The sequence below is a fragment of the Niveispirillum sp. FG156 genome (assembly GCF_057809555.1).
Map to the genome: position 1 here is coordinate 1 of NZ_JBMDKE010000014.1, position 56,973 is coordinate 56,973.

52 protein-coding genes (1 of these 52 only partly in view) are annotated in these 56,973 nt (G+C 64.4%); 30 read left to right on the forward strand and 22 right to left on the reverse strand.

Annotated elements, in window-relative coordinates; all coding sequences use genetic code 11:
* Positions 1–364: 364 nt before the first annotated feature.
* Positions 365–2,047, forward strand: a complete 1,683-nt coding sequence (locus ACODSP_RS10560; protein ID WP_488965561.1) for a methyl-accepting chemotaxis protein — start codon at positions 365–367, stop codon at positions 2,045–2,047.
* 562 nt (positions 2,048–2,609) lie between these two features.
* Here ACODSP_RS10560 and ACODSP_RS10565 read toward each other — a convergent pair.
* Positions 2,610–3,092: a MaoC family dehydratase gene (locus tag ACODSP_RS10565; protein WP_488965562.1), complete on the reverse strand. Its 483-nt coding sequence runs from the start codon at positions 3,090–3,092 to the stop codon at positions 2,610–2,612.
* Positions 3,093–3,205: 113 nt separating this feature from the next.
* Here ACODSP_RS10565 and ACODSP_RS10570 point away from each other — a divergent pair, with 113 nt between their 5' ends.
* From ACODSP_RS10570 to ACODSP_RS10580, 3 genes are all read left to right on the forward strand, one after another.
* Positions 3,206–4,159, forward strand: coding sequence for an alpha/beta fold hydrolase (locus ACODSP_RS10570; protein ID WP_488965563.1), 954 nt, complete (start codon positions 3,206–3,208; stop codon positions 4,157–4,159).
* 51 nt (positions 4,160–4,210) lie between these two features.
* The gene (locus ACODSP_RS10575) at positions 4,211–5,896 is read left to right on the forward strand and encodes a methyl-accepting chemotaxis protein (RefSeq protein ID WP_488965564.1); all 1,686 of its coding nucleotides are present in this window, start codon (positions 4,211–4,213) and stop codon (positions 5,894–5,896) included.
* Between the two features lie 106 nt (positions 5,897–6,002).
* Positions 6,003–6,803 carry a substrate-binding periplasmic protein gene (locus ACODSP_RS10580; protein WP_488965565.1) on the forward strand — a complete coding sequence of 267 codons (801 nt, stop codon included), beginning with the start codon at positions 6,003–6,005 and terminating at the stop codon, positions 6,801–6,803.
* Positions 6,804–6,907: 104 nt separating this feature from the next.
* Here the strand turns inward: ACODSP_RS10580 and ACODSP_RS10585 are convergent, their stop codons facing one another.
* Entirely contained in the window at positions 6,908–7,654 is a 747-nt protein-coding gene (locus ACODSP_RS10585) for a PhoH family protein (protein WP_054166061.1), read from the reverse strand.
* Positions 7,655–7,766: 112 nt separating this feature from the next.
* Between ACODSP_RS10585 and ACODSP_RS10590 the strand changes: the two genes are divergently transcribed.
* The 6 genes from ACODSP_RS10590 to ACODSP_RS10615 all read left to right on the forward strand — a co-directional run bounded on the left by ACODSP_RS10590 (position 7,767) and on the right by ACODSP_RS10615 (position 13,790).
* Positions 7,767–7,916, forward strand: coding sequence for a hypothetical protein (locus ACODSP_RS10590; protein WP_488965566.1), 150 nt, complete (start codon positions 7,767–7,769; stop codon positions 7,914–7,916).
* 452 nt (positions 7,917–8,368) lie between these two features.
* Complete coding sequence (gene minC / locus ACODSP_RS10595) at positions 8,369–9,193, forward strand: septum site-determining protein MinC (protein ID WP_488965567.1); 825 nt, start codon at positions 8,369–8,371, stop codon at positions 9,191–9,193.
* A gap of 71 nt (positions 9,194–9,264) precedes the next feature.
* On the forward strand, positions 9,265–10,080 hold the full coding sequence (gene minD, locus ACODSP_RS10600) for a septum site-determining protein MinD (RefSeq protein ID WP_488965568.1): 816 nt from the start codon (positions 9,265–9,267) through the stop codon (positions 10,078–10,080).
* Positions 10,077–10,361 (forward strand): cell division topological specificity factor MinE, encoded by a 285-nt coding sequence (minE, locus tag ACODSP_RS10605; RefSeq protein ID WP_054166064.1) that lies wholly within the window; start codon positions 10,077–10,079, stop codon positions 10,359–10,361. The genes minD and minE overlap by 4 nt, the downstream gene beginning before the upstream one ends.
* Positions 10,362–10,480: 119 nt before the next feature.
* A complete protein-coding gene (locus ACODSP_RS10610; RefSeq protein WP_488965569.1) occupies positions 10,481–12,061 on the forward strand; it encodes an ABC transporter substrate-binding protein in 1,581 nt (526 codons plus the stop codon).
* Positions 12,062–12,191: 130 nt separating this feature from the next.
* Positions 12,192–13,790 (forward strand): ABC transporter substrate-binding protein, encoded by a 1,599-nt coding sequence (locus ACODSP_RS10615; protein ID WP_488965570.1) that lies wholly within the window; start codon positions 12,192–12,194, stop codon positions 13,788–13,790.
* A gap of 8 nt (positions 13,791–13,798) precedes the next feature.
* On the opposite strand, the gene panB is transcribed toward ACODSP_RS10615, so the two are convergent.
* The 3 genes from panB to ACODSP_RS10630 all read right to left on the reverse strand — a co-directional run bounded on the left by panB (position 13,799) and on the right by ACODSP_RS10630 (position 18,093).
* Positions 13,799–14,623 (reverse strand): 3-methyl-2-oxobutanoate hydroxymethyltransferase, encoded by an 825-nt coding sequence (gene panB, locus ACODSP_RS10620; RefSeq protein ID WP_488965571.1) that lies wholly within the window; start codon positions 14,621–14,623, stop codon positions 13,799–13,801.
* A gap of 246 nt (positions 14,624–14,869) precedes the next feature.
* On the reverse strand, positions 14,870–15,793 hold the full coding sequence (locus tag ACODSP_RS10625; RefSeq protein WP_488965572.1) for an RNA polymerase factor sigma-32: 924 nt from the start codon (positions 15,791–15,793) through the stop codon (positions 14,870–14,872).
* A 197-nt stretch (positions 15,794–15,990) separates the two neighbouring features.
* Positions 15,991–18,093: a protein-disulfide reductase DsbD family protein gene (locus ACODSP_RS10630; protein WP_488965573.1), complete on the reverse strand. Its 2,103-nt coding sequence runs from the start codon at positions 18,091–18,093 to the stop codon at positions 15,991–15,993.
* A 229-nt stretch (positions 18,094–18,322) separates the two neighbouring features.
* On the opposite strand from ACODSP_RS10630, the gene trxB reads away from it, so the two are divergent.
* The 3 genes from trxB to ACODSP_RS10645 all read left to right on the forward strand — a co-directional run bounded on the left by trxB (position 18,323) and on the right by ACODSP_RS10645 (position 21,092).
* Entirely contained in the window at positions 18,323–19,276 is a 954-nt protein-coding gene (trxB, locus tag ACODSP_RS10635; protein ID WP_488965574.1) for a thioredoxin-disulfide reductase, read from the forward strand.
* A gap of 321 nt (positions 19,277–19,597) precedes the next feature.
* Positions 19,598–20,509: a LysR family transcriptional regulator gene (locus ACODSP_RS10640; protein ID WP_488965575.1), complete on the forward strand. Its 912-nt coding sequence runs from the start codon at positions 19,598–19,600 to the stop codon at positions 20,507–20,509.
* A 328-nt stretch (positions 20,510–20,837) separates the two neighbouring features.
* Complete coding sequence (locus ACODSP_RS10645; RefSeq protein ID WP_054166072.1) at positions 20,838–21,092, forward strand: hypothetical protein; 255 nt, start codon at positions 20,838–20,840, stop codon at positions 21,090–21,092.
* Positions 21,093–21,116: 24 nt separating this feature from the next.
* Here ACODSP_RS10645 and ACODSP_RS10650 read toward each other — a convergent pair whose 3' ends face one another.
* Together ACODSP_RS10650 and ACODSP_RS10655 are read right to left on the reverse strand one after the other, a co-directional pair.
* Positions 21,117–21,692: a hypothetical protein gene (locus ACODSP_RS10650; protein WP_488965576.1), complete on the reverse strand. Its 576-nt coding sequence runs from the start codon at positions 21,690–21,692 to the stop codon at positions 21,117–21,119.
* Positions 21,689–22,309, reverse strand: coding sequence for a hypothetical protein (locus ACODSP_RS10655; protein ID WP_488965577.1), 621 nt, complete (start codon positions 22,307–22,309; stop codon positions 21,689–21,691). The genes ACODSP_RS10650 and ACODSP_RS10655 overlap by 4 nt, the downstream gene beginning before the upstream one ends.
* A 259-nt stretch (positions 22,310–22,568) precedes the next feature.
* On the opposite strand from ACODSP_RS10655, the gene ACODSP_RS10660 reads away from it, so the two are divergent.
* From ACODSP_RS10660 to ACODSP_RS10695, 8 genes are all read left to right on the forward strand, one after another.
* Complete coding sequence (locus ACODSP_RS10660) at positions 22,569–22,991, forward strand: VOC family protein (protein ID WP_054166075.1); 423 nt, start codon at positions 22,569–22,571, stop codon at positions 22,989–22,991.
* 11 nt (positions 22,992–23,002) lie between these two features.
* Positions 23,003–23,719 carry a ligase-associated DNA damage response endonuclease PdeM gene (gene pdeM / locus ACODSP_RS10665; protein ID WP_488965578.1) on the forward strand — a complete coding sequence of 239 codons (717 nt, stop codon included), beginning with the start codon at positions 23,003–23,005 and terminating at the stop codon, positions 23,717–23,719.
* Positions 23,720–23,958: 239 nt separating this feature from the next.
* Complete coding sequence (locus tag ACODSP_RS10670; RefSeq protein WP_488965579.1) at positions 23,959–25,437, forward strand: cryptochrome/photolyase family protein; 1,479 nt, start codon at positions 23,959–23,961, stop codon at positions 25,435–25,437.
* A gap of 15 nt (positions 25,438–25,452) precedes the next feature.
* Positions 25,453–26,787 (forward strand): NAD(P)/FAD-dependent oxidoreductase, encoded by a 1,335-nt coding sequence (locus ACODSP_RS10675; RefSeq protein WP_488965580.1) that lies wholly within the window; start codon positions 25,453–25,455, stop codon positions 26,785–26,787.
* 5 nt (positions 26,788–26,792) lie between these two features.
* Complete coding sequence (locus tag ACODSP_RS10680) at positions 26,793–27,605, forward strand: DUF1365 domain-containing protein (protein ID WP_488965581.1); 813 nt, start codon at positions 26,793–26,795, stop codon at positions 27,603–27,605.
* A complete protein-coding gene (locus tag ACODSP_RS10685; RefSeq protein WP_488965582.1) occupies positions 27,602–28,837 on the forward strand; it encodes a class I SAM-dependent methyltransferase in 1,236 nt (411 codons plus the stop codon). The genes ACODSP_RS10680 and ACODSP_RS10685 overlap by 4 nt, the downstream gene beginning before the upstream one ends.
* Before the next feature lie 10 nt (positions 28,838–28,847).
* Complete coding sequence (locus ACODSP_RS10690) at positions 28,848–30,155, forward strand: MFS transporter (RefSeq protein WP_488965583.1); 1,308 nt, start codon at positions 28,848–28,850, stop codon at positions 30,153–30,155.
* A 34-nt stretch (positions 30,156–30,189) separates the two neighbouring features.
* The gene (locus tag ACODSP_RS10695; RefSeq protein WP_488965584.1) at positions 30,190–30,756 is read left to right on the forward strand and encodes a DUF3833 domain-containing protein; all 567 of its coding nucleotides are present in this window, start codon (positions 30,190–30,192) and stop codon (positions 30,754–30,756) included.
* A gap of 298 nt (positions 30,757–31,054) precedes the next feature.
* Here ACODSP_RS10695 and ACODSP_RS10700 read toward each other — a convergent pair whose 3' ends face one another.
* The 3 genes from ACODSP_RS10700 to ACODSP_RS10710 all read right to left on the reverse strand — a co-directional run bounded on the left by ACODSP_RS10700 (position 31,055) and on the right by ACODSP_RS10710 (position 32,311).
* The gene (locus ACODSP_RS10700) at positions 31,055–31,360 is read right to left on the reverse strand and encodes a PspC domain-containing protein (protein ID WP_488965585.1); all 306 of its coding nucleotides are present in this window, start codon (positions 31,358–31,360) and stop codon (positions 31,055–31,057) included.
* A 76-nt stretch (positions 31,361–31,436) separates the two neighbouring features.
* The gene (locus ACODSP_RS10705; RefSeq protein ID WP_488965586.1) at positions 31,437–32,111 is read right to left on the reverse strand and encodes a PspA/IM30 family protein; all 675 of its coding nucleotides are present in this window, start codon (positions 32,109–32,111) and stop codon (positions 31,437–31,439) included.
* A gap of 56 nt (positions 32,112–32,167) precedes the next feature.
* Positions 32,168–32,311 carry a hypothetical protein gene (locus ACODSP_RS10710; RefSeq protein WP_158659668.1) on the reverse strand — a complete coding sequence of 48 codons (144 nt, stop codon included), beginning with the start codon at positions 32,309–32,311 and terminating at the stop codon, positions 32,168–32,170.
* A 271-nt stretch (positions 32,312–32,582) separates the two neighbouring features.
* On the opposite strand from ACODSP_RS10710, the gene ACODSP_RS10715 reads away from it, so the two are divergent.
* From ACODSP_RS10715 to ACODSP_RS10735, 5 genes are all read left to right on the forward strand, one after another.
* Entirely contained in the window at positions 32,583–33,551 is a 969-nt protein-coding gene (locus ACODSP_RS10715) for a homoserine kinase (protein ID WP_488965667.1), read from the forward strand.
* Positions 33,548–34,012 (forward strand): ribonuclease HI, encoded by a 465-nt coding sequence (gene rnhA / locus ACODSP_RS10720; RefSeq protein ID WP_488965587.1) that lies wholly within the window; start codon positions 33,548–33,550, stop codon positions 34,010–34,012. The genes ACODSP_RS10715 and rnhA overlap by 4 nt, the downstream gene beginning before the upstream one ends.
* A 132-nt stretch (positions 34,013–34,144) precedes the next feature.
* A complete protein-coding gene (locus ACODSP_RS10725) occupies positions 34,145–34,444 on the forward strand; it encodes a ribbon-helix-helix domain-containing protein (protein WP_054166083.1) in 300 nt (99 codons plus the stop codon).
* 81 nt (positions 34,445–34,525) lie between these two features.
* Positions 34,526–36,661, forward strand: coding sequence for an NAD-dependent DNA ligase LigA (ligA, locus tag ACODSP_RS10730; protein ID WP_488965588.1), 2,136 nt, complete (start codon positions 34,526–34,528; stop codon positions 36,659–36,661).
* Positions 36,662–36,914: 253 nt separating this feature from the next.
* Positions 36,915–39,029 (forward strand): transglycosylase domain-containing protein, encoded by a 2,115-nt coding sequence (locus ACODSP_RS10735; protein WP_488965589.1) that lies wholly within the window; start codon positions 36,915–36,917, stop codon positions 39,027–39,029.
* An 80-nt stretch (positions 39,030–39,109) separates the two neighbouring features.
* Here the strand turns inward: ACODSP_RS10735 and ACODSP_RS10740 are convergent, their stop codons facing one another.
* Positions 39,110–40,207 (reverse strand): alkene reductase, encoded by a 1,098-nt coding sequence (locus ACODSP_RS10740; protein WP_488965590.1) that lies wholly within the window; start codon positions 40,205–40,207, stop codon positions 39,110–39,112.
* Between the two features lie 230 nt (positions 40,208–40,437).
* On the opposite strand from ACODSP_RS10740, the gene ACODSP_RS10745 reads away from it, so the two are divergent.
* A complete protein-coding gene (locus tag ACODSP_RS10745; RefSeq protein ID WP_488965591.1) occupies positions 40,438–41,730 on the forward strand; it encodes a hemolysin family protein in 1,293 nt (430 codons plus the stop codon).
* 30 nt (positions 41,731–41,760) lie between these two features.
* Here ACODSP_RS10745 and ACODSP_RS10750 read toward each other — a convergent pair whose 3' ends face one another.
* Positions 41,761–42,318 (reverse strand): GNAT family N-acetyltransferase, encoded by a 558-nt coding sequence (locus ACODSP_RS10750; RefSeq protein WP_488965592.1) that lies wholly within the window; start codon positions 42,316–42,318, stop codon positions 41,761–41,763.
* A gap of 217 nt (positions 42,319–42,535) precedes the next feature.
* Here ACODSP_RS10750 and ACODSP_RS10755 point away from each other — a divergent pair, with 217 nt between their 5' ends.
* Entirely contained in the window at positions 42,536–42,820 is a 285-nt protein-coding gene (locus tag ACODSP_RS10755; protein ID WP_488965593.1) for an acylphosphatase, read from the forward strand.
* A 320-nt stretch (positions 42,821–43,140) separates the two neighbouring features.
* On the opposite strand, the gene ACODSP_RS10760 is transcribed toward ACODSP_RS10755, so the two are convergent.
* A complete protein-coding gene (locus ACODSP_RS10760) occupies positions 43,141–43,365 on the reverse strand; it encodes a hypothetical protein (RefSeq protein ID WP_054166090.1) in 225 nt (74 codons plus the stop codon).
* A 103-nt stretch (positions 43,366–43,468) separates the two neighbouring features.
* The gene (lexA, locus tag ACODSP_RS10765) at positions 43,469–44,215 is read right to left on the reverse strand and encodes a transcriptional repressor LexA (protein ID WP_488965594.1); all 747 of its coding nucleotides are present in this window, start codon (positions 44,213–44,215) and stop codon (positions 43,469–43,471) included.
* Between the two features lie 372 nt (positions 44,216–44,587).
* Here lexA and ACODSP_RS10770 point away from each other — a divergent pair, with 372 nt between their 5' ends.
* Positions 44,588–46,267 (forward strand): methyl-accepting chemotaxis protein, encoded by a 1,680-nt coding sequence (locus tag ACODSP_RS10770; RefSeq protein WP_488965595.1) that lies wholly within the window; start codon positions 44,588–44,590, stop codon positions 46,265–46,267.
* A 12-nt stretch (positions 46,268–46,279) separates the two neighbouring features.
* On the opposite strand, the gene ACODSP_RS10775 is transcribed toward ACODSP_RS10770, so the two are convergent.
* The 5 genes from ACODSP_RS10775 to ACODSP_RS10795 form a co-directional block, all read right to left on the reverse strand.
* Positions 46,280–47,479 carry a molybdopterin molybdotransferase MoeA gene (locus ACODSP_RS10775; RefSeq protein WP_488965596.1) on the reverse strand — a complete coding sequence of 400 codons (1,200 nt, stop codon included), beginning with the start codon at positions 47,477–47,479 and terminating at the stop codon, positions 46,280–46,282.
* Positions 47,480–47,721: 242 nt separating this feature from the next.
* Positions 47,722–48,207, reverse strand: a complete 486-nt coding sequence (moaC, locus tag ACODSP_RS10780; RefSeq protein WP_488965597.1) for a cyclic pyranopterin monophosphate synthase MoaC — start codon at positions 48,205–48,207, stop codon at positions 47,722–47,724.
* Entirely contained in the window at positions 48,204–49,022 is an 819-nt protein-coding gene (gene trpC / locus ACODSP_RS10785; protein WP_488965598.1) for an indole-3-glycerol phosphate synthase TrpC, read from the reverse strand. The genes moaC and trpC overlap by 4 nt, the downstream gene beginning before the upstream one ends.
* Positions 49,019–50,044, reverse strand: coding sequence for an anthranilate phosphoribosyltransferase (gene trpD / locus ACODSP_RS10790; protein ID WP_488965599.1), 1,026 nt, complete (start codon positions 50,042–50,044; stop codon positions 49,019–49,021). Before trpD ends, trpC begins: the two co-directional genes overlap by 4 nt.
* A 19-nt stretch (positions 50,045–50,063) precedes the next feature.
* Positions 50,064–50,666 carry an anthranilate synthase component II gene (locus ACODSP_RS10795; RefSeq protein ID WP_488965600.1) on the reverse strand — a complete coding sequence of 201 codons (603 nt, stop codon included), beginning with the start codon at positions 50,664–50,666 and terminating at the stop codon, positions 50,064–50,066.
* A 184-nt stretch (positions 50,667–50,850) separates the two neighbouring features.
* On the opposite strand from ACODSP_RS10795, the gene ACODSP_RS10800 reads away from it, so the two are divergent.
* A complete protein-coding gene (locus ACODSP_RS10800; RefSeq protein ID WP_488965601.1) occupies positions 50,851–52,101 on the forward strand; it encodes a divergent polysaccharide deacetylase family protein in 1,251 nt (416 codons plus the stop codon).
* Positions 52,102–52,122: 21 nt separating this feature from the next.
* Here the strand turns inward: ACODSP_RS10800 and ACODSP_RS10805 are convergent, their stop codons facing one another.
* The 3 genes from ACODSP_RS10805 to ACODSP_RS10815 form a co-directional block, all read right to left on the reverse strand.
* Complete coding sequence (locus tag ACODSP_RS10805) at positions 52,123–54,078, reverse strand: alpha/beta hydrolase family protein (protein ID WP_488965602.1); 1,956 nt, start codon at positions 54,076–54,078, stop codon at positions 52,123–52,125.
* A gap of 161 nt (positions 54,079–54,239) precedes the next feature.
* The gene (locus ACODSP_RS10810) at positions 54,240–56,174 is read right to left on the reverse strand and encodes an alpha/beta hydrolase family protein (protein WP_488965603.1); all 1,935 of its coding nucleotides are present in this window, start codon (positions 56,172–56,174) and stop codon (positions 54,240–54,242) included.
* Positions 56,175–56,268: 94 nt separating this feature from the next.
* Positions 56,269–56,973, reverse strand: partial view of a primosomal protein N' gene (locus ACODSP_RS10815; protein WP_488965604.1) — the 3' portion only. Its footprint extends 1,518 nt past the window's final position; only the last 705 of its 2,223 coding nucleotides appear in the window; the start codon falls outside the window, past its right edge — the gene reads right to left on this strand; it ends in the stop codon at positions 56,269–56,271.

Below are 56,973 nucleotides of genomic sequence, written 5' to 3' on the forward strand. Positions count from 1 at the left end.
GACCATTGATTCACTACAAACAAAGCAACGCAACTCAAATCTGTGAATGCCGTAGGGCCTGCACCGGGGAGGTTTCTTTATTTTAACAGGTTCGCTCACGCGAATTCATCAAGCTTAATCGGCATTTGATCCAGAATTGGCAGGGCAATGGGCATCCGCATAAGCGGATGCCAGAAGAGACCACCTGCCAAATAGGCGGACAAAGGTATTTTCGATTATGGCACAAAATTCTTTATAATTTAATAAAACGGACTCATGGAAACTGATCCCATTCACTATCCTGATGCACAGTTTTAGGCAAAAATCACACGGGTGTATGACTGAGCAAAAGTAGCGAAACGCTATGCAGCTCAGGGGATATGCCATGCTCAACAAGCTCAGTGTGAAGACACGCGTATTGGCGGCTTTCGCCAGTGTCCTGTTACTTACGATAGCCCTCGGCCTGTTCTCACTGGCCCGCCTGAACGCGGTCGCAAGTGACTCAGAGGTCATGAGTGGAGACGCTCTGCCCTCCATAAAGGCCCTGGCAGCACTCAATATTGAAATGCTGCGAACCCGCAGCCTTCAGCTCCAGCATGTCGTGTCGACAGAAGACAACGACATGAAGGATGTCGAGCGGCAGATACAGGAACGTATCGCCAAGGTAGGCGAGGCAAAGGCAACTTATGAGAAGATGATCTCGTTGCCGGAGGAACGGACGCTCTATCCCAAACTGAAGGATCAATGGGCACGTTGCGACGCGATCTGGTCCAAATTGATTGGCCTGTCACGCGCCAACCAGACCGCCGCCGCAGCCGCCATGGTTCGGGAGGAGATGGCGCCGGCCTATCGCGACATGCAGGGAACGTTGGACGCGTTGGTCGCCGCGAATGAGCGAAATGCCACACAGGTAGCGGACAACATCGACCATTCGGTTTCCACCGGTCGTCTCAGTGTTGCCATCGTGCTGGCCCTGGCCATGGCGACGGCCATCGCCGCCGGCTGGTCGCTGATCAGGGGTGTGGTGAAGCCGGTGCGCGGGATGACCGACACCATGAACCGTCTGGCCCGGCATGAATTGACAGTGGCCGTGGAGGGCGGCGAGCGGGGGGATGAGATCGGGGACATGGCCCGCGCCGTCCAGGTGTTCAAGGATGGGCTGATCGAGGCCGACCGTCTGGCCGAGGCGCAGCGTCAGGAACAGGCCGCCAAGGAGGCCCGCGCCGTCCGCGTCAACGACCTGATCAAGGCGTTTGATGAGCAATCCTCCGCCGTGCTGCGCACCGTCAGCTCCGCCGCCACCGAACTGGACGCGACCGCGCAAAGCATGAGCGCCATTGCCGAGGAAACCAACCGTCAGGCCGCCGCCGCAGCAGCAGCAGCCGAACAGACCACCGCCAATGTCCAGACGGTCGCCGCCGCCGCGGAGGAGATGGCCGCCTCCATCACCGAGATCAACACCCAGGTGAACCGCTCCAAGACCATTTCCGACCGCGCCTTTACCGAGGTCCGCCAGACCGACAATACCGTGGCCGGTCTGGCCGAGGCGGCGGGCAAGATCGGGGCCGTGGTGCAGCTGATCCAGGATATTGCCGGCCAGACCAACCTGCTGGCGCTGAATGCCACCATCGAGGCGGCGCGGGCGGGAGAGGCCGGCAAGGGCTTTGCCGTGGTCGCGTCGGAAGTGAAGGCCCTGGCCAATCAGACGGCCAAGGCGACCGAAGAGATCGCGGCCCAGGTATCGTCGGTACAGCAGGCAACCGACAGCTCCGTCTCCGCCATCCGCTCCATCGGCACCACCATCCAGTCCGTGTCGGAGATCGGCGCCTCCATCGCCGCCGCCATGGAACAGCAAGGCGCCTCCACCTCCGAGATCAGCCGCAATGTCACCCAGGCCGCAACCGGCACCCAGGAAGTGTCGGCCAATGTCTCCCAGGTGACCGAAGCCGCCGCACAGACCGGAGCATCCGCCACCCAGGTCCTGGGCGCCGCCAAGGAACTGTCGCAGCAGGCCGAACATCTGCGCGCACGCGTCGAACAGTTCCTGGCAGATATCCGCGCCGCCTGATCTGCCGCACGATCACCGGCCCCTGCGATCCCTGGTGGCAGCACCAGCCCGGAACGCAGGGGCCGCAATCATTCAGGGGCTGTATATGGGGTTCTGGCCCACCGGCAAAGACTTCACCCAACCGTGACTACTGCCGCAGCACCCATCAACAGCGGCTGGTCAAAGTCCCCACGGCGAACATGCAGCAATCCTTGCTGCGAATATTTGTCCACCGCGCATTGGCGCCGGTTCAAGGCTTGCCACCCCCCATTTTTGCGATACAGCATCGGTTAATGCATGCATGTGTCGCATAACGACGGGCATGTGGCCCTTCCGCCTTTCCGTTCCGGAAATCCGCGAGTGATTCCCAAACCTTCACTCAACACACTGAAAATAAAAGATTTTCATTCCACACCTCGCCTACCGGTCAATTTAAGCCCCGATCCAGCCACTAATTATGCACAAAAAATAGGCAAATCCCGGAGACCCGCAGGCCGCAATGTTCCGGCACGGTTACCGCCCCCTTAGCCACAGACTTATCCACAGATTCTGGGGAGAGCTTGTGTCTCTCCCCAGGCGCGGTTCAGGCGGTGGTTTCAGTGGCCGCAGGGCGGGCGGGCACCATCACCATGGCCTCGCCATCAATCACGACGCGATCCCCGACAGTACAGATGGTCGATAGCATGGCGCGGCGCTTTTCCGGGACCAGACCCGTCACCGTGACAGTGGTCGTCACCGTCTCCCCGATACGCACGGGCGAGCGGAATCGCAGATTCTGGGACATGTAGATGCAGCCGGGGCCCGGCAGGCGCGTGCCCAGGACCGTCGTGATGAAACAGGCCGACAGCATGCCATGCGCGATACGCCCGCCGAACGGCGTCGCCTTGGCATATTCCTCGTTGAGATGCATGGGGTTGGTATCGCCGGAAATGCCGGCAAACATCACAATGTCGGTTTCCGTGATGGTGCGGGCATAGATACCCTTCATGCCCACGAACATGTCCTCGAAATAAAAGCCGGTCAGATCGGCCGGGTCCAGTCCGGTGCGGCGGGCGATACTATCCATCGTGACGATGCTCCCAGGCTTGGCGGATGGGGCCCCTGCCCCTTAAGCTGCCGTCACAACCATAAGCGTGGCCCTGCAAGACGGTCAAACCAGCGGAAAGGATGAGAGGCGGCGTGCAGAATGAAGGAGCTTGGGCGCATGAGATGCTGTCGCTGCCCGATGGCACAAGGTTGCGCGTGTCACGCTGGTGCCTGTCCGGTCCGCCCCCGCCCGATGATGCCGCCACCATGCTGGTCCTGCCGGGCCGGGCGGCACAGGTGGAACGCTATACCGAACTGGCCGTGGATTTAAGCGGGCGCGGGCTGCATGTCCTGTCCATGGATTGGCGGGGTCAGGGGGGCTCTTCCCGCCTGCTGCCCGACCCGATGGTGGGCCATGCCGTCGATTTCGCGGCCTTCCTGGATGATCTGAACGCGGCCTTGACGCATTGGAAGGACCGGATAAAGGGGCCGCTGATCGGGCTGGGCCATTCCATGGGCGGGCATATCCTGATGCGCCATGTCGCGGAACGGCCCCACCCGTTCGCAGGCATCATTGCCTGTGCCCCCATGCTGGGCATCAATGTGCCAATGCCGCAAGCGATGGCGTGGCAATTGACCCGTTGGGCCACACGTACCGGGCGTGGGGAGAAATACGCCCTGTTGCAGGGGCCGCAATGGGCACCCGATCCCATGCCCTTCAAGGGCAACCGCCTGACCAGCGACCCGAAGCGCTTTGCCCTGATGCAGGCGGTGATGGCGCAGGACCCGACGGTGGCACTGGGCGGGGCCAGTTGGGGCTGGCTGCACGGGGCGCTGTCATCCATCCGGCACTATTTCGAACAGGACCGGCTGGAGGATGTCACCGTCCCCACCCTGATCCTGTCAGCCCGCGCCGACCGCATCGTGCGCCCGCAGGCCCATGACCGGGCCGCAAAGCGGCTGCCGAACTGCACCCTGGTGCCATTCCCCGTGGGTGAACATGAATTGTTGATCGAGGCGGACCCGATCCGCAGCGCCGTTCTGTCGGCCATTGATAATTTTCTGGCGGGCTTGCCGGGAATGGACAAGCATAGGGGTAGTTCTTAAGGGTTACCCCCCCCTGGGTCGCCAAACCAAAGCCTGCCAGAAGAAGACGATATGGATATCAGCCGTCTGTCGATCTCCGCCCGAATCCTGGGCATCATCGCGCTGCTCTCATTGCTCACCATCGGTGTCGGTCTGTTCGCCTCCACCCGGCTGGTCAGCACCGATGCCCAATATGCGCGGTTGCTGAATGGCGACCAGACAGCAGCGCTGGAGGTTGTGCGGGCTGTGCGCGAACTAACGGCGGTCAGCCGGCAGAGCTACAAGCTGCTCTCCATGCCCGACGAGAAACGTATCCAGGAAGCCCATGATCGCGGTGTCCGCAATTTCGGGCAGGCATCGGGCCATCTGGACCGGACACGCGAGACCGCACCGCGCTATGCCCCCCGTATCACGGAGATCCAGAAGGATCTTCTGGCCAGCCAGGAGATTTTCAAAGAGATCGCGCCGGCGGTGCGGGCCGGCAACCCGGCTGATGCCCTGGCACTGGTCAGCGGTCGTTTCGATCCCGCCATGGATGGATTGCGCGACAAGGCCCTGAAATTGTCGGACGAACTGCGTGAAGCGGTCCATGCCGAGTCTGTGGCCGCCACGGCGGAAGCAGAGCAATCCCGGCTGCTGGTGCTGGCCACCATGGGTATCGGCATCCTGCTGCTGGGCGGGCTTGCCTTCTATATCTCCACCTACACGATCGCGCGGCCCGTGGAGGCGGTGACGGGGGCCATGGCGCGGGTGGCAGAGGGCGACCTGTCCGTTGCCGTACCGGGCCTTGGCCGCCATGACGAGATCGGGCGGCTGGCGACAGCGCTGCAAACCTTCAAGGCCAACGCGTCAGCGGCGCAGCAACTGGCGGAAGAGGTCAAGCAGAGCGAGCAGCGAGCCGAGGCGGAACGGCGCCAGGCGATGCTGACACTGGCCGACAGTTTCGAGGCCGGGGTCATGGGGATCGTGTCGCGCGTCGCGTCGGCCGCCAGCCACCTGAATGATAGTGCCGTGACCCTGTCAGCGTCGGCAGAGCAGGCGCGGGGACAGACGGGCGTCGTTTCCGCCGCCACCGACCAGACCAGCGCCAATGTGCAGACGGTGGCAGCATCGGCAGAACAGATGACCGCCTCCATCGGGGAGATCACGCGTCAGGTCGGCACGTCGGCCAGCATTGCGCGCGCCGCCGCCGAACGGGCCCAGGCCACCAACGGTACGATCCAGGCCCTGGCGACGGAGGCCGATGCCATCGGCGCCGTCGTCAAGCTGATCGCGGAGATTGCCAGCCAGACCAACCTGTTGGCGCTGAACGCCACCATCGAGGCGGCACGCGCCGGAGAGGCCGGCAAGGGCTTTGCCGTCGTCGCATCAGAGGTGAAGAATCTGGCCAGCCAGACGGCCAAGGCAACAGAAGACATCTCCGCCCGCATCAACGCCATCCAGCAGGCCAGCGGCGGGGCCGTGGCGGCCACGACCGAGATCACGCGGACCATCGCGGAGATCAATGAGATCGCCACCAGCATTGCCGCCGCTGTGGAGGAACAAGACGCCGCCACGCGTGAGATCGCCCGCAATGTACAGCAGGCGGCCATCGGCACGGCGGAGATCGCGGGCAATATCGGCGGCGTGAGCCACGCTGTGGAAAGCACCAGCGGCAGCGCCACCGACCTCCTGTCGTCTGCCAGCGAACTGACGCGGGAAGCGGACGACCTTCGCCAGCAGGTGGAGAATTTCATCGCCCGTATACGGATCGGTTAACGTTACGGAAACCAGCACTGATGCTTATGGTCATACCGGCTGATATTGCGGCGCCTCACGGTCACCCATAGTTTCAGAGACGGGTATCTTGGATGTGGGAAGGCTCATGCGGCGGCTACGATCACTGGCATTCCTGTGCGGGTTGCTCCTGGCACCGCTGCCGGTGGCAGGGGCGGAGGAATGGTCCTTAACCACCCTGGAATGGCCCCCCTTCTCCGGCAGCTTGCCGCAGGGCGGGGCCATGACCACGGTCCTGCGCGCGGCCTTTTCGACACAAGGCGACGATCTGCGCACCACAACCCTTCCCTGGAAGCGGGCGGTTGCCGCTGCCATGCAGACCGACGGCCCCCATGTTGGTTTCTTCACAGCCACCAAGGCGGAGTGCGATGCGGCAGGCGGTATCCTGTCAGGGCAACCGATCGGCCATTTCCGTTACGCCCTGGCCCAGCGCCAGGAACTGCCGGTACGCTGGACAAAGCCGGATGACCTGTCCGGCCTGATGATCGGGGTGGTCGATGGTTATGATAATGGCCCCATCATCACCGATCTGAACAAGCGCGGGCTGATCCGGCTGGACAGTGCGCCCACCGACAGCGCCAACCTGCGCAAGCTTCAGGCCGGGCGCGTCGATGCCGCCGTGGTCGAAATCAGCCAGTTCGCCTTTTTGCAGCGCAAGGTGAGCCAGACCCAGATTACCCAGGGCCAGATTGCCCAGGGATTGTCAGCCCTGATGCTGAACGAACAGCCGCTGGGCCCGCCGCAGGCATTGCATGCCTGTTTCAACAAGGGCCAGCGCGCGGCCCAGGCCCATGCCAGTCTGCTGCGCGGCTTGCAGAAGATCGACAGCCGGGAGTTGGCCGACCGCTATATGGAGCATCTGGGACACGAAGGGGCCGTCTCGAACTGACGACGGCAGCCCGTAGCGCGGATTTGCGAAGCGTAATCCGCGGGACCCAGAGGGCATTCCCCGCAGATTGCGGCGTGCGCCTAATCCGCGCTACGGATAGTCCCTTACAGCACCGTCAGCATGCTGGCCACCAGCGGGTGGCGCACAATGTCGGCATCGGCCAGACGCACGATGGAAATGCCTTCCACCACCTCCAGCCGGCGGGCGATATCGGCCAGTCCCGACACGCCGGGCAGCAGGTCCGACTGATCCGGGTCACCCGTCAGCACCATGGTGGAATGCCAGCCCAGACGCGTCAGCAGCATCTTGATCTGGGCATAGGTGCAGTTCTGCGCCTCGTCGATCACCACAAAGGCATTGTTCAGCGTGCGTCCGCGCATATAGCCGACGGGCGCGATTTCGATGGAGCCATCGGCCATCATGGCCTTCAGCCGCTTCGACCCCAGCCGGTCCGACAGCGCGTCGTAAAGCGGGCGCAGGAACGGTGCCATCTTCTCATTCACGTCGCCCGGCAGGAACCCGATGCTTTCGCCGGCCTCGATGGCGGGACGGGACAGGACGATCCGGTCCACCTCCCCCTTTTCCAGGGCCGTGACCGCCGATGAAATGGCCAGATAGGTCTTGCCGGTGCCAGCGGGACCCAGCGCCAAGGTCAGGTTGTGATCCTTGATGGCCTGCATCAGCAGGGCCTGACCCGCACTCATCGGCTTGACGGTGCGGACATAGGATTGCTCGCGCCGTTCATCCCCGGCATTGCCCAACGGGTCCCAGCCCGTGGACTGGCGGGGGAAAAGCGGCTGGACCTTGTTATCACTGCTGCTGGACGCGGGCTTGGACTGGCGCTTGGCCATCTGGCATCTCCTCACTTGCGGCAAAGGACATTGTCCGGTTGAAGCGGGAACGCGGCAGGACGGCGACGGGGCAATAAAAAACCGCACCCTCGGGTCGAGTGGTGCGGTTGGTATGCCTGCCGTCGGACGGCTGATGCTGCTGCGGGCGGTGCGCCGGGTGCCGCGTTTCGCGGTGCCGCGCGGCCTGCTATGGCCGCTGCGCTGCGGGATGATGCTGCTGGGCAATGTGCCGTCAACATGTATCCGATCCACCCCCATTTAGGATCAACGATAGGAACGTTACCCCATAAATTCTATGCCGTCACCAGCCATTGCGGATGAAACGGAATATTCACACACTATCTGGTGACATACACCTTTCGGAGACCGACCCCGAGTCGGGCTTCGCGGGTGCAGTAGGAATGTTGGCAGCGATGGGGCGGCGCCATCGGGGCCGCAGCCGGTGCAGCAGCGGCCTGCCCATGCCCCCGATACGGCAGAAAAGGGTGGGAACGGGGCCCCGAAAGCCGGGTGCGGCACCTTCATGCGGCCCCACCCGGAATAGATATTGTGGAACATTGGCGCATTGTCGCAAGATATGCCGCATGAAAAGCTTGCGTCGGCACGCGAAACGCGGTTGAACGGCGGGATGATGTGAATGCGGACGGGAATGGGCGGCGGGGCCGCGCCGTTCCCTTGTGCCGTATGCGGGGACAGGTGGGGTCTGACACGGATATGAGCAATCAGGTCGCCTTCAGGGACGCGCCATTCCAGTTGCGCGGCAGCACCTTCACCATGATGGTGCTGAAGGTCAGCGACCCCCACAATCCGAATTTCTTCCCCGTTCTGTCGGGCAAGATCGCGCAGGCGCCGAATTTCTTCCGTAATGCCGGTGTCGTCCTGGATCTGGACGATCTGCCCGCCGGCATGCCGTTCGACATGGATGCGTTCTGCAAGCTGCTGAAGAATCTGGGCCTGATGGCCGTGGGTCTTCTGGGTGGCACCAAGCCGCAGCAGGATGCCGCCCTGGCCCGTGGCATGGCGCTGATCGCCGCCCCACGCGGCAAGGTGGAACTGTTCGACCCGCTGGCCGGCACGGGCCGCAGCCCGGCCCAAGGCCTTGCCAATGTGCAGGGTCAAGGACAGCCACAGGCCCAGGCCGCCCCCAGTCCCGCGCCGCCCCCTGCTGCCGCACCGATGCCGGAGCCGGCACCGCAGCGCAACACGATGGTGATTGCCGAGAATGTACGGTCGGGCCGTCAGATCTATGCGCCCGGCGGTGATCTTGTGGTGATCGGCTCTGTCAGCCCTGGTGCGGAACTGCTGGCTGATGGTTCCATCCATGTCTATGGTGCGCTGCGCGGTCGGGCCCTGGCCGGTGTCAGCGGTGACCAGGGGGCTCGGATTTTCTGCCAAAGTCTGGATGCCGAACTGGTATCCATCGCCGGCCTCTACCGCGTGTCGGAAGATATCGGCAAGGATATCCGCCGTCGTCAGGTTCAAATTTACCTGAACAACGGCTATCTGCATATCGATCCACTGGCCACGAACGTGGCCTGAGTAACCCGCAGGCCGCCACTTGTGTGGCCTGATGAACAGTTTGATCAACCTTTGAGCTTGGGAGACGCCTCTTGGCCAAGATCATTACGATGACCTCCGGCAAGGGCGGCGTGGGGAAGACCACTTCAAGCGCCGCCTTCGGCACCGGCCTTGCCCTGCGCGGGTTCAAGACCTGCATCATCGATTTCGATGTGGGCCTGCGCAATCTTGACCTGATCATGGGATGCGAACGCCGCGTGGTGTTCGATTTCATCAATGTGATCAATGGCGAGGCCCGCCTCAGCCAAGCCCTGATCAAGGACAAGCGGGTCGAGAACCTGTACATCCTTCCCACCAGCCAGACGCGCGACAAGGACGCGCTGACCCCTGAGGGCGTCGGCAAGATCCTGGACGAGTTGAAGAAGGAATTCGACTACATCCTCTGCGACAGCCCGGCCGGCATCGAGAAGGGCGCGCTGATGGCGCTCTACTGGGCTGATCACGCCATCATCGTGACCAACCCCGAAGTGTCGTCGGTGCGCGACAGCGACCGTATCCTGGGCGTCATCCAGGCCAAGTCACGCCGCGCCGAACAGGGTCTGGAGCCGGTGAAGGAGCATCTGCTGGTCACCCGCTATGATCCGGAGCGGGTGGAGAAGGGCGAGATGCTGAAGGTGGAGGATGTGCTGGAAATCCTGGCCATCCCGCTGCTGGGCATCGTCCCGGAAAGCCCGGCTGTGCTGAAGGCATCGAACGTGGGCATGCCCGTGGTGCTGGACGACAAGTCCAATGCCGGCCTTGCCTATGCCGATGCGGTCGGCCGCTTCCTGGGCGAAACCATCGAGCATCGTTTCATCAAGCCCGAGAAGAAGGGCTTCCTGGACCGCCTGCTGCGGAGGACCGCATGAGCCTGCTTGACCTTTTCCGCAAGTCGAAGCCGCCCACCGTGGCGGCCCAGGCCAAGGAACGGCTGCAGATCGTTCTGGCGCATGAACGCTCTGGCCGCGATAGCCCCGATTTCCTTCCTGCCCTGCAGCAGGAACTGCTGGCTGTTATCAAGAAGTACGTCAATATCGACGACGACAAGGTGGCCGTGAAGCTGGAACGCGAAAGCGGCTGTTCCATGCTGGAGGTGAATGTGGAATTGCCGGGTCCCGCCAAGCGCGGAACAGCAGCCACCATCAACTGATCCAATACGCCTCAGCGGCCCTAAACATCTTGCCCGTCCCCCATGGGGGCGGGCATTGTGTTATGTAACAATGCACGCTGTATCTGGATGCGACATTGGCTCGACTTGGTCTGCCCCGGATGTTCTTATGCGCGCTGACGCTGCTGACGGCGTCGGCAGCGCTGCCCGTGCGGGCCGGGACGGACCTTGTGGTCGCCACCTCCGGTCTGGTCAGTGCCGATGACCCGCATCAGGCGCGCACAGGGGCCGATTTCCAATATTATGAGCATCTGTTCGACACGCTGGTGACGCGTGACGGGTTCAACGTCGCGCCCCGTCTGGCCACCAACTGGTCCAGCAGCGATAACCGCACCTGGACCTTCCAGATCGATCCCGCCGCCCGCTTTGCCGATGGCAAGCCGGTGACGCCGCGCGATGTCACCTATAGCCTGTGCCGGTTTCAGGTGCTGATGCGGGGCATGGGACGGGACGGGATCGGTTTCACCCGTGTCACGGCAGAGGCCGGGGGCCGTGTCAGTCTGGTACTGGACACACCTTACCGCCTTCTGCCCGCCGCCCTGTCATTGCTGTTCATCGTGGCGGCCCCCACGGATGCCGCCGATGGGCCGCTGGGGTGCGATCCCAAACAGGTGACCGCCAGCCGGGGGCAGCCGCAGCGGGGCAGCGGCCCCTATGTGCCGGCCAATGAACCGGCTGTCGCCGACCGGCGGGTGCTGCTCCCCTCCCCCCATTGCTGGCGCGACTGTTCGGTCTGGCGCCGTGTCGTGCTGTGGTCGCAACCGGATGCGCGTGACCGCCTGCGCCTGCTGGTGACGGGCGATGCCGACATCATGGAGGATGTGATCCCCAGCCAGTTGCCCTATCTGGGCAAGGTGCGGGGGGTGACCGTCACCGAACTGCCGACCGACCGTACCCTGCTCTTGACCTTCAACCTGCGCCCCACCTTGCCCGATGGGCGGCCCAATCCGCTGGCGGATGTCCGCGTGCGCCGGGCCATCGCCATGACAGTTGACCGGCATCTGCTGGTCGATCGTGGCCTGGAGGGGTTTGCCGGTCCCGCCTGGCAACTGGCCCAACCCGGCATGGAGGGCTATCTGCCGGACCGGCCCCGCGCCATGCATCCCGATCCTGATGCGGCCCGCGCCCTTCTGGCCGAAGCGGGATATCCGGACGGGCTGCGCCTGCCGCTGCTGCTGCCGGCCACACGCATCACCGACCGGCCGCGTGTGGCGGATGCCCTGTCCGGCATGCTGCGCGCCATCGGGATTGAGCTGGAAATCACACCGGTTCCCGCCGCCGATGCCCGCGCCCGTGTCGTGGCCGGAGAGTTTGAGATCATGTTCGCGGGCCTGGGCCTGACGGCGGGATCGGCCATGGAGGGGTACAGCTCCATCGCGGGTTCGGCGGAAAAGGACAGCGTGATCAATCCCAGCGGCTATCGCAATCCGGCGCTGGATGCCCTGCTGCGGCAGGCGCGTGGCGCCAATCCAAAGGATATTCCCGGCCTGACCGCACAGGCGACGGTGATCCTGGAAACGGATCTGCCCGTGGTGCCGCTGATGCATATCCGCGACCTTGTCGCCCACCGTGCCGGCCTGACCCTGCATGCCCGTGACACGGCGCGTGCCTTTGGCCGCATCGCGGCCCCCGTTACCGCCGACGCCAGGCCGTCGGGGAACAGTGTGCTGGACCGGAACTGACACGATTTTCCGCAGGGGCGCATACACACAAACGTACTCTCTCGTTTCTGACACTTTTCGTTGCGACGGAAAGGAGTCATGATCCCTTCACGCATGGCCGGTGCGTGGTAGCGGAACGGGGGTGCGTGGAATGGCTGGACGCCGGACCGTGCCGGGCTTTCTAGGCCTGCTGGGCATGCTGCTGCTTTCCTGGCTGCACGCCGGACAGGCGCAGGCCGCCGGCCCGACAGAGCGGCTGACCGTGCTGATGGCCAGCGGCCCCAGCTCCCTGGACCCGCACCGTGCCTATACGGGCAGCGATTTTCAGATCATGGGCCATCTGTACGACAGCCTGGCGGAACGGGACCTGTTCCATCCGGTGCCCGGCCTTCTGTCGGACTGGCAAAGCCAGGATCAGAAGCTATGGCGCCTGCGCTTGACACAAGGCCGCCGGTTTGCCGACGGATCGCCCGTGCAGGCCCGCGATATCGCCTACAGCCTGTGCCGGTGGGCGGCACTGAACCGTGGCAATACCGGTTTGCCCCTGTCGCTGCGCCGTGCGGGGGTGGCGGGGGATGGTGAAGTCGTGCTGGAACTGGCGCGGCCTTTCACCCGGATGATCTCCGCCTTCTTCCTGATCTATGGCGTCAAGGCACCCGCAGCCTTTACCGACGCATCCTGTACGCCGGACATGCCGGTGGGCCTACTGATGTTGCACAGCCCGCCCATGGGCAGCGGCCCCTATCGGATCGCCGGGGTGGATAGCGGTCGGGAATACAGGCTGGCCGCCGTGCCCCCCGTCAATGGCCGTACGGCAGCCCCGTTCGAGGAAGTGTTGCTGCGCGTGGAAACGGAAAGCCAGGCCCGCGTCCGGGCCCTGGCCGATGGTCAGGCCGACATCATCGAGGACCCGCCGCCGGCGCCCATGGCCTATCTGCCGGGCCTGCCGCATATCAGCCTGACCGAACTGCCCACCGACCGCACCCTGTTCTTGTCGCTGAACCTGTCAGGCGACAGTCCGGGCAACCCGCTGGCACGTGGCAGCCCGGCCCTCATGGATGCCCGTGTCCGCCGCGCCCTGACACTGGCCATCAACAAGCCGCTGCTGGCGCAGCGCGCCACCGATGGCTATGGCGCAGCGGCCAACCAGTTGGGCTCCCCCGGCATGCGCGGTTTCGCCGCCGACCGGGCACAGGATAGCTACGATCTCGCCGCTGCCCGTTCCCTGCTGCGCGCGGCAGGGTTTGAGGCGGGCCTGACACTGGAATTGCTGACGGCGCCCAGCCGGGGCAGCGACGGGGGACGCACGGCAGATGTGCTGGCCGGCATGCTGTCCGCCGTGGGGATCAAGGTGAATGTGCACCGCGTCGGGCGAGAGGAGTTCCGGGAGCGGGTCCGCGATGGCCGCTTTGATATGGCGCTGAACCTGATCGGGATCGAGGATGGCATCGTCCTCAGCGCCTATGAGGCCATGCTGCGCCCCGGTCCCATGCGGACCATCATGAATCCCGGCCAATATCAGGATACCGAGATTACCCGCCTTCTGGCGGCGGCGGAAACCGATCCGGCGGCCATCGATACGGCGGTGACGGGCATTCAGGCGGTGCTGGACCGTGACACGCCCTTCATCCCGCTGCTGCATATGCGCGATCTTGTCCTGCACCGCGCCGACCTGATCGTCGCACCCCGCGATACAGGCCGGGTGTTCGGTCGCGCCGTCACCCCGCGTGATGGGGCGCCGGTGCGATAGGCACCGGTTCAGCCCTTGCGGACGGGAAACACGTGGGCCGCTTCCGGAAAGGCGCGGGCGCGCACGTCGGCGGCATAGGATGCGGCGGCCTGTGACACCTGTTCCCCGATCTCGGCATAGCGTTTCACGAATTTGGGCGTGAAGCCCGCGAACAGGCCCAGCATATCGTCGGTGACCAGTACCTGCCCGTCACAGGCCGCACTGGCGCCAATGCCGATGGTGACGACGGGCACCTGTTCGGTGATCTGGCGTGCCAGCGGCTCCACCACACCTTCCACCACAATGGCGAAGGCGCCTGCCTCGGCAATGGCCCTGGCATCGCCCAGGATCTTGGCCTGTTCGGCATCCGAACGACCGCGTGCGCGATATCCGCCAAGCGCGTTCACGGCCTGCGGCGTCAGGCCGACATGGCCCATGACGGGGATACCCCGGCGGACCAGGAATTCCACCGTCTCCGCCATTTCCTCCCCACCTTCCAGCTTCACGGCAGAGGCGCCGGTTTCGGCCAGGACGCGGGCAGCATTGCGAAAGGCCTGGGCGGGGCTTTCCTGATAGCTGGCCCAGGGCAGGTCAACCACGACGCAGGACTTGGACGACCCGCGCACCACGGCGGCGCCATGGTTGATCATCATGTCCAGCGTGACGGGCAGCGTGCTGTCCAGCCCGTACAGCACCATGCCCAGACTGTCGCCCACCAGCAGACAATCACAATGCTCATCCAGCAACGTCGCCATGGAGACGCTGTAGGCCGTCAGCACCACGACCGGTTCCTGTCCCTTACGGGCAGCGATATCGGGCACGCTGATGCGCTTCACCTGGGCGCTGGCGCTCATGCCTCTACTCCTCCGGCCGTGATTATTTGTGCGTTGCGGCATCCCGTACCGCAGATTGGGGGCGGCGTAAAGGGTGGGCGGTTGGGGGCGTTGCGCCCTCACCCTCCCGTTGGCTGACGCCAACGGGCCCCTCCCTCTCCCGCAAGCGGGCGAGGGATTAAATTTTTCGCCCCTCGCCCACGAAGGTGGGAGAGGGAGGGGCCCGAACGCGCAGCGTTTGGGAGGGTGAGGGCTACTCGCGACTGCTCACGCCATCGCCATAGCCCCTGCCCGCCGGCCCAGCGCCAAAGGGGGTGGAAGGTTGGGCGGCAGCGTCGGGGCTGCTTCCACCTGCGACCGCACCCGCCGCACCACCTTCTTATAGGCACCGCTTTCGATCTGGCGGATACGCTCCTTGCTGACGCCGTAATGCTGGGCCAGCCGTTCCAGCGTCACCGGCTGATCGGCCAGATTGCGGGCCGCAAAGATATGGCGCTCACGGTCACCCAGCTGGGTCAGCGCATCCGTCATCAGGGCGCGGCGTGCCGTCAACTCGCCCTTCTCGGCCAGCCGTTCCTCCACGCTTTCCGTCTCATCGGCCAGCATGTCGATGGCTTCATGGTCACCATCCTCCCCGACGGTCACGTTCAGGGAACTGACCGGCGTGGCGAAACGGTGCTCCATCTCGCGCACATCCTCGATACTGGCGGAAAGCGTCTGGGCGACCAGGGCCGCCTCCGCATCGCTCATCACCCGGTCATGGATGCCCAGCCGGCGCTGTGTCTGACGCAGGTTGAAGAACAGGCGCTTCAGGGTGGCGGTATTGCCGCCCTTCAGCAGCGACCAGTTATGCAGCACGAAGGACTGCACCTCCGCCCGGATCCACCACAGGGCATATGTCGCCAGACGGAAGCCGCGCGTGGGGTCGAAACGCTGCACCGCCTTCACCAGCCCGATATTGGCCTCCGACACCAGATCGGCGACGGGCAGGCCGGAACGGGCATATTTGCCGGCCACCTTGACGGCCAGACGCATATGGGAACGGACAAGCTTGTCAAAGGCGCGGCGATCCTGGCGCTCCGTCCAATCGCGGGCCAGCTGCGCCTCCTGTTCGGGCAGCAGCATCGGGTACCGGTTGGCCTGGGCCGTGAAGGTCCTCAGAACATCTGCGCTTTCGCCGTAATGGGCCATGATCTGTCTCCCCGGAAGATGCTGGCCGCACGGGCAGCCGCACGCATCTCCCGTCTTAGAATAATTCTAAGATAGGATGCGGGGGTCGGTGCCGCAAGACCGGCTGGCGTCATATCGCCAAGGACATAGCGGCCCTACGCTTCCCGCATCACTGCTCGGGAAACCAACAACGCTGGGTGGCGAATGGTTCCGTGCGATCAGGCGTTGGGCAGACCGGACAGGGCGTCCAGCACAATGCCTTCGGTCAGGATCTGCGGCAGGATCACCGGTTCCGCCTTGCCCGGCAGATAGACGAGGTAGAGCGGCACACCACTGCGCCCGTGGCTTTCCAGGACGCGGGCGATGGTGGCGTCACGGTTGGTCCAGTCGCCCTTCAGATAGGCGACACCCTTGGCCTTCATGGCGGCCTTTACGGCATCGGTCGACAGGGAGGTGCGTTCATTGACCAGACAGGTGACGCACCAGGCCGCCGTGAAATTCACGAAGACCGGCTTGCCCTGCCCCGTCAGCTCGGCCAGCTTCTCTGCGGTCCAGGGCTGGTAATCGCTGCTGGCGGGCTTGGTGCCGGCCACCTGTTCCGGTGCCGGAACGGTCCGCGCGGTACTGGCGCCCGCCACCGCCCCGCCCAGGGCCAGGACGGCCAGCAGGCTGCCGAAGGCGCGTCCCGCCCCGCCCGACAGGCGTGTCTGGCCATAGACCCAGGCGGCAAAGGCGATGGCGACCATGCCGGCCAGAACGGTGGCCAGGGCCGCCGGCCCCGCCTGAATCGACAGGACCCAGACCAGCCAGGCGGCAGATGCATAAAGCGGGAAGGCCAATGCCTGCTTCACCCGCTCCATCCACAGACCCGGTCGCGGCAACCGCCTCAGCAGGGCCGGGCTGAACGACAAAGCCAGGAAGGGCAGCGCCATACCCAGGCCCAGGGCCAGGAACACCGACAGGGCCACGGGCCAGGGCTGGGTAATGGCGAACCCCAGGGCAGTGCCCATGAAGGGCGCGGTACAGGGCGTCGCGACCACGGTCGCCAGCACACCGGTAAAAAAGCTGCCGGCCAGCCCGTCACGGCCCGCCAGCCCCTGCCCCACCCCCATCACCGATCCGCCCAGGGTGAAGACACCCGACAGCGACAGGCCCAGCAGCAGCATGACATAGGCCAGGATGGCGACCACCAGCGGGTCCTGCAGCTGGAAGCCCCAGCCGATGGCGGCACCCCCGGCGCGCAGCGCGATCAGGGCACCGGCCACGACGGCAAAGCAAGCCAGAACACCGGCGGTATAGGCCAGCCCATGCCGGCGGGCATGCCCCGGCCCATGCTGCAACAGGGCCAGCGCCTTCATCGACAGGACGGGGAAAACGCAGGGCATCAGGTTCAGCACCGCACCACCCAGCAGGGCCAGCAGCAGGGCCGTGGCCCAGCTTGTCTGCCCATCCCCACCCGTGGATGCCGGGGCGGCGGCCCCCACCGCCGCCGCCACCGCAAAGGCATGGCGCACCGACTGCCCGTCCAGTTCCTCGGTAAAGGACAGGACACCCGTCACCGGCCCGGCGGGCAAGGCACCACCGGGCACCAGCGACAGGGTCAGACCATCGGCCCCCAGGCGCAGTTCCTGTGCGGCGTTGGCGGAGGCGACCTTGTAATCATGCGGGAAGAAGAAGACCTCGCTGATCTTCCCCTTGTCGAGGCTAGGGGCGGCCAGGATCAGGCGGTGGGCCTTGTCGCCGGGCGACAGGGTCGCCGTATAGGGGCTGGGCACCGGCAGGCTGGCGCGGGCCCTGGTGAACAGCGTCGCCGCCTCCGGCTCCACCGCCGCCGTTGCCGCCACCACCGGCACCGCAATCGACAGGTCCGCCGATTCGGGGATGCAGATATCCTCACAGACCAGCCAGTCGACCTTGGCATCCAGCGTCACCGCCTGCCCCGGCGTGGCATTGGCCGGCACCGTCAGGGGGACCAGCAGATGCACCTGATCGGCATAGCCGAAATTGACCAGCGGCCCGATGGGGAAACGCTGCGGCGCCGGCCAGGTGATGGCGTCGGCCTTCCAGCCCTCCGGTAGGGTCCATTTGATCTCGGTCGGGATGCCGCTGTCGCCCGGATTGATCCAGTAGGTGTGCCAGTGCGGGCGGATATTCTGGGTCAGGGCGGCCCACACCGTCTGTCCCGGTGCCACGCCCTGGGTTTCCAGGGTGATGAAGGTTTCCACATTGTCGGTCGCCACCAGATTGGACCGCACAGGGGCCGCCTGCACGGCACCGGCCAGCAACAGGGCGCACAAGGTGGAAAGGCCGAATTTCTTCATCACCGAAACCCATGGGAAAGCAAAGGCGTCTCTCTATGTAGTGTGACCTTGGCCTTGGGGCCAGTGCGGCTTTGTTTCAAGTTGTGTCATCGTGACGGGGCCATTGCCCGCCCGCCATCGCCCCTGTAGGGTCGCAACCCCGCCCCGCGCCCGTGCATCTTGCCGGATGCGCCCCACCGCCCCCATCTTCGGGCGGCAGACAATCCAACGCCGTTCCCAAGGAAGCATCATGGCGACCCATCGTTCCAAGGTCCTGATCATCGGCGCCGGCCCGGCCGGCTATACCGCCGCCATCTATGCCGCCCGCGCCAGCCTGGAGCCGGTGCTGGTGCAGGGCATGACGCCGGGCGGACAGCTGACCATCACCAAGGACGTGGAAAACTATCCCGGCTTCGCCGACCCGGTCGAAGGCCCTTTCCTGATGGAACAGATGCGGGCGCAGGCCGAACGTTACGGCACCAAAATGTTCTATGACATCATCACCGATGTCGATTTCACCAAGCGCCCGTTTGTGTGCAAGGCCGACAGCGGCGATGAATTCGTGGCCGACGCCGTGATCATCGCCACGGGCGCGCAGGCGCGCTGGCTCGGCATTCCGGGCGAAGAGCACTACCAGGGCGGCGGCGTCTCGGCCTGCGCCACCTGTGACGGGTTCTTCTTCCGAGGCAAGGAAGTAGCCGTCATCGGCGGCGGCAACACCGCCCTGGAAGAGGCGCTTTACCTGACCCACCACGCATCGAAGGTCACCCTGATCCACCGCCGCGACAGTTTCCGCGGCGAACGCATCCTGCAAGAACGCGTGGCCGCCCATCCCAAGATCGAAGTGGTCTGGGACAGCGTGGTGGAGGAAATCCTGGGCAAGGGCGGCTCCAGCTTCACCGACCCGAAGCTGGTCACCGGCGTGCGCCTGCGCAATATGAAGACCGAGGCCGTCACGGAACGTTCGCTTGACGGCGTGTTCGTGGCCATCGGCCATGACCCGGCCACCAGCGTGTTCAAGGGCAAGGTCCGCATGGATGACGAAGGCTATATCGTCACCGACCCGGACAGCACCCGCACCGACATCCCCGGCGTCTATGCCGCCGGCGACGTAAAGGACAAGGTGTTCCGCCAGGCCGTGACGGCGGCGGGCATGGGCTGCATGGCCGCCCTGGAAGTCGAAAAGTTCCTGGCCGGCCACTGATTCGACGCCGGCATCAAGGCCGATGCCAAAGATTATGTGAAAAGGCCAAGGGATGGGGGCGGAGTCGCCGTTTCCATTTCCTGGCCTTTCTTCATTTTACCACTTTCGCAGGGGTATTCCGTGTCCGTCCTTCGGCGAACTGTTGCAAGAACAATACGATAGCTAGCGGTAAATCGACATTTTGGTGACAAGCCCTAGCATTGACGGCAGGGGCTGTATATCATCCATGCGTCGGGCGCATTCCCGTGTTCGACCAACAGACAGGGCGCCTGGGACGTCATCCGGCGTTCGGCAGTTGCGCCACTATCTAGGGACGGGTCCATGGACTGGGACAAGCTTCGCGTCTTTCACGCTGTGGCGGAGGCGGGCAGCTTCACGCATGCGGGGGAAACCCTGAACCTCAGCCAGTCGGCGGTCAGCCGGCAGATCAGCGCGCTGGAGGAAAGCCTCCATGTGCCGCTGTTTCATCGCCATGCGCGCGGGCTGATTCTGACGGAACAGGGTGAATTGCTCTACCGCACCGCGCGGGAGGTGTTTGCCAAGCTCTCGATGACGGAGGCCATGCTCTCCGAATCGAAGGAGCATCCGAAGGGCCCGTTGAAGGTCACCACCACCATCGCGCTCGGCTCCACTTGGCTGACGCCGCGGGTGAAGGATTTCCTGTCGCTCTATCCGGATGTGCAGCTGACGCTGCTGCTGGACGATAATGAGCTGGACCTGTCGATGCGCGAGGCGGATATCGCCATCCGCCTGTCGGCCCCGCGCCAGCCGGATCTGATCCAGCGTCATCTGATGACGGTGCGCGTGCACCTGTACGCTCACAAGTCCTACATCGAAAAGCGCGGCATACCGCAGTCGGTGGCGGAACTGGACCAGCATGACCTGATCGCCTATCCGAACGAGGCGCGGGCGCCGGTCACCAATATCAACTGGGCCCTGCATGTCGGCGACCCACCGGGTGGCGAACGCCACACCGCGCTGCGCGTCAACAGCCTGTACGCCATGTTCCGTGCCGTTCAGTCCGGCCTGGGCATTGCGTCCCTGCCCGACTATGTCGTCGACAACCAGCCCGACATCGTCCGCATCCTGCCGGAAGTGAGCGGGCCGCGCATCGATGCCTATTTCGTCTACGCCGAAGAACTGCGCCATTCCAAGCGCATCGCCGTGTTCCGTGACTTCCTCGTAAAGAAGGTTGCTGAGACCTTCCCATCGAGCCATGCATCAAACGCATAACTCAGGCTTGGCTTCACCCCTGGTATAATCGGCCCGGATGCTTAAATCTTGAGCCATCGCTGCTGCGACGCAGCAGCGACGTTTCGCCCCGATTTACCCGGTCGGGGTTGGGTCCTTGACCCAGCGTCTCCCAGACGTGAAGCCTCCCTGTTCAACTCGGCCGGAAACCTTATGGTTTTCCGGCCGTTTTTTTATCTGCCCATATGTTGATCAGCCCCACGCCCGAAATTCCGGCACAGGGCGGACGGCCTCAGTCTATCCCATTGTGCATTTCACGCTGGGTACAGCCTGGATTATGATGCAGCCGTAAACATCGGGGCAGCCGATCATGGCGATCAACGGTATCAACAGTTCAGGCACCTATACCGCCCCGGCCCCACCCCCGCCGGAGGGGGCGCCCGGTCGCCGTTCTGCCGACCCCGCACCGGCCCCGCCGCCACCCCGGCCTGCCCCTGCCCCGCAATTGCCCGACCGCAATCTGGCACCGGTACGTCCCGTGACGCTGGAACCCGTGCGCCCCGTCACCCTGGCCCCGGTACAGCCGGTGCAGTATCGCGGCTATATCATCGATATTTCGGCCTGACGATCAGGCAGCAGAAGCAGCGCGTCAGGCGCTTTGCTTCTGCTTGTCCGGATTATGGGCGCCCAGTGCCGGGGGCTCGGACAGATCGCCCTCATGCGGCTTCACATCAACGATGCTGAAGCCACCATCTTCCGGGAACCGCATCAGCACCTTGCGCCGGGCACGCGGCATGTCGCTGGCAAAGAAGAAGACATAGCGGCCTTCATCCCACAGACGCGTGATATTGCTGGGCTCCAGCGGGGAGGCCGCCTCCGGGCGGCGGCGGACACAGATGATCCAGCCGGTTTCCGACAGGCCGCGCCGTTCATCCATGACCAGCACGCGGCGGTCCTCCGCCTCCAACTGCTCGATCATGCGTTTCAGGTGATCGGTGCGCGATTGCAGCTCGTCCGCCTCATGATCATCCTGACCCGCCGTCAGGCGCTGGCCCAGGCTTTCGCGGGCAAGGGCGCGGATCTTGTTGCTCAGCGCCTGCTGACGCCGCCGCAGCTCGACCATCGCCTTTCTTGCTTCCTTGAGGCTGTGATTGGCCTTCAACACTGTCGGCTTCATCGACAGGAAGACAATCATCAGCATCAGGGCGATGGAAAAGCCGCTCATGCCGGCTCCATTTCCGGATCGGCAGCGGTTTCCACACCGCCCCCTTCCTCACTGTCCTTGGGCGCTGCGGCCCCGGTCAGGGCCTGGGCAAAGACAGCCTTGAAGCCCGACGCCTTGGGATAGACCCGCTCGAACTCCGCCTTGGCCTCCTCCGGTCCGCGCGCCCAGACATGCACGGGACAGGGCTGCGCCCAGGAATTGTCGTAGAAGGGATGCTTCTCGCCCCGCTTCACCTGATGCGAAACCGAGCTGTTGAAGACCAGGAATTCGTACGGCTTGTTGGGGAACTGCTCCGCCCCGATCATGCGCACAAAGCGATGGGGGCTTTTTTCCAGTTCGCGGATACGGCCCTTCAGGCCCTTTTCCTCACGCTGTGCCGTGAACAGATGGGTCGCGGCACCGGCAGCGGTATTCTTGCGCGCCTCCACCCGGTTGGACAGGCCGGTTGCGATGCGGGCATAGCGCGCCAGCCGGCTGCGCATCATCGTCTCATGGCCCTGCGCGCGGATGATCCGACCCCAGACATAGGCAACCATCGACACCATCACGTTCGCGGCGACGGAGGCCACGAAGGTGATCACTGCAAACCGGACCAGTTCGATGATGCCGTTGAGCACAAGGTGCCTCGGAAAGTATCCAACCGATTTATTGTAGTGAAAGTTTCAAATCCTTGAAAGAGGCATTAAACAGGACCGAAATCGCAGCCAAACCATTGGCCGCTCAACTGAAAATGCCCTGTTCAATTCAATGGCTGGTGTGGCACCGGGTCGTCATGCCCAACAGATTGCGTGGGCTGCCGAACGATGGTCAGCCTGGCCTTGCGGTTTGCCGGCCGCTATGTGTGAATGGCAACAGACAGAGGGCGGAGAACCCGGCATGGAACAGCGCATCACCCTGATCACCCTTCGCGTCGCCGACGTGGCGCGGTCGCGGGCCTTTTATGAGGGGCTGGGCTGGAAAGCCGCGAGCGGCAGCCAGCCTTCCTTCGCGTTTTTCCAGATGGGCGGCATGGGCCTGGGCCTGCTGGCCGCAGACAGCTTTGAGAAGGAGATCGCGGGCGATGCCGGCAAGGTGACGCATGGCCCCACGATGCTGGCGCATAATGTGCGCGGCAAGGCCGACGTGGACCGGCTGGTCTCCTTCGCCCTGACCCAGGGCGGGCGGCTGGTGCGGGCCCCGGCGGATCAGTTCTGGGGCGGTTATTCCGGCATCTATGCCGACCCGGACGGCCATTACTGGGAAATCGCCTTCAACCCGTTCTGGCCGTTGGCCGAAGACGGGTCGGTCACCCTGGACTGACCGGGCGCGCCATGGACATCCTGCTGAACGGCGCCAGTTTGAAGGCCGATCCCGCCGGGGCCCTGTTCTGGCCCACGCGCGGCTGGCTGCTGGTGGCCGACCTGCATCTGGAGAAAGGGTCGGCCTTTGCCCGGATGGGACAGTTCCTGCCCCCCTATGATACCGCGGCCACCCTGTCGCGGCTGGAAGAACTGTGCCGCCAATGGCGCCCCAACCGGGTCGTCTGTCTGGGGGACAGTTTCCACGACCGCGATGCCGCCGCCCGCGTTTCGGACGCCGATGGAAGTCGCATCGCGGCCCTGACCGCGGCCCATGACTGGGTCTGGATCGCCGGCAACCATGACCCGGCCCCGCCGCCCGGCTGGGGCGGCATGGTGGTGGCGGAAGAATTGCGGGAGGGGCCGTTGGTCCTGCGGCACGAGGCGGTGAAGGACCGGATGGCGGCGGCGGGCGAAATCTCCGGCCATTACCATCCCAAGGCAGCGGCATTGGTGCGGGGCAAGCGGATCAGCGCGCGCTGTTTCGCGGGCGACGGTCGGCGCATGATCCTGCCGGCCTTTGGCGCCTATGCCGGTGGTCTGAACGTTCTGGACCCCGCCATTTCCGGCTTGCTGCACCGGCCATTCCAGGCCTGGATGCTGGGCACCGCCCGCCTGTTCCCCCTGCCCTGCACCCGCCTGTCGGCGGACCATGCCACCCGGCGCGAGAGTGCCACCGCACGGGGGTGAAAGGACAAGCCCCCGGATGCGGGGGAGACATCCGGGGGCAACAACAGGCCGGCAGCCAAAGGGGGAGAAAAGGGATGGCCGCCGCCGTTAAAACTAGCTAGGGCCCCCGCAGGCCGCGTCAACCGGGATGGATAAAAAATAATCTTCGCAAAAGGATAGAGGTCGGGGTGATCCAAGGCAGCACCGGCGACGTATCATCAGTGAACTCTGATGTTATACCCGGAAGCATGCCTCATCCGATGACCGATCCGCGTCCCATCATCGTCTGGTTCCGCCAGGATCTGCGCCTGGCCGACAATCCCGCCCTGCACCACGCCGTGGAAAGCGGGCGGCCCGTCCTGCCCGTCTATGTTCTGGACGATATCACCCAAGGCGCCTGGAGGGCCGGTGGCGCCACGCGCTGGTGGCTGCATCACAGCCTGACGCATCTGTCGGCGGCATTGGAACGGCTGGGGTCGCCCCTGCTGCTGCTGCGCGGGCCGGGTGACGCCGTGATCGGTGATCTGGCGGCGCGGGTGGATGCGGCGGAGGTCGTCTGGAATCGCTGCTATGAACCCTTTGCCATTGAACGCGATTCACGCCTGAAGGCGGCCTTGAAGGGCAAGGTGAAGGTCACCAGCCATAAGGCTGCCCTGCTCAACGAACCCTGGGAAGTGCTGACGGGCCAGGGCACGCCCTACAAGGTCTTCACCCCCTATTGGCGGGCCTGTGTCGCCGTCACCAATCCGGAACGGCCCCTGCCCGCCCCAGACCGGCTGCCCCCCTGCCCCAACCGTCCGCAAGGTGATGCGCTGCCCGACTGGGCCTTGCTGCCCACCCGGCCCGATTGGGCGGGCGGGTTCCGGCGGACCTGGGCCGATGGTCTGGGCGTCGGTGAGGCGGCGGCATCCGCGCGCCTGACGCAGTTCCTGTCGGACGGTGCCGCCCATTACAGCGCCGGGCGCGACGTGCCCGGTATCGACGGCACCTCGCGCCTGTCGCCGCATCTGCATTTCGGCGAAATCTCCCCCCGTCAGGTCTGGCACGCGGCCAAACTGGCGGGCGATCGGGGCAGCGAGGCGTTCAAGGCGCAGATGGACAGTTTCCTGCGCGAGATCGGGTGGCGGGAATTCTGCCATTCCCTGCTGTATCATTTCCCCACCCTGCCCGAACGCCCCCTGTCACCGGCTTTCGAGGCATTCCCCTGGACCCGCGATGACAAGGCCCTGGCCGCGTGGCAGCGGGGACAGACCGGATATCCCATCGTCGATGCCGGCATGCGCCAACTCTGGGCCACGGGCTGGATGCATAACCGCGTGCGGATGATCGTGGGGTCCCTGCTGGTCAAACATCTGCTGCTGCCCTGGCAGGCGGGAGAGGATTGGTTCTGGGACACGCTGGTCGATGCCGATCTGGCCAATAATGCCGCCGGCTGGCAATGGATCGGGGGTTGCGGGGCCGACGCGGCACCCTATTTCCGGGTCTTCAATCCCGTCCTGCAGGGACAGAAATTCGATCCCGACGGTCGTTATGTCCGTCATTGGGTACCCGAACTGAAACATATGCCGGACAAATATATCCATGCGCCCTGGACCGCACCGCCGATGGTGCTGCGCGGGGCCGGTGTGAACCTTGGCCGTGACTATCCCGCCCCCATCATTGATCATGCGCTGGGCCGGCAGCGCGCGCTGGACGCCTTTGCCACGATGCGTGGCGGCGATCCGGCGATCCCGGCCTGAAGGAAGGAAGCCCTTATGAAAATCGCGGTTATCGGTGCCGGCATCTCGGGTCTCAGCGCTGCCTGGCTGCTGAACCGTCACGGCCATGATGTGACGGTGTTTGAACAGAACAACTATCTGGGCGGCCATTCCAACACGGTGGATGTGACGGGCAAGAACGGGGAAAATATCCCCGTCGATACCGGCTTCATCGTGTTCAACGAGGCGACATATCCCAACCTGATCGCCCTGTTCGCGCATCTGGGCGTGCCCTCCATGCCCTGCACCATGAGCTTTGCCGTCAGCCTGGATCGGGGCCGTCTGGAATATTCCGGCAGCAATCTGGCCGGCATGTTCGCGCAGAAGCGCAACCTTCTGTCGCCCAGCTATCACCTGATGCTGCGCGACATCGTGCGCTTCTACCGGGAAGCACCGAAGCTGTTGCGCGACCCGGCGGCCATCAACCAGACCTTGGGCGAATATCTGGATGCGGGCCGGTATGGCCACCGCTTCATCTATGACCATCTGCTGCCCATGGGGGCAGCCATCTGGTCCTCCACCATATCGGAGATGCTGGCCTTCCCGGCCCACAGCTTCGTGCGCTTTTTCCAGAACCATGGCCTGATGAAGATCAAGAACCGCCCGCAATGGTATTCGGTGAAGGGCGGCAGCCGTTCCTATGTGCGGGTGCTGGCCGATACGCTGGCCGGACGGTTCCACACCGACCGCGCCATCATCGCCATGCGCCGCACGCCCACCGGCGTCTGGCTGCGCGATACGGAGGGCCAGGAAACCCAGTTCGATCAGGTGGTGATCGGCGCCCATGCCGATCAGGCGCTGGCCATGCTGACCGACGCCGATGAACAGGAAAAGCGCGTGCTGGGCGCCTTCCGCTATCAGTTGAACCGCGCGCATCTGCACCGCGACCCGGCCCTGATGCCCAAGCGGCCAAAGGCCTGGTCGGCCTGGAACTATCTGGCCAACGGCACCCGCGACCGCAACGCCAAGGTGGCCGTCACCTACTGGATGAACGAGTTGCAGGGCATTGACGAGGGCAACCCCCTGTTCGTCACCCTGAACCCGATCCAGCCGCCGCGCCCGGAATATAAGATCAAGGAATTCATCTACGACCATCCCATGTTCGACGCCGCCGCCATCCGCGCACAGGGTGAGATGGCCCGCATCCAGGGTGTGCGCCGCACCTGGTTCTGCGGTGCCTATCTGGGTTATGGCTTCCATGAGGATGGGCTGTCGGCGGGGCTGGCGGTGGCAGAGGCGCTGGGCGCCAAGCGGCCCTGGAACAGTACCGACGTCTCCCCCGCCGGGCGCAATGCCAGGCCGTTGAAGCCCTTCAAGGCGGCGGCGGAGTAACGGCGATGGCGGGAGAGGATGGCCAATCCCACGCGCTGTACCATTGCCGGGTGTTCCACGCCCGGTACCGGCCCTTCCGGCACGCGTTCAATTACCGCGTCTGGTCGCTGCTGCTGGATATCGACCGGCTGCACGATCTGCCAAAACCCCTGACCCATAACCGCCCCGGCCTGCTGTCCATCCAGGACCGCGATCATGGGCGGCGCGACGGGTCGCCCCTGCGCCCCTGGGTGGAGCGGATGCTGGCGGAAAAGGGCGTGCATCTGGATGGCGGGCGCATCCTTCTGTTCTGTTTTCCGCGCGTGCTGGGCTATGCTTTCAATCCGCTGTCCGTTTATTACGGCCATGGACCGGACGGCGCCCTGCGCGGGGTGGTGTATGAGGTGAAGAACACCTTCGGCGATCAGCATTGCTATGTGATCCCCACACCGGGCGGCCTGCTGGACCACGCGCACGCCAAGGAATTCCACGTCTCCCCCTTCTTCGATATCGAAGGGGGCTATCGGTTCCGCCTGTCGCTGCCGGGCGACAGGATCGGCATCGATATCCGTTATGGCGATGATCAGGGTGATTTGCTGGTGGCGACCCAGACGGGGGAACGCCGCCCGCTGACCACAAGCAGCCTGTGGGCGGCCATCGCGCGCCATCCGCTGGTCACCTTGAAAGTCATCGCCGGCATCCATTGGGAAGCGCTGAAGCTGTGGCGCAAGGGGGCGCGGTTCCACCGCCGCCCCGAACCGCCCGTTCGTCTTAAGCCGCTTGCCGAACGACCCGCCCGCTCCATTTCAACCACCGGCCAAACAATGGTGGAACCATGACCGAACAGACCGAAAGCCATCTCCTGGGCCTGGGCCAGACGGCCATCCATTATCGCCCGTCGCGCATGATGCGGCTGCTGATCTCGCTGGCCCCCTCGATCCGGGTTGGCTCCCTGACCATTGTCCTGCCCGACGGGCGTAGCCACCGTTTCGACGGCACCGCACCCGGCCCGCATGGCGTGCTGTATGTCCGCAATGACCGGCTGGCCCGGCGCATGCTGCTGGGGGGCAAGCTGGGCTTTTGCGAAAGCTATCTGGATGGCGACTGGACCAGCCCGGATGTGCCCGCCCTGTTTGAGATGGCGCTGCTGAACGAGACGGAACTGGACCGTGCCATGAATGGCAAGGCCTGGGTCCGGGCGCTGAACTTCCTGCTGCACGCGGCCAAGCCGAACAGCAAGTCAGGCTCCAAGCGCAACATCGCCTATCATTACGACCTGGGGAACAGCTTCTATGAACGCTGGCTGGACCCGTCCATGACCTATTCGGCGGCGGTCTATGCCGACCTGGACAAGCCCGAACCCCTGTACGAGGCGCAGCAACGCAAATATGCGGCCATCGCGGCCCGCATGGATCTGCAACCGGGGCAGCATGTGCTGGAAATCGGCTGCGGCTGGGGTGGCTTTGCCGAATATGCGGCCAAGGTGGTTGGCGCGCGTGTCACCGGCGTGACCATCAGCAAGGCCCAACATGATTATGCCGTGGCCCGCATGGAACGGGCCGGCCTGTCGCACATGGTCGATATAAGGTTGCAGGATTACCGCGACATCACGGAGCAGTTCGACCGCATCGCCAGCATCGAGATGTTCGAAGCGGTCGGCGAACGCTATTGGCCCACCTATTTCAACACGCTGCGCGACCGGTTGAAGCCGGGCGGAAAGGCATCGCTCCAGATCATCACCATCGGTGAGGATCATTTCGAGGGTTACCGCAAGGGTGCCGACTATATCCAGCGCTACATCTTCCCCGGCGGCATGCTGCCCAGCCCCACCCGCCTGAAGGCAGAGGTGGAGGGTGCGGGCCTGAATTTCGACAGCACCGAAAGCTATGGCCTGCATTATGCCCGCACCCTGCGAGAGTGGCAGGTGGCGTTCCAGGCGGCCTGGCCGGCGTTGAAGGACGGGTTCGACACGCGTTTCAAGCGCATGTGGGAACAATATCTCTGGTACTGCGAGGCGGGGTTCAAGGTCGGCACCATCGATCTTGTGCATGTGGGAATTTCGAAGGGCTGAGCGCATCGCCATGCGCGTCGCCCTGCGCCACCTCCTGCCCTATGCATTGCCGGCCCTGCCGCTGGCCATCCTGGTGCTGCCCGTCTATGTGTTCCTGCCCTCGGCCTATGCCCAGGCGGGAATGCCGCTGGCCAGCATCGGCATCGTCCTGCTGCTGTCCCGGCTGTGGGACGGGGTGACGGACCCGCTGGTCGGCGCCCTGTCCGACCGCACCGTCACCCGGTTCGGTCGGCGCAAGCCCTGGATCGCGGCAGGCCTGCCCCTTACCCTTGTGTCGCTCTGGTTCCTGATGGTGCCGGGTGACGGGGTGGGGGCGGCCTATCTGCTGGGCTGGTCCTTTGCCCTGTTCCTGGGCTGGACCATGATGATCGTGCCGTTGACGGCCTGGGGTGCCGAACTGTCGGGCGATTATCACCAGCGCACGCGCATTGCGGGTTTCCGCGAGGGGGCGGCCATCATCGGCACCGTCCTGGCGCTCACCCTGCCCTTTGCCATGGGCGTGGGGGCGGCGGGGCAGGAACGTGACGCCCTGCGCCTGCTGGCCCTTGTTCTGCTGGTGATCCTGCCCCTGTTTACAGTAATCGCGATCATCAGCGTTCCCGAATATCCGCAGCCGGCCAAGTCGCGGCTGAAATTCCGGCGCGGGATGAAAGTGATTTTCGCAAACGGGGCTTTCCGGAAACTGATCGCGGCCTATGTTATCAATGGTGTGGCGAACGGCCTGCCGGCACAACTTTTCCTGTTTTTCGTTCAGCATCTGCTGATGGAGGGGGAACGTGCGGGCCTGCTGCTGCTGTCCTATTTCGCATCTGGTCTTCTGGCGGTGCCGCTGTGGCTGTGGTTGAGCGGAAAATATGGCAAGCATGTCGTCTGGCGCTGGGCGATGTTCTGGAACATCGGCTGGTTCCTGGCCGTGCCTTTGCTGGGTCCGGGCGACTTCACGGCGTTCCTGGTCATCTGTGTGATGACGGGAATGTCGCTGGGGGCCGACCTCATCCTGCCGTCGGCCATGCAGGCCGATGTGGTGGATATGGACACGGCCCGTACCGGCCGGGCCCGCACGGGTCTTTACTTCGCCTTCTGGGGCCTGGCGACCAAGCTGGCAACCGCGCTGGCCGCTCTGGGCCTGACGGTGGCGGGCCTGTTCGGCTTCGACCCCGCCACGGGCGGAACGGAAATGGGGCAGACTGCGCTGCTGTGGCTGTACGCTCTGGTGCCGGTGGTCTTCAAACTGGCGGCCATCGCCATCCTGTGGCGCTGGCCCATCGATGCCGCGACACAGGCCGCCCTGCGTGCCCGCATCGCCGCCCGCACCTGATTTTGTTTCCCCGAAACCCGACGCGGAGAGCGCCATGTTTCGCCGCCTGTTCGTCCTGGCCGGCCTTTGTCTGGCCCTATCCGGGTGCACCAACATGAAACCCGAACAATTCGCCAATCAGAAACCCGCCCTGGCCCTTGAAGAATATTTCGATGGCCATACCCGCGCCTATGGCATCGTGGAGGATCGGTTCGGCAATGTCCGCCGCACCTTCACCGTCGATATCAAGGGCGAATGGGACGGCAAGGTCCTGACCCTGACCGAAGATTTCGTGTGGAATGATGGGGAGCTGGAACAGCGCATCTGGCGCCTGACCCGCGATGGTCCCACCCCCAACGACTGGACCGGCACCACCGCCGATGCCATCGGCCCCGCCAAGGGCCGCGTGTCCGGCAATGCCTATAACATGGTCTATGACTTCAACCTGAAAATGGATGGTAGCCGGACCAAGGTGCGTTTCGACGACTGGATGTTCCTGATGCCCGACGGCGTGCTGCTGAACCGTGCCACCATGAGCAAGTTCGGCATCCATCTGGCCACCGTCACCATCGCGTTCAAGAAGGACGTGGCGGTACGGGAGGCGGTGAAGGCGGCGGAGTGAGGCCGGCGCCTTCAAACTGATGGACTCATACGATCAACCGCCACCCTCCCATTGGTTGACACCAATGGGCCCCTCCCTCTCCCGCCAAGCGGGCGAGGGGCCAAAATTTACGACAGCACCCAAATTCCGCCCCTCGCCCACGAAGGTGGGAGAGGGAGGGGCCCGAACGCGCCAGCGTTTGGGAGGGTGAGGGCAACAACCCCGCAGACCATTCACCCAACCGCCGCCCCCCAAAAAACGAAACAGGCGGGTCCCCCCGGGCCCGCCTGTCTCTCCCCCCGAAGCGGGCGCCGCTGGCTTAGCGGCGCCACTCCCGGTAATCCTCGCCAAAGGCGCGGGCGTAGCGGTCGTACCGGTCATTGCGGCTGGCCACCGGGCGGTTGGACAGGACCAGGGCCGCCACGAAGTAGGCCAGGATCGGGGTACCGCCCAGGAAGATCATCGACAGGATGGCGGCGATGCGCACCCACAGGCGGCTGATCCCCAGCCATTCGGCCACCCCGGCGCAGACGCCGAACAGGATTCCGTTGGTGCTGTCCTTATAGAGCTTCCCACCCTGGAAGCGGCTGGTGAAGCGGTCGAAATGGCGGTTATAGCGGCTCACGTTTCTCTCCATCGTTCCATCGGTTTGGCAGAACCCCGTCGCCCATCCCGGCGCCAGGGGTGAAGTGCAACTCAAATCAGGCGTTGCCGCCACGCTCGGCCACCCGCTTCTTCAGCGCGGCCAGTTCATCCTCGACCCGGCCACGGGCCTCCAGGGTCGCGAACTCGTCCTTCAGGGTGCGGGGTCGGCCCATGGCCATGGCGTCGCCGGCGGCCTCCACATGGTCGATCTCGCGTTCCAGTTCGCGGGACCGGGCCAGCGCCTCGTCCAGGCGGCCATCATACAGGCTGGTCCGGGCCCGCAGCCGGTCGACGGCACCGCGGTAGCGGGTGGCAAGGCTGCGGCGGCGGGCATGCGCCTCGGCCAGCTTGTCCTCCAGGGCGCGGGCATCTTCCGTCATCCGGGCGATGGCCGTTTCCAAGGCCTTGATCTCCGCCTCGGCCGGTGCCGCGGCGCGGCGGATTTCATCCTTGGCCGCCAGGGCGGCGCGGGCCAGGTCCTCGCGGTTATGGGCCAGCGCGATTTCGGCCTTGCGCTCCCATTCCAGCATCTCGAACTCGGCAGCGCGCCAGTTGGCAGCCAGTTCCTTCTTTTCCGCGATCATGCGGACAGTGCCACAGCGTACTTCGGACAGGGTGTCTTCCATCTCCCGGATCGCCTGGTTCAGCGTCTGCTCCGGGTCCGCCGACCGGTCCAGCAGGCTGGCCAGGTTGGCATTGATGACATCACCGAGGCGGTCGATCAGGCCCATTTTCGGGGCTCCTTCTGAAACAGGTGGGGTAGTCGGGTTGGCGGAAGAAGCGTCGATCAGAGCAGAATGTTCAGCATCAGGACCATGACGACCGCGACAACCAGGGCCGGGACCATTTCGGTCAGGCTGGAGATGTTCAGGTCGCCGGTGACCTTGTTGGTGCGGGCGGCGCGCTTGGCGAAGAAGGTCATCGTGCTCATTATCGTCTCCATCGGGTTCGAATTTCGGTGGCCGTTTCAGCCATGCCGACATAACAGCAAGCACCGTGCCAAGTGCCATGGAGACCTAAAAATTGGCTGATTTCCGTCATTTTTGTTTTTGCACTTACCCACCCCCGATCCGGTCGATAGCAAATTCCACCACCGAGTGGCGAAAACCACCATCGTGCCGGAATTTGTTGCGATTGGAACGGTCGCGCAGGACTTTCATGCGCGATTGACCGGCGTGGCGGAACCGGCTACCCATCCCGCCATGGCCGTCTATACCGAAGTTTCCGACGAGGATGTCCGCGCGTTCGTTGCCCAGTATGATCTGGGCGACGTGGTGTCCTGCAAGGGCATCGCCGAGGGCGTGGAGAATTCCAACTTCCTGCTGGTGACCGATAAGGGTCCCTATATCCTCACGCTTTATGAAAAGCGGGTGGACCCGGCGGACCTGCCCTTCTTCTTGGGCTTGATGGACCATCTGGCCGCCAACGGCCTGACCTGTCCGCAGCCCGTGGCCGGCACCGACGGCGTGGCCCTGCGCAGCCTGTGTGGCCGTCCGGCGGTGATCGTCACCTTCCTGAAGGGCATGTGGCCGCGCCGCATCCTGGCCGATCATTGCGCCGGCCTGGGCGAAGGGCTGGCCCGCCTGCATCTGGCGGGCGACGGCTTCACCCTGACGCGCCGCAATTCCCTGTCGGTCGGTGGCTGGCGTCCCCTGTTCGACGCGTCGCGCTGGCGCGCGGATGAGGTGAAGCCGGGTCTGGCCGATGCCCTGGGCGAGGAGCTGGATTATCTGGAGGCCCATTGGCCCAAGGATCTGCCCGCCGGCATCATCCATGCCGACCTGTTTCCCGATAATGTCTTCTTCGCCGATGGCGCCCTGTCGGGCCTGATCGATTTCTATTTCGCCTGCAATGACCAGTTCGCCTATGACGTGGCGATCTGCCTGAATGCCTGGTGCTTTGAGGCTGATGGCGCCTTCAATGTCACCAAGGCCCGGCTGCTGCTGGCCAATTATGACCGTATCCGCCCCCTGTCGGCGGCGGAGCGCGACGCCCTGCCCATCCTGGCACGCGGCAGCGCCATCCGTTTCCTGCTAACCCGCCTCTATGACTGGCTGAACACGCCGGCGGGTGCGATGGTGAAGCGCAAGGACCCGCTGGAGTATCTACACAAGCTGCGTTTTCACCAGCAGATCCGCCACATCGCCGATTACGGGCTGGACCGGTCGTGAGCGAGGGGAACGCCGCAGAAAACGTGGTCGATGCCTTCACCGACGGCGCCTGTTCCGGCAATCCCGGTCCGGGCGGCTGGGGCGTACTGCTGCGCTGGAACGGGACCGAGAAGGAACTGAAGGGCGGGGAGCCCGACACGACCAACAACCGCATGGAATTGATGGCCGCCATCAGCGCGCTGGAGGCCATGAAACGCCCCGTTCCCATGCGCCTGCATACCGACAGCCAGTATGTGAAGAACGGCATCACCACCTGGATTCATGGCTGGAAGAAAAACGGCTGGAAAACCGCATCCAAGGACCCCGTGAAGAACGAGGATCTGTGGCGTCGCCTGGACGATCTGGTCGCCCGCCACAAGGTGGAATTCCACTGGGTCAAGGGCCATGCCGGCCATGTGGAGAATGAGCGCGCCGACCAGTTGGCGCGCGATGGCCTGCGTGAGGCGCGGGACGGCAGCTGACCACAACCTCTGCGCTTGGCGCGTGGCTCAACCATACGGAATGTATACGAAATCGTCGCATGGGCTTTTGCATTCCGCCCCTCGTGCCTATATAAATGTGTGTTGAGTTAACCAACTGAGCCAGGGCGACCCGTGCAGAATCTTCTGCGCATTCTGGGGCAGACCTCTTACGAACAGCGGCGACGGGAAATCACCGTCGATGGCCGCCGGATCAGTGTGTGTGTCAGCGAGGAATGCTGGAACGCGCTGGAGGATATCAGCCTTCAGGAAGGCGTCAGCCTGGAAACCCTGGTTGCCAATGTCGCCCGCCGTTGTGGCCGGCGCAGCCTGTCGCTGGAACTCGACCTTTTCGCCGTCTCCTATTACCAGACCGCCAGCCTTCCCTCCGGCGGCTTGCGCGATGTGGAACCGGCCAATCTCTTGCCCTGCTGACCATTAAGCCCCCATTGCCCGCCGCCGCCGCCTCTCGTACAAGGGACGCCAACCGCCCCCTTTGACAGAGAGCGTTTCGCCATGTCCTCCCCCCGCCGCCTGATCGCCGTCGATGCCCTGACCTTGGAGGACGCGGCCAGCGAGCATGCGGCCCTGGCGGTGGAGATCGGGCACCATCGCGAACGCTACTACAACAAGGCCGATCCGGAGATTTCGGACGCCGACTATGACAAGCTGGAACAGCGTCTGGCCGCCATCGAGGCGCGTTTTCCCGAACTGGTGACCGCCGACAGCCCGACCCAGACGGTGGGTGCCGCCCCCTCCTCCGGCTTTGGCAAGGTGAAGCATGCGGTGCCCATGCTGTCCCTTTCCAACGCGTTCGAGGATGTCGATGTCAGCGACTTTGTGGGCCGCATCCGCCGGTTCCTGAACCTGTCCGACGACATGCCCGTAAGCTTCGTCGCAGAACCCAAGATCGACGGCCTGTCCCTGTCCCTGCGCTATGAGAAGGGCCGGCTGGTGCAGGCGGCCACGCGTGGCGACGGGGCGGAGGGGGAGGATGTGACGGCCAATGTCCGTACCATCCGCGACATCCCGCACGCGCTGACAGCCCCCTTCCCCGACCTGGTGGAGGTGCGTGGCGAGGTCTATATGACCCGCGCCGACTTCCTGGACCTGAACCGGGCGCAGGCGGAAAAGAACGACAAGATATTCGCCAACCCGCGCAATGCCGCCGCCGGGTCGCTGCGCCAGCTGGACAGCACCATCACGGCGGGCCGGCCCCTGCGCTTCTTCGCCTATGCCTGGGGCGCTTTGTCGGAACCGCTGGGTGCCACGCAATGGGAAAGCCGGCAACGGCTGGAAGGCTTTGGCTTCACCCTCTCCTCACCGTCGCGCCTGTGCACGGGAGCCGAGGAACTGCTGGCCTATTACCGCATGATTGGGCAGCAGCGGCCCACCCTGCCCTTCGATATTGACGGCGTGGTCTACAAGGTCGACAGCCTGGCCCTGCAGGAGCGGTTGGGCTTCATCTCCCGCTCGCCCCGCTGGGCCACGGCGCATAAATACCCCGCCGAACAGGCCACCACCCGCCTGAAAGACATCAGCATCCAGGTGGGCCGTACCGGCGCCCTGACACCCGTTGCGGAGCTGGAGCCGGTGAATGTCGGCGGCGTGGTGGTCAGTCGCGCGACCCTGCACAATAAGGACGAGATCGAGCGCAAGGATGTCCGCGTCGGCGATCTGGTCATCGTGCAGCGCGCGGGCGACGTGATCCCACAGATTGTGGGCTTCGTGCCTGAACAGCGCCCCGCCGATGCTGTCCCCTTCGCCTTCCCAGACTGCTGCCCCGAATGCGGGTCCATGGCGGTGCGGGAGGAAGGCGAGGTTGTCACCCGCTGCACCGGCGGCCTGATCTGCCCGGCGCAGGCGGTGGAGCGGCTGCGCCATTTCGTATCGCGCAATGCCTTTGATATCGAAGGGCTGGGGATCGAGCGTATCCAGCTGTTCTTCGAACAGGGCCGTATCAAGCAGCCCGCCGATATCTTCACCCTGGAGGCACGCGAGGAACAGCGCCTGGACCGGCTGATCAGCATGACCGGCTTTGGCAAGAAGTCGGTGGAGAAGCTGTTCGCCGCCATCGAGGCACGGCGCGCCATCGCGCTGGACCGCTTCATCTTCGCCCTGGGCATTCGCCAGATCGGGGAGGCCACGGCCAAGCTGCTGGCCAAGGCCTATCGCACGGCAGAAAACTGGCGCGACCGCATGGTCGCCGCCGCCGCCGAGCGGACGGACAAGCGCGACGAGAAGAAGCCGGAGCTGGTGGGCGAGGCCTATGCCGAGCTGTGCGCCATCGAACAGATCGGCATGAGCGTGGCCGACGATTTGACCGATTTCTTCCGCGAACAGCATAATCTGGACGCCGTCGCCGCCCTGCTGGCGCAGGTGAAGCCGGAGGAATATGTGCCGCCGGCGGCGGCCACCACGTCGCCCGTTGCCGGCAAGACGGTGGTCTTCACAGGTACGCTGACCACCATGGGCCGGTCGGAAGCCAAGGCCAAGGCAGAGGCCCTGGGCGCCAAGGTCGCCGGATCGGTCAGTGCCAAGACCGACTATGTCATCGTCGGCGCCGACGCCGGGTCCAAGGCCGCCAAGGCCCAGGAACTGGGCGTCACCATCCTGTCGGAGGAGGAATGGGCAGCGTTGATTGGGACATGAGACCGGCGGTCGTTCGTAGCGCGGATTAGGCGAAGCCGTAATCCGCGGACTTATGGCCCGACGGCGCCGATTTCCCGCGGATTACGCTTCGCTAATCCGCGCTACGGTTGGAAATGGGGCTTCTCCCGCCCCACACATGCCGCCGCATCATCCCTGAAATCGCCGCAATGGGGGTGCATCAGCTTGTGGGGTTGGTGCCAGGGCCCTATCCTGGCTGCCAATCCCGATAAAGCCCCTTTCCGGACCCCATGCCTTGAGCAGCCTGAACGCGCCCACCCGTTTCCGTCCCGCCGCCGCCCCGGCCAAGCGCGGCCCGTCCGGCCCCACCCCGCCGGGCGGGGGCAATGGCGGTGCCGGCGGCCAGCCCAAGGATAAGCAGCCGCGCAAGGCCGGCCCCCGCAAAAGCTGGGGCAAGCGTATCCTGTCGGGTCTGATCGTCACCGGCATCTGGGGCCTCATCGTCGCGGCGGGCACCGTCGCCTATGTCGCGCATGACATGCCCAGCATTTCGGAAGTGGCGGAGGCATCGCGCCGGCCCGCCATCACCCTGGTCGCCCTGGACGGGACGGAGTTTCAGCGCCTGGGCGACCTGCGCGGCGAAACGCTGGATGTCGGTCAGTTGCCGCCGCATTTCGTGCAGGCCCTGGTCGCCACCGAAGACAGGCGGTTCTTCAGTCATTTCGGTGTCGATCCGCTCGGCATCCTGCGCGCCGCCTATTCCAACTATCGCGCCGGGCGTACCGTTCAGGGCGGGTCCACCCTGACACAGCAGCTGGCCAAGAACCTGTTCCTGACGCCTGACCAGAATTTCAAGCGCAAGGCACAGGAAGCGCTGCTGGCGGTGCAGCTGGAGGCGACCTACAGCAAGGAACAGATCCTCACCGCCTATCTGAACCGCGTCTATCTGGGGGCCGGCACCTTTGGCGTGGATGCCGCCGCCCGCACCTATTTCAACAAATCGGCGCGTAATCTGACATTGCGCGAATCGGCGATCATTGTCGGCCTGTTGAAGGCGCCGTCACGCTATGCCCCCACGGCCAGCCTAAACCGCGCGACGCAGCGCATGGGCGTGGTGCTGCGCGCCATGCTGGACGAGGGCTATATCAATCAGGCGCAGTTCGACGCCGCCATGGCCGCCCCGCCGCCCCCGCCCCGCAAGGAGAGCGAGGATGGCGATGGCCGTTACTTCGCGGGCTGGGTGGCCGATCAGTTGCCGGCCTTTGTCGGCGCCGACCATGGTGACCTGATCGTCTACACCACCTTTGATCCCGGCCTGCAGCGCGCCGCCGAACAGAAGGTGACGGAGATGCTGCGCGGACCGGGGGCAGACGCCAAGGTCAGCCAGGCCGCCGCCCTGATAATGACGCCGGAGGGTGCAATCCGCAGCATGATCGGTGGCAAGGATTATTCCAGCAGCGAGTTCAACCGCGCCACCCAGGCCCTGCGCCAGCCCGGCTCTGCCTTCAAACCTGTTGTCTATCTGACGGCGCTGGAGGAAGGCTGGAACGAGTACAGCACCATCCTGGACGCGCCTTACCGCAAGGGCAAATGGAACCCCGGCAATTATGACGGTCGGTTCCGGGGCGATGTCAGCCTGCGTGATGCGCTGGCCAATTCGCTGAACACCGCCACCATTCGGCTGGCCGAGGCGGTGGGCATCGACAATGTGCGCCAGACGGCCAAGCGTCTGGGCCTGACAACGCCGATGCGCCGCGACCTGTCGCTGGCGCTTGGCACGTCGGAAGTGACGTTGCTGGACCTGACGGGCGCCTATGCCACGCTGGCCAATGGCGGGGAAGCGGTGATCCCCTATGGCATCCTGGAAATCCGCGACATGAATGGCGGCATCCTGTACCAGCGTCAGGGATCGTCGGCGGGTTATGCCGTTGCCGCCCCGGATGTGGAGGCGATGAACCGCCTGCTGCTAGGCCCCGTCATCCGTGGTACCGGCAAGGCGGCCAATCTGGACCGCCCGACAGTGGGCAAGACGGGCACGACCCAGGATTACAAGGATGCCTGGTTCATGGGCTACACCGCCGATCTGGTGGGCGGCGTCTGGCTGGGCAATGATGATGGCGCGCCCATGAAGAAGGTGACGGGCGGCGGCCTGCCGGCCAAGCTGTGGCATGCCATCATGATGGAGGCGCATCAGGGCCTGCCGCCGCGCGACCTGCCCGGCCTGAATGGCAGCCCGGCCACCACGAATGAGCTTCCGCCCGCCCCCGACATGCCGGTGGCCAGCGAGGTGCCCGCCGACGGCACCGTCATGCAGACCGCCGAAGGCACCCCGCCCGCCGAACCGCCGGCATCGGAAGAAGGCGGTGATCCCATCGGCAACCTGCTGCGGCGGCTGACGGGAAAGCAATAGGCCACTCCTCCCCCCGCCGGGCCGCGGATTAGGCGCAAGCCGTAATCCGCGAAAACCCCGCCGCCGGCCCTACCCCAAACTCACGCCGCGTCCAGCGCCGGATAATCCAGATACCCCCGCTCATCCCCGCCATAGAAGGTGGCGCGCTCGGCCTGGGCCAGCGGGGCGTTGCGGCGGAACCGTTCCACCAGATCGGGGTTGGCGATATAGGGCACGCCAAACGCGATGGCATCCGCCGCACCGTCACCGATCAGCCGGTCTCCGACCTCCCGCGTGATGCCGCCATTAAGGATGAACGGCCCCTTGAAGGTCTGGCGCAGCAGGCCGGCCACGCGCTTGGCGCCCGGCGGCGGGCTCATATTGTGGTCATCGACCAGCGGCTCAATGACATGCAGGAAAGCCAGATTAAACCGGTTCAGCTGTTCGGCCGCATAGCCGAAGGTGGCCGCCGGATCGCTGTCCGACATACTGTGATAGGCACCGTTCGGGCTGAACCGGATGCCGACGCGACCGCTGCCCAGCACATCGGTGACCGCCGCCACCACTTCCAGCATGAAGCGGTTGCGGTTCTCCACCGATCCGCCATAGCGATCAGTGCGCTGGTTGGTGCCGCTGCGGATGAACTGATCGATCAGATAGCCGTTGGCGCCATGCAGTTCCACCGCATCAAACCCGGCTGCCTTGGCATTCTCGGCGGCTTTCGCGAAATCGGCCACGATGCCCGCAATCTCGTCGATTTCCAGGGCGCGCGGCGTCTCGTAATCCAGCATGCCCTGCGGGGTGAAGGCCTGACCATCCGGCTTCAGGGCCGACGGGGCCACCGGCAGCGCCCCGCCCGGCTGCAGCACCCGGTGCGACAGACGCCCCACATGCCAGAGCTGGGCCGCGATGCGGCCACCGGCGGCGTGAACCGCATCGGTCACGCCGCGCCATCCGGCAACCTGTTCGGGGCTGTAGATGCCAGGCGTGAAGGCATAGCCCTGACCCTGCTGCGTGATCTGGGTACCTTCGGTGATCAGCAGGCCGGCGCTGGCCCGCTGCACATAATATTTGGCGGTGGCCGCATTGGCGACATCGCCCAGGCCTGCGCGCGACCGGGTCATGGGCGCCATGATGACGCGGTTGGGAAGCTCGACATCGCCCAGCATGAAGGGCGACAAAAGATCGGGTTTGCTCATTTTCAAAAGGCCCCTTTGGGGAAGGTTGCGGTGCGTCACGGCCATTGCGGCGGCGCACCAGGTCATGGACCTTGATGTAATGGAGGAGCGCCCGGCGGCAAGTGACAGCGGTCACCACCCGAACTTTCGTTACGAAACGACGACAGGCAATGATGACCACTCGCATTTCGCGTGCAATGCGATAGGATGTGGCGCGGGCCGCACTGGGCCCACGTCACATAACAGAGAAGATGGTTTCGCTCGAACTCGCCGCGGTCCTGTTCCTGATTCTGTTGAACGGGTTCTTCGCCATGTCGGAAATGGCCGTTGTTTCGGCCCGGAAAATCCGGCTCCAGCAAATGGCGGAGGAAGGGCGCCGGGGTGCCGCCGCAGTACTGCTTTTGCAGGAAGACCCGTCGCGCTTCCTGTCCACGGTGCAGATCGGCATCACGCTGATCGGCGTCATCAACGGTGCCGTGGGTGGTGCCACCCTGGCCGAACGCCTGTCACCCGTGCTGGAAGCCATCCCGGCCTTCGCCGGATATGGTGAGACGCTGGCCATCGCCATCGTCGTCATGATCATCACCTATCTGTCGCTGATCGCGGGCGAGTTGGTGCCCAAGCGCATCGCGCTGAACAAGGCGGAGGCCATTGCCTGCTTCGCCGCCCCCATCATGCGCTACCTCTCCCGCGCCACCGCGCCCTTCGTCTGGCTGCTGGGTGCCAGCACGGAGGCGATGCTGAAGCTGCTGCGCGTGCCGGAAAAGGCCGAGCAGACGGTGACGGAAGAAGAGGTGAAAAGCCTGATCGCCGAGGGCACGGCCAGCGGCGTGTTCGATCCCGGCGAAAAGCGCATGATCGAAGGCGTCATGCGTCTGGCCGACCGCACCGTCCGTTCCCTCATGACCCCGCGACCGGAGGTGATGTGGCTGGACATCGATGACGAGCCGGAGAATATCAAGCGGGAAATACGGGAGGCCGGGCACAGCCGCTTCCCCGTCTGCCGCGGTGATTTCGACGATGTCATGGGTGTGGTCCATACCAAGGACCTGCTGCACAGCCTTTTGCAGGGCGGTAAGTTCGACCTGCGCGCAGTCGTGCGCGACGCCCTGATCGTGCATGACGGCACGGAGGTGATGCGCCTGCTGGACCTGTTCAAGCAGTCAGGCGAGCATATGGCCATCGTGGTGGATGAATATGGCACCGTGGAGGGCATCGCCACCCTGACCGATGTGCTGGAAGGCATTGCCGGCGAACTGCCCGACGATGGCGGGGAAGACAGCGACATCGTGCGGCGCGAGGATGGGTCCCTGCTGATCGACGGCATGATGGCCGTGGAAGAGGTGGAGGCGCATCTGGGCCTGAAAAGCCTGCGGGACGAGGATAGCGGCTATCACACGCTGGCCGGCTTCCTGCTGTTCAAGCTGGGCCGCATCCCCACCGCCGGCGAATATGCCGATCATGACGGCTATCGTTTTGAAGTGGTCGACATGGATGGGCGCCGCATCGACAAGGTCCTGGTCAGCCCCACGCCGGATGCGTGAGGGCGAACAGCGCCCTGCGAAGGCAGTACCCTACCCTTCCACCGGCGGGTCGGCGGCCAGACGGGCCAGCGGAACCAGATCAGTCCAGCCATAGGCCACTTCCATCAGATGGGCGCCCGCGAAACTGATCGTCTGTTCGGCCAGCATTTGCCCGCCCAGCCGTTCATAGAAATATCGGGACGGATTCTCACGCAGCACCCAGACCATGGCCGCCTGGGTGCCGGCGGCCAGGAAATGCTGGGCCATGGCGGCCAGCAGGCGGCGGCCCATGCCCATGCCCTGGGCCTGATCGATCAGGTAGAGCGCGTAGAACTCCCCGCCAAAGCCCGGCAGGCCCGTGCGCTGTGGCCCGCAGGAGGAAAAGCCGACGATACGACCCGCGCTGGACGCGACAAAGGTGCTCCGCCCCCGTGGCGGCGCACCGGTCAGCAGCCCACGCCAGCGCTTTTCATGGGTCGCCGTGGAAAGGCCCACCAGATAACGCTCGGGCAACATGCCGGGATAGGTGGATCGCCAGCTCTCGACATGCACATGCGCGATGCCCGGGGCATCGGATATAGTCGCGGGACGGATCAGGCTGGCGGTCATGCCCCCTCCGGATAGGTCATCATGCTCTCTGCCGCACAGACTGTCGGCTGAGAGCAGGTCTTACAATCCCCCAAGGCGTCGCCGCCGTGTGCAGTCACTGGAAAACCGGGCCGTTCCATGCTGCCCCAGAAACGTGGACTTGGCGAGGGTGATTGACAAGTGCCGCCCGCTTGGGCTGGATAGGTCCAAAGAGAGCGAGACATTCATGACAAATCCCATGGAAGACAGGCGCGCCGTCAGCGTCATCGTGACGGGCCGCGTCCAGGGTGTCTGGTACCGCGGCTGGACCGTGGAACAGGCCCGCGCCCGGCAACTGGATGGCTGGGTCCGCAACCGCACCGATGGCAGCGTGGAGGCCCTGTTCGCGGGCCACAGCACCGATGTCGATGCCATGCTGGACGCCTGCTGGAAAGGTCCGCCCAACGCCATCGTCATCAATGTGAAGGTTGCGGAAAGCGCCGATCCCGGCCTAACCGGTTTTGATCAGCGCCCCACGGAATGAAGGGGACGCGCCGCCACCAGGCGGCGCCTAGAACAGTTTTACGCGGACTGGAAACGCCCTACCCTTCGTCATCCCGGCTTGCGCTCATAGGCGCTAAGTTATGGGTTTGATGTATCGAATTGGTTCGCTTTCTTCGTCATCCCGGCGAAAGCCGGGACCCAGCGAGAGCAGCGAGAGCTGCGACATGACTCATATCGGCGCTAACCGCGCCTTGACGCTGGGCCCCGGCTTTCGCCGGGATGACGAAGGGTGGGGATTCAATCTGTACCTGACAGCCCTGTTGGCCCGGTCACTCGGAGTGCAGAGCCCTCCAACCTGACCTACCGCCCACCCAGACAGCCTTTTTCCACCGATTGCGCGGCCAGCTCCTGGAACCGGGACAGATAGCGGCCATCGGATGCCATTGCGGGATCGCGGATCGTATCGGCATTCAGCTGCCGCAGCTCATTATCAATGCGCTGACACGGGCTGGCGCAGGCCGAAAGCAGCACGAGCAAAGGTGCAAGCGGCAGCAGCCGCCAAGGGGACAGGGCCAGGACATGCATGGGGCAGCACCATTCCAGACAGGGACAACAATCCCCAATCTGGACGCGGCACCCGGCGAAACCGGGGCCGGCCCATGACAGGATTAAGGCGCGTAACGCCCGCTCAATACTGACGGATCAGGCCGACCAGACGGCCTTGCACATTCACGCGGTCGGAACCGAAAACGCGGGTTTCGTAACTTGGGTTGGCCGGTTCCAGGGCGATGGAATTTCCCTTGCGGCGCAGGCGCTTCAAGGTCACTTCCTGTTGATCGACCAGGGCCACCACGATGGTGCCATTCTCCGCCGTTTCGCAGCGCTGGATGATGACCGTATCACCATCCAGGATGCCAGCCTCGATCATGCTGTCGCCGGCCACTTCCAGTGCGTAATGGTCACCCGCCGCCAGCATGGAGGCTGGGATATCGATGGTCACCGAATTGTCGCGCATCGCCTCGATCGGCAGGCCGGCGGCAATGCGGCCATAAAGCGGTAGGGCCACCGCTTCGGCATCGTTGCTGGCCTGGCGACCGGGCAGGCTGTTGCGAAAATCGCCCTTGATGACGTTGGGCTTAAAACGTGGCGACACGTCCGCCGTGGCGGGTGTCGGTGCGGATACCGGGGCGGCGGGCGCTGCCTTGGCCTTGGGCATCGGCTTTTCCGGCAGGCGCAGCACCTCCAGCGCGCGGGCGCGGTGGGGCAGACGGCGGATGAACCCGCGTTCCTCCAGACCTGTGATCAGGCGGTGGATGCCGGATTTGGATTTCAGACCCAACGCGTCTTTCATCTCGTCAAAAGAGGGGGAAACCCCGCCCTCGTTCAGGCGTTCATTGATGAAGAACAGCAGTTCCTGTTGCTTGCGCGTCAGCATGACATCCCCTCACCCGCGACGATGACCGCCCATCCGGCACCGTCATTGTGACCGACATCACTATAGAACAATAACGGAACGCCAGGCAATGTTCTATTTTGGTTCGCATCGGCTGCACGTTGCAGGATGTGGATCGGCCAACCCGACTACAACCTGTCGGGATAATTATCCTTTGCTAATAATCACACTATTCCGAATGTTATATAGACACCGCAGATAGTTCGGGATAATAACCATTCCAATGAAAGCGAGACCTTGAAAAGGTCTAATCCTTCGGGCCCTTTATAGATAAATCTCGTTGGGATTGCCGGTTTCGGGCCAAATTTCAGCTATCGCCGTCAATTCGAATTCTCAGAAGCGGGAAAAATCAGAATGTCTTTTTCATTTGGACGCAATGAGACTGCAAAATTCTCTGCTTTACATAAAGCAATCGATATTTCTCAATGCATTATCGAATTTGATCCGACCGGCGTGATATTGGATTCCAACCAAAACTTTCTCGATGCGCTTGGATACTCTCTGGCCGATATCGTTAACAAACACCATCGCATGTTCTTGAAAGTTAGCGATCACCAACAGCAGAGCTACAGGGATTTTTGGGATCACTTGGCGCGCGGGGAATTTCAATCGGGCGTGTTCCGCCGGATTGACCGGCACGGCCGGGATATCTGGATACGTGCGACCTACAACCCTGTTCTGGACCGCGCCGGACGGGTGATCCGGGTGGTGAAGCTGGCCAGTGACATCACTGACGCCGTTCACCGCAACGCCGACATGGCCGGCCAGATTGCCGCCATCAACCGCACCCAGGCCGTGATCGAATTCACGCCGCAGGGTGAGGTCCTGACCGCGAACGAGAATTTCCTGAATGCGCTGGGCTATTCCCTGTCGGAGATCAAGGGCAAGCATCATCGGCAGTTCATGTCGGCGGAGGAACGGGAGACGCCGGACTATCGCCATTTCTGGGAAAAGCTTGCCGCCGGTGAGTTCTTCGGTGGGGAGTTCCGCCGCGTCCGGCGCAATGGCAGCGACATCTGGATTCAGGCCACCTACACCCCCATTCTGGATACCGACGGAAATGTTGCCAAGGTGGTTAAGTTCGCGACCGATATCACCGAACAAAAGCGCCTGAACAGCGACCGGGCCAGCCAGTTGGAGGCCATCGCCAAGAGCCAGGCGGTGATCGAATTCACGCTGGACGGCACCATCGTCAGCGCCAATGAGAATTTCCTGTCGGCGCTGGGTTACCGTGCCGGGGAGATTGAGGGCCGCCACCATTCCCTGTTCATGCCGGAGGGGGAGCGAGACAGCGCCGATTACCGTGCCTTCTGGCAGAAGCTGGCGACGGGCGAGTATCAGGCGGGCGAATTCCGGCGCCGTGCCAGGGATGGCCGGGATGTCTGGATTCAGGCCTCTTACAACCCGATCCTGGGGCTGGATGGCAAGCCCTACAAGGTCGTGAAATATGCCACCGATGTGACGCGGCAGGTGCTGGCCCGCCAGCGCAGCGAATATGTGTGCGGCATGATGGAAAGCGTGGCCGCCGGGGCGGAGGAGATGAACGCCTCCATCCGCGAGATTGCCGACAGCATGCGCAAGTCGCGCGACGAGGCGGAAGCCGCCAATCGGCGCGTTGATGCCGCCGGCACGGTGACCGCGCGCCTGACCAACCTGTCGGACAGCATGGTCGATATCGTGAACCTGATCACCGGCATCACAGGGCAGATCAACCTGCTGGCGCTCAACGCCTCCATCGAGGCGGCGCGCGCCGGGGATGCCGGCAAGGGCTTCGCTGTAGTGGCGCAGGAAGTGAAAAGCCTGGCCACCCAGGCCCGCGCCGCCGCCGATCGCATCGCCGATGATATTGCCGGCCTGCGCGATACCGCCGCTGAGGTCGTCACTACCCTGGGCAGCATCCAGGGTGCCATCGGTCAGGTGAATGACTATGTCGGCTCCATCGCCGTCGCCGTGGAACAGCAGAGTGCGGTTGCCGGCGAAATGTCGGCCAACATGAACCGCGCCGCACAGGAGGCGGCGCGGATCGGGGCGTGATCCGTCACCCGGTCACAGCGCGTCCAGCGGCATCACCTGCACCCGGTCCCCGGCCTTGACCGGCGGGGCATGGGGGGCGCGCAGGATCAGGCAATCGGCCCAGGCCAGACGGCTCAACATACCGCTATCCTGTTTGGGGAACGGTTCGGCGACCAGCCGCCCCTCCCCATCGCTCGATAGCTTGGCGCGGATAAAATCGGCGCGGCTGTCATTGGCGCCCATATCACGGGCCAGCACGGCCTCGCGCAGATCGTCATCCGACGGCAACCCCTGCATGGAAAGCAGCAGCGGGCGCAAAAACAGCCAGGCGCAGACCAGGGCCGAGACGGGATTGCCCGGCAGGCCGATCATGGGCACGCCATGCATCTGCCCGAACATCAGCGGCTTGCCCGGCCGCATGGCGATTTTCCAGAAATCCAGCTCCAACCCGGCGGCGCCCAGGACGGAGCGGACCAGATCATGCTCCCCCACCGACGCCCCGCCGATGGTGACCAGCAGGTCGGTCCCCGATGCGGCGGCCACCAGGGTGGACAGGCTGTCGGCACTGTCGCCGGCAATGCCCAGATCCACCGGCTCTCCGCCCAGTTGCCGCACCAGGGCACAGAGCGCCAGCGAATTGGAGCTGACAATCTGCCCGGCGGCCAGCGTGTCGCCCGGCATCACCACCTCATCGCCGGTGGCAAGGATCGACACGCGCGGACGCCGCCGCACGCGCAGCCAGGGGACATTCATGGAGGCGGTGAGCGCCAGATCGCGTACCGTCAGGCGGCGTCCGACCGGAACGCCGACATCACCGACGCTGAAATCCTGACCCGCCGGACGCACCCAACGGCCAGGGCCACCGCCATCCCGCAAGGTGACGGTAGCGCCATGATCATCGGCATCTTCCTGCACCACCACCGTATCGGCCCCATCGGGCAGTGCCCCGCCCGTGAAGATACGCACAGCCTGCCCCGGCCCCACCATGCCCGTGAAGGGCCGGCCCGCCGGGGCTTCACCAATACGGGTCAGGGTAACGGGGAAGCTGCCTATATCGGCGGTACGCACGGCCCATCCATCCATGGCACTGACCGCCGTCGGCGGATGCGTGACGCGGGCCACCACATCGGCGGCCAGAACACGGCCCAGACCCTGGGTGATGGGCACCTGTTCAGCGGGCAGCAGCTTCGCCGCCGCCAGGATGCGGGCGCGGGCCTCGGATAGCGGGATCAATCACATGCTCCGTCTGTCGATGGACGCGACATATTGGGGCATATATCACGCCCTGCAACGGGGCAAGGGTGATGGAAGGGCGATATTTTGCAGATGGGTGTGGTTCCCTCACCCTCCCGCCAAGCGGGCGAGGGGCGATATTTTCACCCTCGCCCACGAAAGTGGGAGAGGGAGGGGCCCGAACGCGTAAGCGTTTGGGAGGGTGAGGGAGCGACGCCCCCGTCACAGCCCAAAAGCGCCCCTTAAGCCCCCGCCCCCACATAGGTCCCGCTCTTCCCACCTTCCTTGTAGGCAAGGTGAACCCCACCGATGACCATGCCCTTATCGACCGCCTTGCACATGTCATAGATGGTGAGGGCGGCCACCGACACAGCGGTCAATGCCTCCATCTCCACGCCCGTGCGGCCCTTCAGCTTCACCGTCGCCTCGATCTCCACCCTGGACCCGGCCTCGTCGATGGTGAAATCGACGGCCACCTTGGACAGCATCAGGGGATGGCAGAGCGGGATCAGGTCGGGCGTTCTCTTGGCCGCCATGATGCCGGCCAGCCGCGCCACGCCCAGCACGTCGCCCTTCTCCATGCCGCCATCGCGGATCAGGGAGAGGGTTTCCGGCTTCATGGCGATATGGCCGCGCGCGGTGGCGATGCGCACCGTTTCATCCTTGGCCGAGACATCGACCATGGCGGCGTTGCCAGCCTCATCGAAATGGGTCAGCGGGCTGTTCATGCCGCCTCGATCATCGGGGTGGAAAGCAGGGCCTTGGTCGCCGCCGTCACGTCTGGCTTGGCCATCAGGCTTTCACCGATCAGGAAGCGGCGGGCCCCGGCCTGGGCCAGGCGGGTCAGGTCGGCGGGGCTGTGGATGCCGCTTTCGGCCACCAGATGCCGGCCCGCCGGCACCATGGCCGACAGGCGCTCCGTCGTCGCCAGATCGATGGACAGCGTCTTCAGATTGCGGTTGTTCACGCCCAGCAGGCCGCCCGGCAGCTTCAAGGCGCGTTCCATTTCCGCCTCGTCATGCACCTCCACCAGGACGTCCATGCCAAGCTCAACCGTTGCGTCATACAGCTCACGGGCCAGCACATCATCCAGGCAGGCCATGATCAGCAGGATGCAGTCAGCCCCCAGCGCCCGGCTTTCCACAATCTGATAGGGATCGATCATGAAATCCTTGCGCAGGGCCGGCAGTTCCACCGCCGCCCGCGCCGCCAGCAGAAACGCGTCTTCGCCCTGGAAGTACGGCACATCGGTCAGGACCGACAGGCAGGTGGCACCGGCATCGCGGTACGCCTTCGCCAACGTCGGCGGGTCGAAATCGGCGCGGATCAGGCCCTTGGAGGGGCTGGCCTTCTTGATCTCTGCGATCAGGGCCCAGCGGCCCGAAGCGACGGTGTTTTCCAGGGCCTTGGCAAAGCCGCGCGGGGCGGCCTGAGCCTTGGCAAGGTCGGTCACCACGGATAGCGGGCGGGCCGCCTTGGCGCGGGCCACATGCTCGGCCTTGTCGGCATTGATGCGGGCCAGGACGTCGGGTTGGCTGTTCATATCGTCAACGGTGTGTTGGTGATGGAGACAAGCCGGTCCAGCGCCAGACTGGCCTGACCGGAAGCGATACAATCGGCGGCCCTGGCCACACCCGTCGTCAGGTCGGGCACGGCGTCGGCCACGACCAGGGCGGCGGCCGCGTTCAGCAGCACGATATCGCGATAGGGGCCGGTGGCACCGGACAGCACGGCGCGCAACGCGTCGGCATTTTCCTCCGGCGATCCACCGCGCAGGTCGGCCAGGGTGACGCGGGTCAGGCCTGCCTGTTCCGGCGTCACCTCAAACCGCCGCACCTGCCCATCGCGCAGTTCGGCGACATGGGTGGGGCCGGTCGTCGTGATCTCGTCCAGACCATCGGCACCCGACACCACCCAGGCGCGGGTGGAGCCAAGGTTGCGCAGCACCAGGGCCAGCGGTTCCACCCATTTCGCGTCATAGACGCCCATGAGCTGACGCTGCGCACCCGCCGGGTTGGACAGCGGCCCCATCAGGTTGAAGATGGTGCGGGTGCCCAGCTCCACCCGCGTCGGCCCGACATTGCGCATGGCGGTGTGGTGGCGGGTGGCCAGCAGGAAACCGATATTGGCGTCGAACAAGGCCCGCTTCACCAGCGTGAAATCGGCATCCAGATTGACGCCCAGCGCCGACAGCACATCCCCCGCCCCCGATTTGGAGGAGATGGCGCGATTGCCATGCTTGGCCACCGGCACGCCGCAACCGGCGATGACGAAGGCCACGGCGGTGGAGATGTTATAGGTGTGCGCCCCATCGCCGCCCGTGCCGCAGGTGTCGATGATGCCGTCCGGCGCCTCGATCTTCAGGGCCTTGGCACGCATGGCGCGCACGGCGCCGGTAATCTCCCCCACCGTTTCGCCGCGCACGCGCAGCGCCATCAGGAACCCGCCCATCTGGGCCGGTGTCGCGTTGCCCGACATGATGATGGCGAAGGCGTGTTCCGCCTCCGCATCACTCAGGGTGGCGCCGGTGGCGACCTTGGCCAGCAGCGCCTTGAAATCTCCCATATCCCCTGACATCCGGCCCTCACGCCACGCGCAGCTGCGGACCACGGGTCACGCCGGCCAGTTTCAGGAAATTGTCGAAGATCTTGTGCCCATGTTCGGACGCGATGCTTTCCGGGTGGAACTGCACGCCATGGATGGGCAGGGTCTTGTGCGACAAGGACATGATCATGCCGTCGGGCAGCCAGCTTGTCGCCTCCAGGCAGGCCGGCAGCGTTTCCTTCTCCACGATCAGGGAATGGTAACGCGTGGCCTTGAACGGGCTGGGCAGGCCTTCCATCAGGCCGCGTCCTTCATGGAACACGTCCGACAGCTTGCCATGCATCGGCTCCGGCGCGCGGATGACATTGCCGCCAAAGGCCTGACCGATGGCCTGATGGCCCAGGCAGACGCCCATCAGGGGGATCTTATGTTCCGCCGCCGCATGGATCAAAGGCAGGCAGATGCCGGCGCGGTCCGGGTCGCAGGGGCCGGGCGACAGGACGATGGCTTCCGGCTTCAAGGCCAGCGCTTCATCCACAGACAGGGAATCGTTACGCCAAACCGCCATCTCAGCGCCCAATTCGCCCAGATAATGCACCAGGTTCCAGGTGAAACTGTCGTAATTGTCGATGAACAGCAGCATGGCTCTATTCCGCTATCGGCCCCCAAGGCCTTGGACCGCGAAGCCTACAGACTGACAGCGATGATTTCCAGCCTGTGCAGCCCTGTCCCCGGCGGCGGGCGGCATTGCGGCAGGGGCATTGCGCCGGGTCCCGTATTTGTAGCAGTAAATCGTTCCAGTTCCCGTTGCCAAGGTCGCTCGCCCCATGCCGCCCCAGAAGCCCCGACCCGCCGGAAACAGCAACCGTCCCCGCACCGGCGGCAAAGGCCCTCAGCGCCCGCGCGTGCGCAACGGGGCGGGGGCCGTGAAGCGTGGCCGGGACAATCTGGTCCGCGCCCGGCGTCTGGCCCTGCTCTGGCTGTCGCGCCTGGGGACCGGCGGGCGCATCGCGCTGGCGCTGGCCGCCTTGGTGCTGGTGGCGGGGGGGATGACGGCGCTGCTGGGCCAGGAACGCTATCACCCCGTGGCCGCCGGCCCCGCCCTGACCCCGATGGAGGAAGAGGCGGACGCCAGTGGCGCGGACGAACCCGAAGATGCCAGCGACGAGGAGGCGGCGGAAACCGCCGACCTGCCCACCCGCCCCGGTGCCGCACCGCCCGTGCCCGCAACCCCGCCCAGTTTCCCCGCACAGCCGCCGGCATCGGTAGAACCCGCGACGCCCGCCGCCGCCCCACCGGCACAGGTGGCCGCCCTTCCCGCCGCACCCCCGCGCCCCCTGCCCCCGCTGGTGGCCGCACCCGCCGGTACGCCCGCCTGGAAACATTTCGCGGTGGCCGCACCCGCCCCCAATGGTCATCCGCGCATCGTGATCGTTATTGACGATATGGGCGTGGACCGGCACCGGTCGGAAAAGGTGGCCGCCCTGCCCGGCCCCCTGACCCTGGCCTGGCTGCCCTATGCCCGCGACCTGCCGCAGCAGACGGGCAAGGCCCGCGCGCATGGTCATGAACTGATCGTGCATATGCCCATGGAACCGACCGGCAAGGATGATCCCGGCCCCGGGGCCCTGCTGACCCGCCTGGATGAGGCGACCTTGCGTCAGCGCCTGACCACCAACCTGTCGTCCTTTCAGGGCTTTGTCGGCATCAACAACCATATGGGCAGCCGCTTCACCGCCGACAGCACGGGCATGGCCGTGGTGATGGCGGAACTGGGGGCGCGCGGCCTGCTGTTCCTGGACAGCCGCACAACGGCCAACACCGCCGCCGGCCCCCTGTCGGCCCATTATCAGGTGCCGATGCTGTCGCGCGACGTGTTCCTGGACCATGTGATGACGGCGCAGGGTGTGGCGGCATCGCTGGCCAAGGTCGAACAGATCGCGCGGAAGAACGGCTTGGCCATCGCCATCGGCCATCCCCACGATGTCACCATCGCGGCCCTGACCCAATGGCTGCCGACCTTGCCGGAAAAAGGGTTTCAGCTGGTACCGCTGACGGCGGCGGTGAAGGCGCGGTAAGCAGGGCCACAGCCGGCGGCCCTACCTTGCCGTCCCGATATGCGTTGCCAGGAACCGCTCCCAGGCTGAAAGGATCTTCGTCAACTGCTCCGTGCTGTTGGGCGAATGGTCCATATCCTCGATCAGGATGGTCTCCACGGGTCTGCCGGCCTTTTGAAGCGCCTTGTTCATATCGCGGCTGTGGAAGACAGGGGCCTGCACATCCAACTCCCCATGGATCAGCAGCACGGGAATTTTGATTTTCTCGGCGTGACGGGCGGGTGAGATGGCGATCTGGGCCTCTTCATCGGCATTGGGGTCCATGGCTTGATACAGGCCGGGGCGCAGGCCGCGCTTTACCTGATCATAGACGCGGACAAGGTTCGATACGGGGGCCGTGGCGACCGCGCACTTGAACAGGTCGGGTGTACGCACCGCCGACATCAGCGCGGAATAGCCGCCAAAGGACCAGCCCAGGATGCACATGCGCTTGGGATCGGCATAGCCCTGGCTGACGACCCAGCCGGCGGCGTCTGCGATATCGTCCTGCATCACCCCGTTCCATTGCTTGTCACCCGCGTCCTGAAAGGCGCGACCATAGCCGGTGGAGCCACGAAAATTAGGCTGAATGACGCCATAGCCACGGCTGGCCAGGAATTGCGACAGCACGTCGAAGGAGCCGGTGTCGCGGGCATAAGGCCCGCCATGGGGCATGACGATGAAGGGCAGGTTACGGTCCGGCAGCCCCCCGACCGGCAATGTCAGATAGCCCGGAATGCTGGTCCCGTCCCGCATGGGAATGCTGACGGGCCGGCGGGGCGCCACCAGCGCCTGGGGAATGAAGGGATAGGTGTCCCCGATCATATCGAAACGGTTCGTCGTCTTGTCAAACAGGCGGTAAATGGTGGGGGCGTCGGTGGCCAGGGAGGCAACCAGCGTCAGGCGGCCATCGACGGTCTGGTCGATGATGATTTCCCGGCTGCCGGGCACGGCCTTGTCGAGGACATCCTGCAGACGCTGGCGGCCTGGATCAAGCCAGCGAACCGCCTCCATGTCGTCCGTCCAGGCAAATCCCCGCATCGCCCCTTGCGACATCAGGGCACCGTCAACATCATAGGGGCCTTCATCCGACAGGCGCTTGCCGAACGCCTCCTTCTCCAGGTCGAACTCATACACGGCCATGCGGTCGCCATCATGGCTGGACGCCGCATACAGCGTCTGTCCGTCGCTGGAGAAACCCAGCAGTTCGAACCCCTGCTTATCGTCACCGGGTGGCTTTATGACCTTGTATTTGCCATCCTCCGTACGGCGCAGATAGGTGAAACGGTCCTCCGCCTCATCATAATCCACCGCAACGCGCGCCTTGCCGGTTGGATCGGGCAGATATTGCACAATGCCCGGCGTTACCGACTGCACATGCTCGCGCTGACCCGTATAGACATCAACCTTGACGATATCGGGATAGATCGACCGGGCCGCCGGATAAAGCGCCAGGATATGGCGGTCATCGATGAACTGCAGAACCGGCGTCGCCTTCATATAGTAAATGCTGGTCAGCGGCGGACGTTGCAGCAGGGCCACCTGGTTCGACATGTCATGGTTGATGGCGATCAACCGCGAAAACCGCAGGGGCTTACGCATTTCCCCCAGATGGGTATTGACCAGCACACGCTCCGTAAATTCCATACGCAGCAGCAGCCGTTCATTATTGACCCAGTCAAACCCACCGATCTCTGCGTTGGACGGCGCCAGGACGGAGGGTTGCTCGGCATTGTTGACGGGCAGATTGCGCACAAAAAGGTGCATCCGCCCGTTCGACGGCGCACGATAGGCGATACGCTTCCCGTCGGGGGACAGGTCGATATCCTGAAATTGCGGGCCGTTCGAGAAGGCGGCGACGGGGATTTCCCACGGATGCTGGGGTGACGCCTGCTGTGCCCCGGCAGACGGCGGCAAACAGAGCAGCAGACCCACAAGGCCAACAATCGCGCGCGCCATACACCCCTCCTTCGTGACATTCCCCCTGTCACGAAGGAAAGCGTAAAATAAGCCTAAAGATTGGTAAATCCATAAGTTGCATTCGGGGGATTATCGCTTGAGCCAGAGCCAGCAACCAGGACAAGAGATTAATCACAGGCGTATCGCCCGGCTCCAAATGATCACCCACCCAGATGGGTCTTCAGGAACTTCTCCCACGCCTCCAATACGGTCTTCATCTGGGCCGTGACGATGGGCGAATGGTCCATGCCCTTGATTTCTATATACTCGACCGGCTTTCCGGCCCGTTCCAGGGCGCGGCGCATGTCGCGGCTGTGGGCGACGGAGGCTTGATAGTCCAGATCACCATGCACCAGCAGGACCGGCACCTTGATCTTGTCGGCCTGATGATAGGGGGAGATGGGTTTCAGCGCGTCGGAGTTGTCGCCGAAATAGAGCCCGCGCGTGATGTTGCCATAGCCTGACGATTTCACCTCGTCATAGAGCCGTTCCAGATTGGCCACAGGCGCGGTTGCCACGGCGCATTTGAACAGGTCGGGCGTCTTCACCGCCGCCATCAGTGCCGCATAGCCGCCATAGGACCAGCCCAGGACGCACATGCGGTTGGGGTCGGCATAGCCCTGGGCAACGGCCCATTTGGTGGCATCGGTGACATCATCCTGCATCAGCCCGCCCCACTGCTTTTCACCCGCCTCGTTGAAGGCGGCGCCATAGCCGGTGGAGCCGCGGAAATTGGGCTGCAGGACGCCATAGCCGCGATTGGCCAGGAACTGCGCCATCACGTCGAACGTGCCGTCATCGCGGGAGAATGGCCCGCCATGGGGCATGATGATGAAGGGCAGGTTCCGGCCCTCCACCCCCACCGGCAGGATCAGATATCCGGGGATCTCCGTGCCGTCGGTGGCCTTGTAGGTGATGGGCTGGCGCTTGCTGACACTTTCCTGCGGAATTGCGGGATAGGTGTCACCGAACAAGGAGAACTCCTTGGTCCGGCGGTCAAACAGGCGATAAGTGGTCGGCGCGTTCAGGGCGAAGCTGGCGACCAGGATCAGGTTGCCGTCGGCCGCCGTGTCGATCACGATTTCCCGACTGTCGGGCAGCGCCTTGTCCAGCGCGTCCTGCAGCTTCTGAACGGCGGGGTCCAGCCATTGCCGGCGTGGCAGATCGTCCATCCAGGCGATGGCCACCACGGCGCCCCGCTGAATGATCGCGCTGTTCACATCGAAACGCGGATCACTGGCAACCTTCTCCCCCATCTGATCATTGGCCAGATCATATTTGTAGACGGCGGAACGGTCGCCCTCGTGCCGGGACGCCACGAACAGATTCTGACCCGACGCGTCAAAGCCCAGAATGCCGAAGCCGCCATCATCCTCCAGCACCTTGTTCTTCATCATCAGTTCGAAATCGCCACCCGCGACGCGGCGCAGGTACCGGCTTTCCAGCCTGCGGTCGTCATAGGTTTCCGCGATGCGGATTTCGCCCGTGGGGTCGGGAATATATTCGGTGACGTTCCGGATGGGGCGGCGCACGCGGGTAAAGGCCCCCGTGATCACGTTCAGCTTCACCACACCCGGCCACGGACCATCATCGGTGGGAAAGGCGGCCAGCACATATTCATCATCGATGAATTGCAGGATCGGCGTGTGCTGCAGGAAATAGCCATTGTCGGGCGGGCGCTGCAACAGCACCTTCATTTCCTTCAGATCGCGCGACATGGACACGGTGCGTGTAAAGCGCAGGGGCTTGCGACCGTCGCTGGTATTCATCTTCTCGGTTGTCAGGATGCGGACCAGCAGGCGTTCATTGCTGATCCAGTCGAAGCCGATGATCTCCGCATCCGACGGGCCGATGACGGCGGGCTTCTCACCCGGGGTCAGGGGTAGTTTGCGCACAACCAGATGCTGGCGGCCACCGACGGGGGCCAGGAAGGCGACATGGCTGCCGTCGGGCGACATGTCAACATCGGCCATCACGGGCTGGTGGGCGAAGAAATCCACCGGGATTTCGGGTACGGCCTCCGCCCGTGCGGCGCCACCATACAGCCCGACAAGCAGCGCACCGGCGAACCGGGCCGCACTCCACAATCCACGCATTCCCACTCCCCGCTTCTGTGGCGTTCCCCAACACCTGAACCGGGATGGAGCGTAGAATATTCCCCGCCGGGAGGTAAAGGGTCCCGCACACGCGCTAGAGGAAACTGTAAGGATCAATATCAACCTGCACACGTATGGATGCGGGCACCTCGACCCTGCTCAGCCAATCATAGAGGATAGGTTGCAATGACACCGTTTTCGGCCCCTTGATCAGCAACCGGCGGCGGTATCGCCCGCGCAGGATGGCCAGCGGGGCCGGTGCGGGGCCGAGAATCGTCAGATCCTCCCGGTCGCGCGGTGCGGCCCGGCCCAGGGCGGTGGCGATGGCGTCCACCGCCCCTTCATCCTCCCCCGACACGATCAGCGCCGCCATGCGGCCAAAGGGCGGCATCTCCAGCTGCCGGCGCTGATCGGCCTCCACCGCCAGGAAACTGTCGCGGTCATGGCTGGCCAGCGCCTGCATGACCGGGTTTTCCGGCATATAGGTTTGCAGCATGACCCGGCCGGGACGTTCCTCGCGCCCCGCCCGCCCCGCCACCTGATGCAGCAGCTGGAAGGTGCGTTCAGAGGCGCGCGGATCACCCCCAGCCAGCCCCAGATCGGCATCGACCACGCCGACCAGGGTCAGCATGGGGAAATGGTGGCCCTTGGCCATGACTTGGGTACCGATCAGCAGATCGACAGCACCCTCCTTCACCTGCTCAATCACCGCGCGCAAAGCCTGCGGCCCGGACAGGGTATCGGATGTCATCATGGCGATGCGGGCATCGGGGAACAGGCTTACCACCTCCTCCGCCAC

What these genes read in the sequence shown, in the direction of transcription:
- ACODSP_RS10745 (WP_488965591.1), top strand. Translation starts at nt 40,438, where the DNA reads ATGGTTTCGCTCGAACTCGCCGCGGTCCTGTTCCTGATTCTGTTGAAC.
- ACODSP_RS10695 (WP_488965584.1), top strand. Translation starts at nt 30,190, where the DNA reads ATGTTTCGCCGCCTGTTCGTCCTGGCCGGCCTTTGTCTGGCCCTATCC.
- ACODSP_RS10760 (WP_054166090.1), bottom strand. Translation starts at nt 43,365, where the DNA reads ATGCATGTCCTGGCCCTGTCCCCTTGGCGGCTGCTGCCGCTTGCACCT.
- ACODSP_RS10565 (WP_488965562.1), bottom strand. Translation starts at nt 3,092, where the DNA reads ATGGATAGTATCGCCCGCCGCACCGGACTGGACCCGGCCGATCTGACC.
- ACODSP_RS10680 (WP_488965581.1), top strand. Translation starts at nt 26,793, where the DNA reads ATGGCGGGAGAGGATGGCCAATCCCACGCGCTGTACCATTGCCGGGTG.
- minC (WP_488965567.1), top strand. Translation starts at nt 8,369, where the DNA reads ATGAGCAATCAGGTCGCCTTCAGGGACGCGCCATTCCAGTTGCGCGGC.
- ACODSP_RS10625 (WP_488965572.1), bottom strand. Translation starts at nt 15,793, where the DNA reads ATGGCCCATTACGGCGAAAGCGCAGATGTTCTGAGGACCTTCACGGCC.
- ACODSP_RS10650 (WP_488965576.1), bottom strand. Translation starts at nt 21,692, where the DNA reads ATGAGCGGCTTTTCCATCGCCCTGATGCTGATGATTGTCTTCCTGTCG.
- ACODSP_RS10560 (WP_488965561.1), top strand. Translation starts at nt 365, where the DNA reads ATGCTCAACAAGCTCAGTGTGAAGACACGCGTATTGGCGGCTTTCGCC.
- minE (WP_054166064.1), top strand. Translation starts at nt 10,077, where the DNA reads ATGAGCCTGCTTGACCTTTTCCGCAAGTCGAAGCCGCCCACCGTGGCG.
- ACODSP_RS10690 (WP_488965583.1), top strand. Translation starts at nt 28,848, where the DNA reads ATGCGCGTCGCCCTGCGCCACCTCCTGCCCTATGCATTGCCGGCCCTG.
- ACODSP_RS10705 (WP_488965586.1), bottom strand. Translation starts at nt 32,111, where the DNA reads ATGGGCCTGATCGACCGCCTCGGTGATGTCATCAATGCCAACCTGGCC.
- ACODSP_RS10685 (WP_488965582.1), top strand. Translation starts at nt 27,602, where the DNA reads ATGACCGAACAGACCGAAAGCCATCTCCTGGGCCTGGGCCAGACGGCC.
- ACODSP_RS10585 (WP_054166061.1), bottom strand. Translation starts at nt 7,654, where the DNA reads ATGGCCAAGCGCCAGTCCAAGCCCGCGTCCAGCAGCAGTGATAACAAG.
- ACODSP_RS10810 (WP_488965603.1), bottom strand. Translation starts at nt 56,174, where the DNA reads ATGCGTGGATTGTGGAGTGCGGCCCGGTTCGCCGGTGCGCTGCTTGTC.
- ACODSP_RS10805 (WP_488965602.1), bottom strand. Translation starts at nt 54,078, where the DNA reads ATGGCGCGCGCGATTGTTGGCCTTGTGGGTCTGCTGCTCTGTTTGCCG.
- ACODSP_RS10800 (WP_488965601.1), top strand. Translation starts at nt 50,851, where the DNA reads ATGCCGCCCCAGAAGCCCCGACCCGCCGGAAACAGCAACCGTCCCCGC.
- ACODSP_RS10710 (WP_158659668.1), bottom strand. Translation starts at nt 32,311, where the DNA reads ATGAGCACGATGACCTTCTTCGCCAAGCGCGCCGCCCGCACCAACAAG.
- moaC (WP_488965597.1), bottom strand. Translation starts at nt 48,207, where the DNA reads ATGAACAGCCCGCTGACCCATTTCGATGAGGCTGGCAACGCCGCCATG.
- ACODSP_RS10675 (WP_488965580.1), top strand. Translation starts at nt 25,453, where the DNA reads ATGAAAATCGCGGTTATCGGTGCCGGCATCTCGGGTCTCAGCGCTGCC.
- ACODSP_RS10740 (WP_488965590.1), bottom strand. Translation starts at nt 40,207, where the DNA reads ATGAGCAAACCCGATCTTTTGTCGCCCTTCATGCTGGGCGATGTCGAG.
- ACODSP_RS10640 (WP_488965575.1), top strand. Translation starts at nt 19,598, where the DNA reads ATGGACTGGGACAAGCTTCGCGTCTTTCACGCTGTGGCGGAGGCGGGC.
- trxB (WP_488965574.1), top strand. Translation starts at nt 18,323, where the DNA reads ATGGCGACCCATCGTTCCAAGGTCCTGATCATCGGCGCCGGCCCGGCC.
- ACODSP_RS10630 (WP_488965573.1), bottom strand. Translation starts at nt 18,093, where the DNA reads ATGAAGAAATTCGGCCTTTCCACCTTGTGCGCCCTGTTGCTGGCCGGT.
- ACODSP_RS10645 (WP_054166072.1), top strand. Translation starts at nt 20,838, where the DNA reads ATGGCGATCAACGGTATCAACAGTTCAGGCACCTATACCGCCCCGGCC.
- ACODSP_RS10750 (WP_488965592.1), bottom strand. Translation starts at nt 42,318, where the DNA reads ATGACCGCCAGCCTGATCCGTCCCGCGACTATATCCGATGCCCCGGGC.
- ACODSP_RS10575 (WP_488965564.1), top strand. Translation starts at nt 4,211, where the DNA reads ATGGATATCAGCCGTCTGTCGATCTCCGCCCGAATCCTGGGCATCATC.
- ACODSP_RS10610 (WP_488965569.1), top strand. Translation starts at nt 10,481, where the DNA reads ATGTTCTTATGCGCGCTGACGCTGCTGACGGCGTCGGCAGCGCTGCCC.
- ACODSP_RS10795 (WP_488965600.1), bottom strand. Translation starts at nt 50,666, where the DNA reads ATGCTGCTGTTCATCGACAATTACGACAGTTTCACCTGGAACCTGGTG.
- ACODSP_RS10770 (WP_488965595.1), top strand. Translation starts at nt 44,588, where the DNA reads ATGTCTTTTTCATTTGGACGCAATGAGACTGCAAAATTCTCTGCTTTA.
- pdeM (WP_488965578.1), top strand. Translation starts at nt 23,003, where the DNA reads ATGGACATCCTGCTGAACGGCGCCAGTTTGAAGGCCGATCCCGCCGGG.
- trpC (WP_488965598.1), bottom strand. Translation starts at nt 49,022, where the DNA reads ATGAACAGCCAACCCGACGTCCTGGCCCGCATCAATGCCGACAAGGCC.
- ligA (WP_488965588.1), top strand. Translation starts at nt 34,526, where the DNA reads ATGTCCTCCCCCCGCCGCCTGATCGCCGTCGATGCCCTGACCTTGGAG.
- ACODSP_RS10615 (WP_488965570.1), top strand. Translation starts at nt 12,192, where the DNA reads ATGGCTGGACGCCGGACCGTGCCGGGCTTTCTAGGCCTGCTGGGCATG.
- panB (WP_488965571.1), bottom strand. Translation starts at nt 14,623, where the DNA reads ATGAGCGCCAGCGCCCAGGTGAAGCGCATCAGCGTGCCCGATATCGCT.
- ACODSP_RS10755 (WP_488965593.1), top strand. Translation starts at nt 42,536, where the DNA reads ATGGAAGACAGGCGCGCCGTCAGCGTCATCGTGACGGGCCGCGTCCAG.
- ACODSP_RS10715 (WP_488965667.1), top strand. Translation starts at nt 32,583, where the DNA reads ATGGCCGTCTATACCGAAGTTTCCGACGAGGATGTCCGCGCGTTCGTT.
- ACODSP_RS10580 (WP_488965565.1), top strand. Translation starts at nt 6,003, where the DNA reads ATGCGGCGGCTACGATCACTGGCATTCCTGTGCGGGTTGCTCCTGGCA.
- ACODSP_RS10660 (WP_054166075.1), top strand. Translation starts at nt 22,569, where the DNA reads ATGGAACAGCGCATCACCCTGATCACCCTTCGCGTCGCCGACGTGGCG.
- ACODSP_RS10670 (WP_488965579.1), top strand. Translation starts at nt 23,959, where the DNA reads ATGACCGATCCGCGTCCCATCATCGTCTGGTTCCGCCAGGATCTGCGC.
- ACODSP_RS10590 (WP_488965566.1), top strand. Translation starts at nt 7,767, where the DNA reads ATGCCTGCCGTCGGACGGCTGATGCTGCTGCGGGCGGTGCGCCGGGTG.
- trpD (WP_488965599.1), bottom strand. Translation starts at nt 50,044, where the DNA reads ATGGGAGATTTCAAGGCGCTGCTGGCCAAGGTCGCCACCGGCGCCACC.
- lexA (WP_488965594.1), bottom strand. Translation starts at nt 44,215, where the DNA reads ATGCTGACGCGCAAGCAACAGGAACTGCTGTTCTTCATCAATGAACGC.